Source organism: Pedosphaera parvula Ellin514, assembly GCF_000172555.1.
Classification (GTDB): domain Bacteria; phylum Verrucomicrobiota; class Verrucomicrobiia; order Limisphaerales; family Pedosphaeraceae; genus Pedosphaera.
The window spans coordinates 1-57,671 of record NZ_ABOX02000046.1 but is presented as its reverse complement, the minus strand read 5'-3'; the positions used below and the strand labels follow the sequence as shown (position 1 = coordinate 57,671).

Annotated in this window: 51 protein-coding genes, 1 pseudogene and 1 riboswitch (1 of these 53 running past the window's edge); of the genes and pseudogenes, 30 read left to right on the top strand and 22 right to left on the bottom strand. The window is 51.5% G+C overall.

Annotated elements, in window-relative coordinates:
• Window positions 1-395, top strand: the 3' portion of a protein-coding gene (locus tag CFLAV_RS33135; RefSeq protein WP_007417709.1) for a DUF1559 family PulG-like putative transporter. Its footprint begins 319 nt before the window's first position; 395 of the gene's 714 nt are visible here — the last part of the coding sequence; its start codon lies beyond the left edge, outside the window; its stop codon occupies window positions 393-395.
• 41 nt (window positions 396-436) lie between these two features.
• Here the strand turns inward: CFLAV_RS33135 and CFLAV_RS25240 are convergent, their stop codons facing one another.
• Both CFLAV_RS25240 and CFLAV_RS25235 read right to left on the bottom strand, forming a co-directional pair.
• On the bottom strand, window positions 437-1,186 hold the full coding sequence (locus tag CFLAV_RS25240; protein WP_083809140.1) for a prepilin-type N-terminal cleavage/methylation domain-containing protein: 750 nt from the start codon (window positions 1,184-1,186) through the stop codon (window positions 437-439).
• Window positions 1,187-1,425: 239 nt separating this feature from the next.
• Window positions 1,426-1,812, bottom strand: coding sequence for a hypothetical protein (locus CFLAV_RS25235; protein ID WP_007417707.1), 387 nt, complete (start codon window positions 1,810-1,812; stop codon window positions 1,426-1,428).
• 254 nt (window positions 1,813-2,066) lie between these two features.
• Here CFLAV_RS25235 and CFLAV_RS25230 point away from each other — a divergent pair, with 254 nt between their 5' ends.
• Window positions 2,067-2,426 (top strand): hypothetical protein, encoded by a 360-nt coding sequence (locus CFLAV_RS25230; RefSeq protein WP_007417706.1) that lies wholly within the window; start codon window positions 2,067-2,069, stop codon window positions 2,424-2,426.
• A gap of 278 nt (window positions 2,427-2,704) precedes the next feature.
• On the top strand, window positions 2,705-3,460 hold the full coding sequence (locus CFLAV_RS33130; RefSeq protein WP_007417705.1) for a prepilin-type N-terminal cleavage/methylation domain-containing protein: 756 nt from the start codon (window positions 2,705-2,707) through the stop codon (window positions 3,458-3,460).
• Between the two features lie 83 nt (window positions 3,461-3,543).
• Here CFLAV_RS33130 and CFLAV_RS25220 read toward each other — a convergent pair whose 3' ends face one another.
• Window positions 3,544-3,753 (bottom strand): hypothetical protein, encoded by a 210-nt coding sequence (locus tag CFLAV_RS25220; RefSeq protein ID WP_007417704.1) that lies wholly within the window; start codon window positions 3,751-3,753, stop codon window positions 3,544-3,546.
• A gap of 1,223 nt (window positions 3,754-4,976) precedes the next feature.
• On the opposite strand from CFLAV_RS25220, the gene purM reads away from it, so the two are divergent.
• The 21 genes from purM (at window position 4,977) to CFLAV_RS25110 (ending at window position 31,015) form a co-directional block, all read left to right on the top strand.
• Window positions 4,977-6,029 carry a phosphoribosylformylglycinamidine cyclo-ligase gene (purM, locus tag CFLAV_RS25210; RefSeq protein ID WP_007417702.1) on the top strand — a complete coding sequence of 351 codons (1,053 nt, stop codon included), beginning with the start codon at window positions 4,977-4,979 and terminating at the stop codon, window positions 6,027-6,029.
• A gap of 163 nt (window positions 6,030-6,192) precedes the next feature.
• Window positions 6,193-7,485 carry a phosphoribosylamine--glycine ligase gene (purD, locus tag CFLAV_RS25205; protein ID WP_007417701.1) on the top strand — a complete coding sequence of 431 codons (1,293 nt, stop codon included), beginning with the start codon at window positions 6,193-6,195 and terminating at the stop codon, window positions 7,483-7,485.
• A gap of 36 nt (window positions 7,486-7,521) precedes the next feature.
• The gene (locus CFLAV_RS25200) at window positions 7,522-8,613 is read left to right on the top strand and encodes a S41 family peptidase (protein WP_007417700.1); all 1,092 of its coding nucleotides are present in this window, start codon (window positions 7,522-7,524) and stop codon (window positions 8,611-8,613) included.
• Between the two features lie 54 nt (window positions 8,614-8,667).
• A complete protein-coding gene (gene rpiB, locus CFLAV_RS37255; RefSeq protein WP_007417699.1) occupies window positions 8,668-10,839 on the top strand; it encodes a ribose 5-phosphate isomerase B in 2,172 nt (723 codons plus the stop codon).
• A 360-nt stretch (window positions 10,840-11,199) separates the two neighbouring features.
• Entirely contained in the window at window positions 11,200-12,567 is a 1,368-nt protein-coding gene (gene rho / locus CFLAV_RS25190; protein WP_040550156.1) for a transcription termination factor Rho, read from the top strand.
• Between the two features lie 158 nt (window positions 12,568-12,725).
• Window positions 12,726-13,805, top strand: coding sequence for a hypothetical protein (locus CFLAV_RS25185; protein ID WP_040550131.1), 1,080 nt, complete (start codon window positions 12,726-12,728; stop codon window positions 13,803-13,805).
• Between the two features lies 1 nt (window position 13,806).
• Window positions 13,807-14,970: a cytochrome c biogenesis ResB family protein gene (locus CFLAV_RS25180; protein WP_007417696.1), complete on the top strand. Its 1,164-nt coding sequence runs from the start codon at window positions 13,807-13,809 to the stop codon at window positions 14,968-14,970.
• Complete coding sequence (locus CFLAV_RS25175; protein ID WP_040550130.1) at window positions 14,967-16,892, top strand: cytochrome c biogenesis protein; 1,926 nt, start codon at window positions 14,967-14,969, stop codon at window positions 16,890-16,892. The genes CFLAV_RS25180 and CFLAV_RS25175 overlap by 4 nt, the downstream gene beginning before the upstream one ends.
• Before the next feature lie 91 nt (window positions 16,893-16,983).
• Complete coding sequence (gene secA, locus CFLAV_RS25170) at window positions 16,984-20,043, top strand: preprotein translocase subunit SecA (protein WP_007417694.1); 3,060 nt, start codon at window positions 16,984-16,986, stop codon at window positions 20,041-20,043.
• A gap of 4 nt (window positions 20,044-20,047) precedes the next feature.
• Entirely contained in the window at window positions 20,048-20,431 is a 384-nt protein-coding gene (locus CFLAV_RS25165) for a hypothetical protein (RefSeq protein WP_040550129.1), read from the top strand.
• 82 nt (window positions 20,432-20,513) lie between these two features.
• Window positions 20,514-22,091 (top strand): TonB-dependent receptor, encoded by a 1,578-nt coding sequence (locus CFLAV_RS25160; RefSeq protein WP_150107585.1) that lies wholly within the window; start codon window positions 20,514-20,516, stop codon window positions 22,089-22,091.
• Window positions 22,092-22,109: 18 nt separating this feature from the next.
• Window positions 22,110-23,024 (top strand): metal ABC transporter substrate-binding protein, encoded by a 915-nt coding sequence (locus CFLAV_RS25155; protein ID WP_007417691.1) that lies wholly within the window; start codon window positions 22,110-22,112, stop codon window positions 23,022-23,024.
• A gap of 69 nt (window positions 23,025-23,093) precedes the next feature.
• Entirely contained in the window at window positions 23,094-23,981 is an 888-nt protein-coding gene (locus CFLAV_RS25150) for a metal ABC transporter permease (RefSeq protein ID WP_007417690.1), read from the top strand.
• Window positions 23,982-24,373: 392 nt separating this feature from the next.
• Window positions 24,374-25,348 carry a F0F1 ATP synthase subunit A gene (gene atpB / locus CFLAV_RS25145; protein WP_007417689.1) on the top strand — a complete coding sequence of 325 codons (975 nt, stop codon included), beginning with the start codon at window positions 24,374-24,376 and terminating at the stop codon, window positions 25,346-25,348.
• Between the two features lie 63 nt (window positions 25,349-25,411).
• Window positions 25,412-25,630 carry an ATP synthase F0 subunit C gene (locus tag CFLAV_RS25140; RefSeq protein ID WP_007417688.1) on the top strand — a complete coding sequence of 73 codons (219 nt, stop codon included), beginning with the start codon at window positions 25,412-25,414 and terminating at the stop codon, window positions 25,628-25,630.
• 53 nt (window positions 25,631-25,683) lie between these two features.
• Window positions 25,684-26,226, top strand: coding sequence for a F0F1 ATP synthase subunit B (gene atpF, locus CFLAV_RS25135; RefSeq protein ID WP_007417687.1), 543 nt, complete (start codon window positions 25,684-25,686; stop codon window positions 26,224-26,226).
• A gap of 10 nt (window positions 26,227-26,236) precedes the next feature.
• Window positions 26,237-26,629 (top strand): F0F1 ATP synthase subunit delta, encoded by a 393-nt coding sequence (locus CFLAV_RS25130; protein WP_007417686.1) that lies wholly within the window; start codon window positions 26,237-26,239, stop codon window positions 26,627-26,629.
• 28 nt (window positions 26,630-26,657) lie between these two features.
• On the top strand, window positions 26,658-28,190 hold the full coding sequence (atpA, locus tag CFLAV_RS25125; protein ID WP_007417685.1) for a F0F1 ATP synthase subunit alpha: 1,533 nt from the start codon (window positions 26,658-26,660) through the stop codon (window positions 28,188-28,190).
• A gap of 6 nt (window positions 28,191-28,196) precedes the next feature.
• A complete protein-coding gene (gene atpG, locus CFLAV_RS25120) occupies window positions 28,197-29,075 on the top strand; it encodes an ATP synthase F1 subunit gamma (protein WP_007417684.1) in 879 nt (292 codons plus the stop codon).
• An 11-nt stretch (window positions 29,076-29,086) separates the two neighbouring features.
• Window positions 29,087-30,538: a F0F1 ATP synthase subunit beta gene (atpD, locus tag CFLAV_RS25115; protein ID WP_007417683.1), complete on the top strand. Its 1,452-nt coding sequence runs from the start codon at window positions 29,087-29,089 to the stop codon at window positions 30,536-30,538.
• 66 nt (window positions 30,539-30,604) lie between these two features.
• Window positions 30,605-31,015 carry a F0F1 ATP synthase subunit epsilon gene (locus CFLAV_RS25110; protein ID WP_007417682.1) on the top strand — a complete coding sequence of 137 codons (411 nt, stop codon included), beginning with the start codon at window positions 30,605-30,607 and terminating at the stop codon, window positions 31,013-31,015.
• A gap of 302 nt (window positions 31,016-31,317) precedes the next feature.
• Here the strand turns inward: CFLAV_RS25110 and CFLAV_RS25105 are convergent, their stop codons facing one another.
• The 8 genes and pseudogenes from CFLAV_RS25105 to thrC all read right to left on the bottom strand — a co-directional run bounded on the left by CFLAV_RS25105 (window position 31,318) and on the right by thrC (window position 38,515).
• A complete protein-coding gene (locus tag CFLAV_RS25105; RefSeq protein ID WP_040550128.1) occupies window positions 31,318-32,112 on the bottom strand; it encodes a sulfotransferase family protein in 795 nt (264 codons plus the stop codon).
• Window positions 32,113-32,475: 363 nt separating this feature from the next.
• Entirely contained in the window at window positions 32,476-33,270 is a 795-nt protein-coding gene (locus CFLAV_RS25100) for a polyphosphate kinase 2 family protein (protein ID WP_007417680.1), read from the bottom strand.
• 42 nt (window positions 33,271-33,312) lie between these two features.
• Complete coding sequence (locus tag CFLAV_RS25095; protein WP_007417679.1) at window positions 33,313-34,773, bottom strand: hypothetical protein; 1,461 nt, start codon at window positions 34,771-34,773, stop codon at window positions 33,313-33,315.
• A gap of 76 nt (window positions 34,774-34,849) precedes the next feature.
• Complete coding sequence (locus CFLAV_RS33125; RefSeq protein WP_007417678.1) at window positions 34,850-35,362, bottom strand: GNAT family N-acetyltransferase; 513 nt, start codon at window positions 35,360-35,362, stop codon at window positions 34,850-34,852.
• Window positions 35,363-35,751: 389 nt separating this feature from the next.
• Complete coding sequence (locus CFLAV_RS33120) at window positions 35,752-36,312, bottom strand: hypothetical protein (protein ID WP_007417677.1); 561 nt, start codon at window positions 36,310-36,312, stop codon at window positions 35,752-35,754.
• 347 nt (window positions 36,313-36,659) lie between these two features.
• Window positions 36,660-36,956 (bottom strand): NIL domain-containing protein, encoded by a 297-nt coding sequence (locus tag CFLAV_RS25080; RefSeq protein WP_007417676.1) that lies wholly within the window; start codon window positions 36,954-36,956, stop codon window positions 36,660-36,662.
• A 17-nt stretch (window positions 36,957-36,973) separates the two neighbouring features.
• A complete protein-coding gene (locus CFLAV_RS25075; protein ID WP_007417675.1) occupies window positions 36,974-37,249 on the bottom strand; it encodes a MoaD/ThiS family protein in 276 nt (91 codons plus the stop codon).
• A 4-nt stretch (window positions 37,250-37,253) separates the two neighbouring features.
• Window positions 37,254-38,515 (bottom strand): annotated as a pseudogene (thrC, locus tag CFLAV_RS25070) (threonine synthase).
• Window positions 38,516-38,597: 82 nt separating this feature from the next.
• A riboswitch (SAM riboswitch) is annotated at window positions 38,598-38,717 on the bottom strand.
• Between the two features lie 293 nt (window positions 38,718-39,010).
• On the opposite strand from thrC, the gene CFLAV_RS25060 reads away from it, so the two are divergent.
• From CFLAV_RS25060 to CFLAV_RS25045, 4 genes are all read left to right on the top strand, one after another.
• Complete coding sequence (locus CFLAV_RS25060; protein WP_007417672.1) at window positions 39,011-39,775, top strand: tetratricopeptide repeat protein; 765 nt, start codon at window positions 39,011-39,013, stop codon at window positions 39,773-39,775.
• Window positions 39,776-39,777: 2 nt separating this feature from the next.
• A complete protein-coding gene (locus tag CFLAV_RS25055; RefSeq protein ID WP_007417671.1) occupies window positions 39,778-40,464 on the top strand; it encodes an MIP/aquaporin family protein in 687 nt (228 codons plus the stop codon).
• Between the two features lie 72 nt (window positions 40,465-40,536).
• A complete protein-coding gene (locus CFLAV_RS25050) occupies window positions 40,537-41,829 on the top strand; it encodes a UDP-glucose dehydrogenase family protein (protein WP_007417670.1) in 1,293 nt (430 codons plus the stop codon).
• A 20-nt stretch (window positions 41,830-41,849) separates the two neighbouring features.
• Window positions 41,850-42,317, top strand: a complete 468-nt coding sequence (locus CFLAV_RS25045; protein ID WP_007417669.1) for a (deoxy)nucleoside triphosphate pyrophosphohydrolase — start codon at window positions 41,850-41,852, stop codon at window positions 42,315-42,317.
• A gap of 91 nt (window positions 42,318-42,408) precedes the next feature.
• On the opposite strand, the gene CFLAV_RS25040 is transcribed toward CFLAV_RS25045, so the two are convergent.
• From CFLAV_RS25040 to CFLAV_RS25030, 3 genes are all read right to left on the bottom strand, one after another.
• The gene (locus CFLAV_RS25040; RefSeq protein WP_007417668.1) at window positions 42,409-43,584 is read right to left on the bottom strand and encodes a nucleoside-diphosphate kinase; all 1,176 of its coding nucleotides are present in this window, start codon (window positions 43,582-43,584) and stop codon (window positions 42,409-42,411) included.
• A gap of 7 nt (window positions 43,585-43,591) precedes the next feature.
• Window positions 43,592-43,789 (bottom strand): DUF5679 domain-containing protein, encoded by a 198-nt coding sequence (locus CFLAV_RS25035; protein WP_007417667.1) that lies wholly within the window; start codon window positions 43,787-43,789, stop codon window positions 43,592-43,594.
• A gap of 172 nt (window positions 43,790-43,961) precedes the next feature.
• The gene (locus CFLAV_RS25030) at window positions 43,962-45,461 is read right to left on the bottom strand and encodes a long-chain-fatty-acid--CoA ligase (protein WP_007417666.1); all 1,500 of its coding nucleotides are present in this window, start codon (window positions 45,459-45,461) and stop codon (window positions 43,962-43,964) included.
• A gap of 117 nt (window positions 45,462-45,578) precedes the next feature.
• Between CFLAV_RS25030 and CFLAV_RS25025 the strand changes: the two genes are divergently transcribed.
• Window positions 45,579-46,649, top strand: coding sequence for a ribonuclease D (locus CFLAV_RS25025; protein WP_040550142.1), 1,071 nt, complete (start codon window positions 45,579-45,581; stop codon window positions 46,647-46,649).
• Between the two features lie 3 nt (window positions 46,650-46,652).
• Here CFLAV_RS25025 and CFLAV_RS25020 read toward each other — a convergent pair whose 3' ends face one another.
• Together CFLAV_RS25020 and CFLAV_RS25015 are read right to left on the bottom strand one after the other, a co-directional pair.
• Window positions 46,653-47,858 (bottom strand): class I SAM-dependent rRNA methyltransferase, encoded by a 1,206-nt coding sequence (locus CFLAV_RS25020; RefSeq protein WP_040550140.1) that lies wholly within the window; start codon window positions 47,856-47,858, stop codon window positions 46,653-46,655.
• Between the two features lie 190 nt (window positions 47,859-48,048).
• Window positions 48,049-48,507 carry a response regulator gene (locus CFLAV_RS25015; RefSeq protein ID WP_007417663.1) on the bottom strand — a complete coding sequence of 153 codons (459 nt, stop codon included), beginning with the start codon at window positions 48,505-48,507 and terminating at the stop codon, window positions 48,049-48,051.
• A gap of 383 nt (window positions 48,508-48,890) precedes the next feature.
• Here CFLAV_RS25015 and CFLAV_RS25010 point away from each other — a divergent pair, with 383 nt between their 5' ends.
• Window positions 48,891-50,138 carry a hypothetical protein gene (locus tag CFLAV_RS25010; protein WP_007417661.1) on the top strand — a complete coding sequence of 416 codons (1,248 nt, stop codon included), beginning with the start codon at window positions 48,891-48,893 and terminating at the stop codon, window positions 50,136-50,138.
• A gap of 302 nt (window positions 50,139-50,440) precedes the next feature.
• Here the strand turns inward: CFLAV_RS25010 and CFLAV_RS25000 are convergent, their stop codons facing one another.
• The 6 genes from CFLAV_RS25000 to CFLAV_RS24975 form a co-directional block, all read right to left on the bottom strand.
• Window positions 50,441-50,776, bottom strand: a complete 336-nt coding sequence (locus CFLAV_RS25000; RefSeq protein ID WP_050785948.1) for a zinc ribbon domain-containing protein YjdM — start codon at window positions 50,774-50,776, stop codon at window positions 50,441-50,443.
• 189 nt (window positions 50,777-50,965) lie between these two features.
• A complete protein-coding gene (locus CFLAV_RS24995; RefSeq protein ID WP_007417658.1) occupies window positions 50,966-51,547 on the bottom strand; it encodes a hypothetical protein in 582 nt (193 codons plus the stop codon).
• The gene (locus CFLAV_RS24990) at window positions 51,544-52,632 is read right to left on the bottom strand and encodes a carboxypeptidase-like regulatory domain-containing protein (protein WP_007417657.1); all 1,089 of its coding nucleotides are present in this window, start codon (window positions 52,630-52,632) and stop codon (window positions 51,544-51,546) included. The genes CFLAV_RS24995 and CFLAV_RS24990 overlap by 4 nt, the downstream gene beginning before the upstream one ends.
• Complete coding sequence (locus tag CFLAV_RS24985; protein ID WP_150107584.1) at window positions 52,629-55,991, bottom strand: alpha/beta hydrolase; 3,363 nt, start codon at window positions 55,989-55,991, stop codon at window positions 52,629-52,631. The genes CFLAV_RS24990 and CFLAV_RS24985 overlap by 4 nt, the downstream gene beginning before the upstream one ends.
• Before the next feature lie 47 nt (window positions 55,992-56,038).
• Window positions 56,039-56,611 (bottom strand): hypothetical protein, encoded by a 573-nt coding sequence (locus CFLAV_RS24980; RefSeq protein ID WP_007417655.1) that lies wholly within the window; start codon window positions 56,609-56,611, stop codon window positions 56,039-56,041.
• Complete coding sequence (locus CFLAV_RS24975; RefSeq protein WP_007417654.1) at window positions 56,608-57,432, bottom strand: LamG-like jellyroll fold domain-containing protein; 825 nt, start codon at window positions 57,430-57,432, stop codon at window positions 56,608-56,610. Before CFLAV_RS24975 ends, CFLAV_RS24980 begins: the two co-directional genes overlap by 4 nt.
• Window positions 57,433-57,671 lie beyond the last annotated feature (239 nt).

Genomic DNA, 57,671 nt, shown 5'->3' with positions numbered 1-57,671 from the left:
CGTTTTTCTACAATTATGGCACCAATGCAGGAGGAGGATATTTGGCGCAGAGCCTGCATGCACAATCGCGTTCAGATAATTCGAGTTATGGATTTAATGGTGGGCAAATGACCATTTTTGGGACCAACACATTTGGCATCGCAGGTCGAAAACTTGGGTCTATAAAAGACCCGATCAAAACGGTGCTCGTCGCGGAGTTGCCGGCTTATTTTCCATGGTCCTGGCATCAACCGGAACCAGGGCTGCCACTCTTTAATGACGCCAGGAACATGGTTTCTTTCGTAGATGGCCACGTCAGCTACATCAAAATTCATTGGAACAATAATTCGCCTAATGGGTTTGCGCTCCAATACAATCCTCCAGCTGGATATGATTACAAATGGAGCGGGGATTAACCTGCTGACCGCAACCGAAGTTTCATTGAAGGGAAATTGTTTCAACGATAGATTTCGTCACCGTGCGGGAGGTGGTCGCGATTCCACCGGCTCAAAGCGGCGTCGCTGGTGTCTTCAAACAGAAACTTTACCGTCGGCGATTCGACGTGGCCGTCGCAAAACAGCACGTTGGCTTTACCTTGATGGCGGGTAACAACGTTTCCAAAACGCTCAAAATTACCCAGGCTTCTTCGCATGAAGACACCGTCGTGGCCTTCTCCGATAGCCATCATGTCACTCGGAACAGCCACTTCTGACTCGGCAATCGGCTGGAAAGAGTGCGTGACGACATTCCAGTGACCTTGAAGGCCAAATTGGTTGGTTGGATCCCTTAAGGCATAGTCGTCGTTGTATCCGTAAGAAACCCATACAGAATTGCCTCCGGGAAGGCCGCCTTCCCATTTCGCAGATGGGCAATGCCATACGCCATTTTGAAAGTAATTTGTTGTCGGAGGATGCCCAAGGCCTTCCTGGTCTAATTGACCTCCCCAAGTCCGGCCAGGATCTGCGGCGTTTGTGCTCAGAATCAGTACCGGGTAAGCATGATGGTCGGCGAGGAAAGTCTGCAAGCCGACTCCAAGTTGATGCAAATTGCTCACGCATTGAGCTCGTTGCGCTCTGCCCTTGGCTTGAGAAAGTGTTGGCAGCAGCAGCGCGGCGAGGATTCCGATGATGGCGATAACGACCATAAGCTCCGTCAAGCTGAAGGCCGAGCCGTTTCCAATCTTAGCGTTAGGTTTTGAGATCGCCATACGATGTTTACGTAATGCCAATGACTCGTTAGCGGTGTGCATATTCCATGCCAATACACAAGATGCACTGCGTTAAAGGCAAAATGTTTGTGTGCCAGGTATCCTCCTCGCGGTCAGGCTTCAAAAATTGAGGGCGTTTCTACCTTGTTGGAGTTGGATGCTGTAGTTCAAAATACGGCGAAAGTCTGCATTTGTCTCATCCAAGTGGGAATTTTCTGAACTGCGCTTGATTTGCGCTGCTACGTTCCGCTTCGGATTGCATGGCTGAACTGTTTTAAATCGTTGGCCGAAGCGGGTTCCTTGTTGGGATCAATTACTATAAACGTGCCGACCCATACGGGGCTTAAGAGATCAAGGGTTATGTAACGTGGTGCGGGTGTGTTTGTGGCAGAGGATCTTTTGGTTTGCGTGTGAACGAGAAAGGTTAGGAGTTGGATGCTGTAGTTCAAAACACGGCGAAAGTCTGGACTTGTCTCATCCAAGTGGGGATTTTCTGAACTGCGCTTGATTTGCACTGCTGGGTTCCGCTTCGGGTGTCCGGCCAGCGTTTCCCACTCGGGCGATGTCTCCGCTGCCAGGACTTCTTCGATGTTCTCTAATGCGATGCCGCTTCTTGCTTGTTTCATGGTAATAAAAAAGCCGCCATGCTTTAGGCACAGCGGCTCGGTTAACTTGTGTTGTTATTTAATTTTTAGTTTCAGGCTGATGTGCCAGCGCAATCAATCCTGCGAATTTTATGCCTTGTTATCCGCCGCTGGTTCGTATATTGGGAGCAAAGTGTTATTGATTATAAACCACTTCCGATTGTCGCAAACCGTTAAATTAAACGGTTCGATATACAAACCGCCAGTCGCATATTTTAACTGTTAGGCATCATCCCATGTCATACGCAAATCCAGTCACTCCAGACCATCCGCTCTGCGGCACTTGGATTGCGTTGTGTCCGGATGATTCCTGCGACCCACCCCGGACTCAGTATACGATCTCCGTTGTTGAAGAGCAGTTTCGCGTTACTGGCATCGACCCAGAGGATGGTGAGGAGTTTGTCATTTACGATGTTGGATACGACGGCGAGTCCATCCATTTTGTCTCGCTCATGCCATCGACAGGCCGCACAGGTCGGAATTGGATGCGTATCGTTGACAAGGACAAGGTGGAGTTTCGATTTACCTTCACCGAGAGAGAGCTTTGGGTGAGGAAGCCTTTCGCCCCTAAAGTCATTTCATCAAATGATGCCTAATAAATCGCGAGTTCGTGTGAAAACTCAAAAAAGTTCATTTTGAAAGACGAAAAAGAGGTTCAAAACACCTTCACCCTGTTGTGAAAATGTCCTATAACTCAAATGTGAGAGCCGACTTCTTGAACTCTCGCCCTGTGGAGGAGTTTTCACACAGCCTCTCGCTGCAGCGAACCCGGCGGGAGCGTCGCAGTTGCAGTCGTTGCGTCCCGTGCGCCGGGTCGCTGAACTTGGGTCGTTAGGCGGCGCGAATTACCACTCTTTACATTGTTTACACTGGCATGAGGAACGAGTTCAAGAGCGTAAGAGGGTTCACCCTGATTGAATTATTGGTCGTCATTGCCATCATCGCCATCCTGGCGGCATTACTTTTGTCGGCGTTAAGCGCCGCAAAGGAGAGGGCGAGCCGGGCAACCTGTTTGAACAACCTGCGGCAAATCGATTTGGGGATTCGCATGTATTCGGATGACTCGCGTGACGCCCTTCCTTCTCCATCTTCGGGCGCCCACATGACGAATGCCATATTGTATAGTTACAAAACATTTGTGCTAAACGAGCTTGGTCTCACGCCTGCATCCTCGCAGCATTCTAAATTATTTAGCTGCCCTTCTGACACGTTTTACTACGGCCCTGAGCCTATCTTTGGCAGTGGCTACACTCGTCAAAGCCAGCACGATCAAGCTTTTTCCTCGTTCTCCAGCTACACTTTTAACGGCAACGAATTCACCAATTTGCCCGCTCCATTTCATGGCCCAGCCGTGCGTGGGATTGCCGGTATGAAATTGAGCTCCATAAAACACCCGGCCAAAACCATAATGATCTCAGAAGGCCCCGCTATTATCCCTTACTCCTGGCATCAGCCGAAACGTCCAATCGCAAATCCCCAAACTTGCTATTTTAACAACGCAATGGATATGGTTGGCTTTGTGGACGGGCATGTCAGTTACACAAAAATGTATTGGGATGGGGATACGAATTCGTTTTCCATGGCCTATAATCCGCCAGAGGGATACGATTATCAATGGAGCGGGGATTGATTGCTCAAAACTACAACCAGCCGCCTAACAAATCGCGAGCCTGTGTGAAAACTCCCTGCGTGATTGGCCGGTGAGTGGGCTGACTATATCGTCTCGAACATTCCTTCTTTGTTGCGGTATTGAATCATCGTGCAGCCCCAGTTTGCCATGCCGAAGTCGTCCAATGGCCGGAACTCCGTCTCATCGTCCGGCCCGATGTATCGGCCCGATGCCATCAGGTTCTTGTCATCGTCCAACATCCTGAACTCTTTGCCTTCGCCAGCCTTGAGCCCTGCCAGAATCTCGTCTGACATGGCGTTCGGCCCAGCGACTGAGCTGGGTTTGTTGTCGAAGTGGTCAAAGGTGGCATTGTTTGAACTGTTTTAAATCGTTGGCCGAAGCGGGTTCTTTTTTTGCGTTCTCTTCTATAAACATGCCGCTCCATACGGAGCTTAAGAGGTCGCGGGTTGTGTCATAGCACGGGTGGATGTGGGTCGGATGAGCTTTTGGTTTGGGTGTGTGGGCGGGAAGATTAGCAATCGGTTGGGGTGGCCCGTTGAGCCTTTGGAGGAATGCGCGGTTGCAGTGTGGTCGAGACGCTAATGTCCCGTTTGGGAATGAATTGGCCTACTGGAAAACCGATGCACAAACGAGTTTTATCTGGATGGCAGAGGAGACCCTGGGCGCCTTTGCTGATTCCCCATCTTAAGCCGGTTTGGAAACCAGCGCTCCGGTATCTGCTGACCGAATTAGCAATCTGGACGAATGGACACGAGCCTCCGGCCGCTGGATCAGTTAGAAATTTGAAACAGGTCAACCCCTTTCGTTATCAAGCCGAGCCGATTGAGGTAGAGGAATGGAGTCGAGGGTGGTGTGGGCAGGTGGCAAAATGTCCGTCCCAGATATGAAATGTCGGTTTTAGATAACGAATTGGCTTTGACCAGAAACGATGTGGGAGAGAGAATGGTGTTTGATGAAACAGGCGACTGCAAATGAGGATCTGTTGGAAAGGAGGGATGAGACGGAGGGGGCGGGATTGCCCCGAAGTCGGCATCTTATGCTTGCTCGAGCCAAGTCGGATTATCTTTGGTTAACTCGGGCTATCTCGTGTTATCTCGCCTTAAATTGGGTTAAAAAATCTGAATTGTCAGTCCTCCGTGATCGGTGGTGAGCAATTGGAACCCAAGCCGAAAATATGGATGCGCCGTTCAGGATTCGGTAGGTATCGGTAGCCAACGGAAGGTATCGGAAGGTATCGGAAGGTTGAAATTATGCAAGAGAGAGTCGGGGTTGGTTGCAGGTGCGCCAACTCGATGCTTGAGGATGGAGTGGAATTTGAGAACACAGGTTTTGGGAATACAGGATGTGCAAGAGAGATTATGATGAGGATTAGTGAAATGCTCCGAGTTGGAGTAAGAAATGTATTGACCGGAGGCGGGTTAAATCTTTTCGTATGGTGCTCCGTCCTTGATGACGGGGTTGCCACCGAACGGCTGCCAGAACATTTTAGTGAATCAGCGATCCTTTAGATTTTGCAATGAAACAAAAAGCTTACGCCAAAGCGGGTGTGGATATCGATTTGGGAAATCGCGTGAAGGCCACGTTGCCACAATTGCTCGCCTCCACACATCGCCCCGAGGTGCTGGGAAAGGTGGGCGGATTCGGTGGGCTCTTCGCTTTAGACGTCAAAAAATACAAGCAACCGGTGTTGGTCTCGAGCACGGACGGCGTAGGGACGAAGTTGAAGCTGGCGTTCGCGATGGACAAGCACGACACGATTGGCGAGGACCTGGTGAATCATTGCGTGGATGATATTGCGGTGCTGGGAGCGGAGCCGTTGTTCTTTTTGGATTATATTGGAACAGGAAAACTGAAACCGCATGTGTTCAAGGAATTGATCGAGGGTTTTGCGCGTGGTTGTGCGAAAAGTAATTGTGCGTTGATCGGCGGCGAGACGGCGCAGATGCCGGGATTTTATCAACCGGGTGAGTATGACGTGAGCGGGACGATTGTGGGCGTGGTGGAGAAGTCGAAGATGCTCACTGGTCGCACGATCAAGAAAGGGGACGTGGTGATCGGGCTGGCTTCGAGCGGATTGCATACGAACGGTTATTCGCTGGCGCGGCAGATTTTCTTCGAGAAATTGAAGATGAAGCCTACGACGCGCGTGCCGGAATTGAAGAACACGATTGGTGCTGAGCTTTTGAAGGTGCACGTGAGTTACGGCCCGTTGGTACAGAAATTGTTGAAGAAATTTGATGCGAAGGGTGGAGCGAAAATCATCAAGGGATTGGCGCATATTACCGGCGGCGGATTTGTTGATAACATTCCACGCGTGCTGCCGAAGAATTGCGATGTGGTGATTAAGAAGGGATCGTGGGAAATGTTGCCGATCTTCAAGATCATCCAGGCGAAGGGTGGCGTACCTGAGGACGAGCTTTACCAGGTGTTCAATATGGGCATTGGGATGACGATCATCGTGGCTGCGGAGAAAGCCGAGGCGGTGTTGAAGGAGATTTTTGCGGCGAAGCAAAAGGCGTGGGTGATTGGTGAAGTGGTGAAGGGCAAGGGCGAGGCGAGGGTGGTGTAATTCTAAATGAAATTGTCCAGCAAAACTCATCGGCAGAATTCTGAATGGCTTGAAATTATTAATCAACGCATTCGCCAAGTGGAGCGCGGGAGTCTGACGTGTCGCTCTCTAAAGAAGTTTTGCGTGAGTTAAGAGAGAAGTCGCGACAGCTTCAAAATCATTAATGAAACTTTTGGTCATCGGTTCAGGTGGACGTGAGCATGCGCTGGTGTGGAAGCTGGCGCAGTCGCCGCATGTCACGCAGATGTGGTGTGCGCCGGGGAATGCGGGAATTGCACAGGAAAGACTGGCGAAAAACCAGTCGACTATGGAATGCGTGAACATCGGGGCGGAAGATTTCCCGAAGCTGCTGGATTTTGCGAAGGAGAAGAAAATTGATTTGACGGTGGTTGGGCCGGACAATCCGCTGGCGTTGGGAATTGTGGATTTGTTCCAGAAGCATGGCTTGAAGATTTGGGGACCAAACCAGAAAGCGGCGCAGTTCGAGGCGTCGAAGGTTTTTTCGCAGGATTTCATGGAGAAGTATGGAATTCCGACTGCGAAAGCAGGGACGTTTTCCAATGTGGCGATGGCGAAGGGGTTTGCGGAATCGCTGGGCGGACGTTGCGCAGTCAAGGCGGACGGTTTGGCGCTGGGTAAGGGAGTTTTGATTTGCAGCAGCACAGCGGAGGCGAACCGGGCGATTGATGAGATTTTGGTAAATAAAGCCTTTGGCATTGCGGGGGCGAAGGTGGTAATTCAGGAATTTTTGGAAGGGCCGGAAATTTCATTGCACGCTTTGTGCGATGGGAAGACCGCGAAGCTGTTTCCTACAGCGCAGGATCATAAGCGTGCCCTGGATGGTGACCAAGGATTGAACACTGGCGGCATGGGCACTTATTCACCAGCACCGTTCCTGAGCGATGCAGAGTTAGGAGCAGTAGGAAAAAGCATTCTTGATCCATGGCTGAAAGGGTGTGCGGCGGAGGGAATTGATTTTCACGGAATTTTATATCCCGGGGTGATGTTGACGAAAAACGGACCGAAGGTTTTGGAGTTTAACGCGCGGTTCGGTGATCCGGAGGCGCAGGTCTATTTGACGCGGTTGGAGAATGACCTGGTAGAATTGCTGGACGCCAGTGCGAGCGGGAATTTGGACAGGATAGAGCTGAAGTGGAGTCTGATGAGCTCGGTCTGCGTGGTGATGGCATCAGGCGGATATCCCGGCAGTTATGCCAAGGGAAAAATAATCGCGGGCTTGACGGAAGCGGGGCAATTGCCCCATACCAAGGTTTTTCATGCTGGCACTACAATGGCAGGGGAAGAAGTAGTGACCAACGGGGGACGTGTGCTCGGGGTGACAGCCTGGGCGAAAGATTTGTCAGCCGCGAAAGCCGCGGCCTACCTGGCAGTGGAAAAAATTGCATTCGACGGCGCGCAGTTTCGACGCGATATTGCGGCCAAAGCGCTGGGGTAAGCGGATTTACTCCATCAGCCTACTAATTAAATATATATGAAGTTTTTGGGACGAATTATTTGGGGTGCTGGTATCCTTGCTTTCCTAACGGGAGCGGGGTCGGTGAGGGCTGAAGCAACGAACGATCTGCCTGATTTCAGCGAAGTTTATAGCCTGCTCAAGGAACATTTGTCAGGAGAAACTCCGGCGGCCCTGGATCGGGCGGCAGTGCAAGGACTTATCTCGCAATTGCATTCGAGAGTTTCGCTGACTTCTGAAAGCACTGGGACCAATGCGCAAGGACAGTCCCAGGCGCCGATACTGGCCAAATCAGCATTATTCGACGGGCCGATCGCATACTTCCAAATTGGCCAGGTCAAGGAGGGATTGGCAGACCAACTCAAGAATGCCTACAAGCAACTGGATGGCACCAACAAGTTGAAAGGTGTGATACTTGATTTACGTTTTGCTGATGGACGTGATTATGGTGCGGCTGCGTCGGTGGCGGACTTGTTTCTCAGCAAGGAGCAGCCACTTCTGGATATGGGAAACGGGGTCGTCAAGTCAAAGGAGAATCCCGATGCAATTTCGTTGCCGGTCGCCATTTTGGTAAATCAGAAGACGGCGGCGGCGGCGGAGGCTTTGGCAGCCGTTTTGCGCTCAACAGACAGAGCCATGATCATTGGAACCAATACTGCGGGCGAAGCCAGCATCGACAAACTGTATCCGTTAAAAAATGGCCAAACACTAAGAATTGCGACTTCGGAAATCAGGTTAGGGGACGGAAACCCACTGCCGGCACAAGGGATCAAGCCGGATATCCAAGTAGCGGTGAGTCCGGAGGATGAAAGGTCCTACGTGGCCGATCCTTTCAAGGAAATCATCACACCATCAAATTTGTTGGCGACGACAGGAAATTCCGGTACAAATGGGGCAGCTACGACCAATCGGACGTTTCGCCGGCTGAACGAGGCCGAGTTGATGCGTGAACGGAAGGAAGGACTGAGGGATTTGGATAGTGTGGTGCCTTCTTCCACCCCCGCCCAGTCGGCGGATACTGAAAAGCCGGTCGTGCGGGATCCGGTTTTGGGACGGGCGCTGGATTTGATTAAAGGGATTGCGGCAATAAAGCAATTCCGGCCCTCCTGATTAGCGGTTGACGATTTAACTCACCCGCCTCAAGTTGACACAGTTGACGCGCTCATGAAGACCATCCTTTTTGTCTGCACTGGAAATGTTTGCCGCAGCCCAATGGCTGAGGGGATATTCCGTCACATCATGAAAGGGAGGAGAGATTTCCAGGTAATGTCCGCCGGGATTGGCGCGATTGAGGGCCAGGCACCCAGCCATTATGCGGTTCAGGCAGTAAAGGAGCTTGGAATTGATATCTCCAAGCAGCGCAGCCGGATGCTCACTTCAGAACTGGTCCAGCAGGCGGACTACATTTTTGGGATGACCCACAGTCATGTGGACAGTGTATATCTGCTTTATCCGCAAGCGGCTGAGAAGACGTTTCTGCTCCGCGAATTTGACGAAACGCTCGACGTTTTTGAAAAGGACATCAGTGATCCCATTGGGGGTTCCTATGAGGTTTATGAGAACTGCCGCGATCAGATCGAACAAGGCATAGCTTCGTTGTTACGATTTGTTGATCAAGGGGACACAGGAGGCGGTGCGGAACAGGAGAGTGGGCCGGCGGTTACCTTTGCCCTGGGTTCTGATCATGGGGGCTTTGAATTAAAGGAAGTCCTCAAGCGTCATTTGACGAGCAATGGTGTGAGTGTGACAGATCTCGGGACGCATTCCGAGGAATCCACTGACTATCCGGACTTTGCCCAGACGGTTTCACAAAATGTAATCAGTCATCGGGCAGAGTTGGGGTTGCTGATCTGCACAACCGGTGTGGGCATGTGCATGGCGGCGAACAAGGTGCCTGGGGTTCGCGCTGCGTTGGTGTTTGATGAGCAAATGGCAGCCCTCGCCCGACGGCACAATGATGCCAATGTAATTTGTCTGGGAGCAAAAATCACAGCTCCAGAACTGGCCAAAAAGATTGTGGACGCCTTCCTTAACGCGCACTTTGAAGGCGGTCGTCATGAACGGCGCGTAATTAAAATGGAAAATATTGCCTCCTCATTTGAATCGAAGCTTAAGACCGTCGACCCTGAAATTGCCACTGCCATTTCTCACGAACGGCAACGCCAACAGGAAAATATCGAATTAATCGCCAGCGAAAACTTTACCAGTCTGGCCGTGATGGAGGCACAAGGTTCCGTGCTGACCAACAAATACGCGGAAGGTTACCCCAAGAAACGTTGGTATGGGGGGTGTGAGAACGTCGATACGGTCGAACAACTTGCAATTGCGCGGGCCCGCAAATTATTTGGTGCCGAACATGCGAACGTGCAGCCGCATTCCGGCAGCGGCGCCAACATGGCGGTTTATTTTGCGTTTCTGAAGCCCGGGGACAAGATGTTGACCATGGACCTGACCCATGGCGGGCATTTGACGCACGGGAATAAGGCAAATTTTTCAGGCAAGTTTTTCGAGATCGTTCATTACGGTGTCCGCAAAGAAGATGAGCTGATTGATTATGATCAGCTTGCCAAGATGGCGCGTGAACATCGGCCCAAGATGATTACTGTCGGAGCGAGTGCTTACTCGCGAACCATCAACTTCGCTCGAATGGGGGAAATTGCGCGTGAAGTTGGGGCATTGCTGCTGGCGGACATAGCGCATATTGCGGGTCTGGTAGCTACGGGGTTGCATCCCAGTCCGATTGAACATGCAGATTTTGTAACCACGACGACGCACAAGACATTGCGCGGACCGCGCGGGGGATTGATCATGTGTAAGGAGCGTTATGCCAAGGAAATAGATTCCCAGGCATTTCCAGGCATCCAGGGCGGGCCTTTAATGCATGTGATTGCAGCGAAAGCAGTTTGCTTTCACGAAGCCCTGCAGCCGGGTTTTAAAAGCTACCAACAGCAGATTATAAAGAATGCCAAAGCACTGGCTGATGGCATGAAACGGAATGGCTATCGGCTGGTGAGTGGAGGAACTGACAACCACTTGATGTTGGTGGATGTGGGGGCCAAAGGCTTGACTGGCAAGGATTGCCAAATCATATTGGATGAAGCAGGTATAACCGTAAATAAAAACACCATTCCTTTCGAGACACGCTCCCCATTCCAAGCCAGCGGTATCCGACTGGGCACGCCTGCGGTAACAACACGAGGGATGAAAGAAACTGAGATGGCGGCGATTGCGGACATGATCAGCGAGGTTTTGATGGACATCAAGAATCTTGACACCGTAGCGGAGGTGCGCCATCGTGTCCGTGAATTGACTGCAAGATTTCCCTTGCCGTATTGAGTTTTGTGAACAATCCTTAGGGTGCTCCTGGTTGCTGGTAACCATTCCGATTTAATCGATCGAATTTTGACCTTCCAACCCGCGCCTGTCGCCAGGGTTCAATCAGCAGAAAGTCTGCATCCCCCGCGACGAATTAAAAAATTTATAATCACACCTTAGTTTATGCCCAGAGTTAGTACCAAAAAGACCATCAAACCGAAGGCTGCGAAAAAAGCAGTCAAGGCTGCGCCCCGTGAAGCGGTGGAGATTGCAGCAGAAGATAATGTAAATGTCGTGACTGGAGTTCCTGCTTCGGCTCCCGCACCGGCACCTGTCCCAATCCGTGCAGCAGCGCCAGCTCCCGCACCGGCTCAGCGACAGATGGAACTTGAGCCGCCAACAAAACCTGTTGAATCGCAGGATGAAGATCTGGAAGAGCGTCCCGCTCCCAAGGACAAGAAGGACAAGGACAGCAAGGATGTCGTCGTCAACTCATTGAACATTGCCAAATTGCAGGCGATGTCGATGACTGAGCTAAACCAGATGGCCAAGGACCTTGGGGTGGAGAACTTCGGCACCATGCGGAAGCATGAGGTTATTTTCCACATCCTCCAGAAAAATGCAGAACGCAGTGGTGTTCTTTTTTCCGAAGGCGTGCTGGAAGTGTTGCCGGAAGGTTTCGGCTTTCTGCGCTCGCAGAGTTTTAATTACTTGCCGTGCCCGGAAGACATTTATGTTTCGCCCTCTCAGATTCGTCGTTTCGATCTGCAGACCGGTAACTTGATTGCCGGCCAGATTCGTCCGCCGAAAGACAAGGAGCGATTCTTCGCGCTGCTCAAGGTTGAAGGTGTCGATAACGAAGAACCGGACAAGGCGAAGGACAAGACGCATTTTGACAACCTCACGCCGCTGTTTCCGAACAAGCGTTTCCTTTTGGAAACCGCTCATGACGAACTGTCCACACGAGTGCTGGACCTGGTCTGCCCAATTGGCAAAGGAACGCGTGGGTTGATCGTCGCCCCGCCGCGCACGGGTAAAACCGTTTTGATGCAGAAACTGGCAAATGCGGTTTTGAAGAATAATCCAGAGGCTTATTGCTTCATCTTGCTGATTGACGAACGTCCTGAAGAAGTGACGGACATGGAACGCAGCTGCCGTCCGGCGGAAGTGATCAGCTCCACCTTCGATGAACCACCTGAACGGCATGTGCAAGTGGCTGAAATGGTGATTGAGAAGGCCAAGCGCATGGTAGAACACAAGCGCGATGTGGTAATCCTGCTCGATTCAATCACGCGTCTGGCCCGTGCTTATAACACCGTCCAGCCACATTCTGGAAAGATTCTTTCTGGTGGTGTCGATGCGAATGCGTTGCACAAACCCAAGAGGTTTTTCGGCGCTGCCCGTAACATTGAGGAGGGTGGCTCGCTGACGATTATTGCGACGGCGCTGGTTGATACCGGTTCCCGCATGGACGAAGTCATTTTCGAAGAATTCAAAGGCACCGGCAATATGGAAGTTCACCTGGACCGCCATCTGGTCGATCGCCGCATATTTCCTTCGATCAACATCGAACTTTCCGGCACGCGTAAGGAAGAGTTGCTGTATCATCCCGAGGAGTACAACAAGGTGGTTGTATTGCGCCGCGCGCTTACGGGTGTGCCGCCGGTCGAATCGATGGAATTGATGCTGAACAAGCTTAAGAAGACCCGGAGTAACATTGAGTTCCTGCTGGGGATGGGAATTAGCTAAACTGATTCACGTTTTAATGGTGGCGAATCTGGAAGTCATGATTTTCCAGATTCGCCATATTTCTTTTGCTGGGATTGCTTTTCTCTGAACAAAGCGGCATATAAATGCGTCTAATAACGTCGGAAACAGCCAGGTTTAGATTCGAAATCAATAGAGTGATGTTCATTACAACAGTCAAAAAGGGTTTATATTCCGTCCGATGGGCGGTTCTGTCTGCTTTTGTTTTAGGATTGGTGGGCTGCCAAAAGGAGGAGATCAAAGTTTACACTGCGCCCAAGGATGTGGCTGCGCCTGCGGCGATGGCGGCGCAAGAGCCTGAATTATCTCCGCATGAGCACCGGGCAGTCCCGCAGGTCACCTATACCTTACCCAAAGGTTGGAAGGTAACCGGGCCCGGCAGGATGAGCGTGGTGGATTTTGACATTGTTGGGGATGATGGAAAGCAGGCTGGAGTGAGTGTTACACAGCTTGGCAATTTACAGGGCAAGGACGCACTTCTCGTGAACATGTTTCGGGTAAATTTGGGGATGAAAGAACTTTCTGACGAAGAAGCGGCGAAGGAGCTTAAACCGGTGAGTCTCGGAACGGAAACTGGAAAGCTTTTTGAGATTTCCGGCAAAAGAGATGCTGAATCGGCATCCGGGACAAACAGTCAAAGTCAAGTTGTGAGCGTGGTTACGGTTTTTGTGCATCATCCGGATGGGACCTGGTTCTATCGGTTGGCAGGTGATCCCACATTGGTGGAACAACAGAAGCCTGTTTTTCTGGAATTTCTAAAATCAGTTCAAATCAAGGAAACTAAAGAGACGCCTGCTACGGAGCCAGAAAAAGTGGCCGGTAATTTTAATTGGAATGTTCCCAAGAGCTGGAAGACGGAGGCTGCGGGACAAATGCAAGTCGCGCGGTTTGCGGTTTCAGGAAAAGACAACAGCAAAGCAGAGGTGTTTGTCAGTGTGTTTCCGAGCGACACAGGCGGGGCGCTGGCGAATGTAAATCGGTGGAGAAGGCAACTAGGGCTGGAAGAGACGGATGAGAATCAACTGGCAAAACTGGTGTCACCACTGGATGAATCCAATCCGCAATCCATACTGGTTGATATGACGAATCAAGGCCGGCGAATGATAGGGGCGATCATGCCGCGTAATGGACAATATTGGTTTTACAAGCTGCTCGGTGACGCCGAGGTGGTAAGTTCGGAGAAGGAAAACTTTGTAGCGTTCGCAAAATCGAATCCCTGACATGATCGACCGTATCGTTAAATTTTTTACTTCGCTCCGGCTGACAGTGTTTTGTCTGGGAGTCGGTGTCGTACTGGTTTTCCTTGGGACTTTGGCGCAGGTGAATGAAGGGTTGTATCTGGCGCAAAGCCGTTGGTTCCGTAGTTTTTTTGTTTGGTGGGGACCTCAAGGCGGAGGATGGCAAATACCTGTTTTTCCCGGTGGTTACCTGATTGGTTGCGTGTTGTTGCTTAATCTATTTGCGGCGCACATAAAGCGCTTTCAGCTTAGTTGGAAGAAGCTGGGCATCAATGTAACTCATTTCGGCATCATTTTGCTTTTGGCAGGACAGTTGGCGACGGATCTCCTTTCCCGTGAAACGCAAATGAGTTTTGCGGAGGGAGAAACCAAAAAGTATTCCGAGAATGTCATGAGGAATGAATTGGTTTTCCTGACTGACTCTGCAACTGCTGGTGAGGATGAGGTTGTTTCAATTCCGGTTTCATTGCTGAAGGAAAAGAAGGTAATCCACCATGACAAATTGCCTTTTACGATACGGCTGAAGGAGTATGTTGAAAATTGTGAAATTAGACTTCGCGCCCCGATGGTCGATACCGGTCCTCCTCCAGCTACTCAGGGATTGGGCAATCATCACACTGTCCTCCCGGAGCCCGAAACAAAGGAGTCGGATAAGCGCAATCTTCCCGCTGCCGTAATTGAAGTGTCAGACAGTAAAGGAGTATTGGGCACCTGGTTGGTTTCCCCCTGGTTTATGGACCAGCAAGAAATTGAAGTTGGCAACAAAACCTGGCGGGTTGCCTTGCGAGGTGAGCGACATTATCTTCCTTACACAGTGCAACTTTTGAGGACTACTCATGACGTTTATGCCGGTACGGATATTCCGAAGAATTTTCAGAGTCGCGTCCGGATTGAAAATCCGGGCAGAGGAGAAAATCGTGAGGTGGACATCTATATGAACAATCCGCTTCGTTATGAGGGCCAAACCTTTTATCAGTATCAAATGGGGCCTGCTGAATACGATCTAAACCGCGCGAGCAATCTTCAGGTAGTAAGGAATCCGAGCTGGCTGACACCTTATGTGGGTTGCCTGCTGGTGGGTGGAGGAATGGCGATTCAATTTTTGATGCATCTGGTTGGCTTTATTTCGAAACGGAGGACCGCATGAGGAAGTGGATGCCTTGGATTGTCGTTGCCATATTTGCGGTTTGGGTAGGTGGTTCCCTCCGCATGCCTCAGGACAGGGATTGGGCCTACCATCAGTTTGGCCGTTTGCCTGTGGTAACGGGCGGTCGCACCCAGCCTTTTGATTCGCTGGCACGAAACAGCCTTTTGCAGTTACGTGAGAAGCAGACTGCGAATTTGGAGCCTTGGAAAGAGTGGTACGACAAGCCGAAGATTATTTCGGCGAGTGAATGGGTTTTGGGAGTGATGATGAAATCGGAAGAGGCGGATCAATGGCCGGTATTCCGCATTGATAATCCCGATGTGAAAAGCCTGCTGTCGCTGCCGGCAGACCCCGAGCCAGTCAAGAAGTCGGATGGAAAGCATTATTCATGGGCGCAGATTCAGCCCAAGCTTGCGGACTTGCGGCGCGAGGCCACTCGAGCATCAAAAGTCGATCCGAGCAAGCGTCAGCCATATGATCAAGCATTACTCAAGCTTTGGAATGGCCAACAAGTTTACAGGCATTTGAAGGTGGCGCTTGGCCCTGCCGGCAGAGGAGACCTGGATAATGCGCTTAAACCTTACCAGGATAATGTGGAGGCAGGACGGACTGCCTACTTCGCGCAAACAGAAAAAAGGGCTTTTGACGAGGCCGCCCTCGACTGGCTCGTGGATCAAACGGAGACGCCGCTGATCGTGCCAATGGCAAATGCATCGGGCGCGAAAGACTTGCAATGGAAGCGGGTGCTTCAAAGCGTTATCGAAACAAGTAATTCCAATTCGCCCGTGGACTTTTCCATTCAAGAATATAATAGGATGGCCAGGGCTTATCGTGCGGGGAATGCTGGCGAATTCAATGCGGCGGTTAATGAATATCAGACCAAATTGGTGGAGAATTTTACGCCTGCCTTGAAGGAGGCTCGCTCGGAACAGTTATTCAACACGATTGAGCCGTTTTATAAGGCCATGGTTTTGGATGTGTGTGCATTTCTTTTTGTACTGGGTTATTGGTTCAAGCCAAAACAGTGGGATTATTTGCGCAAGACCGCGGTTGCGGTGGTTCTGCTGGCGTTGGTGGTGCACACCTCGGGACTTATTTTCCGCATCGTGCTGCAAGGACGTCCGCCTGTAACAAATTTATATTCCTCCGCCATCTTCATCGGCTGGGGAGCAACCATTTTGGGACTGGTGCTGGAGCGTTTTTGGCGGAACTCCATCGGCGTGGCCGTTTCAGCGATCATCGGATTTCTGACTTTGATCATCGCGCATCATTTGAGCTTTGGTGGCGACACCATGGAGATGATGCGTGCGGTTTTGGATACTAATTTCTGGCTGGCGACGCATGTGGTGGTGGTGACGCTGGGATATGCCTCAACTTTCGTGGCCGGTTTTCTGGCGATCATCTACATCGTGTTGGGCGTGTTTACGAAAGTGTTAAACGCCGATATGCGAAAGTCCTTGAACCGCATGATTTATGGAATCATTTGCTTTGCAGCACTATTCAGTTTCGTGGGGACGGTGCTTGGTGGCATCTGGGCCGATCAATCGTGGGGACGTTTCTGGGGCTGGGATCCGAAGGAGAATGGCGCGTTGATTATTGTCCTTTGGAACGCGTTAATTCTTCACGCTCGCTGGGGTGGAATGGTTAAGGAACGGGGACTGGCGAATATGGCCTTGGTAGGTAATATTGTGACGAGTTGGTCATGGTTCGGAGTGAACATGCTGGGAATTGGGCTCCACTCGTATGGATTTACTGATGCAGCCTTCCGCTGGTTGATGACATTTGTATTCAGCCAGTTGGTGTTGATAGGCTTAGGGCTGTTGCCCAGGCAGATGTGGAAGAGTTTCAGAGAAGAAGAAAATAGTGGTGCGCCACCGACGTCTGGCAAGCGTAAAAAGGAGATGGCTTCCGCTACTTCTTAATCAGGATTTCGCCCAGTTTTGGTGCTGTTAAAGGCTTTGACGTCAAAGCCTTCTTACCTTACCGTTCTATCGCTAATTCTCAAAGGTTTACATGATCGGATTTATTGTCAAAAAATTTATTGGTTCGAGAAACGACCGTGAGGTCAAGAAGCTTCGCCCCACGGCCGTGAAGATCAACGAGCTGGAGCTGGAGTTGCAAAAGCTCCCGGATGACGCGCTGCGTCAAAAAACGGCGGAGTGGAAGGCGCGTTTTGCAAAGATAGAAGACAAGCTGGAACTGGCCTCGACCTTGAATGAGATTTTGCCGGAGGCTTTTGCGGTGGTGAAGAGTGCTGCGCGCCGTTTGTGCGGGCAGGAAATCATCGTGCGCGGGCATCCTTTAAAATGGGAGATGGTACATTTCGACGTGCAGTTGATCGGTGGTATCGGACTGCATAATGGCAAGATTGCGGAAATGGCGACGGGTGAAGGCAAGACGTTGGTGGGAACTTTGCCGGTGTATTTGAATGCTTTGACCGGTCGCGGCGTGCACGTGGTTACCGTCAATGATTACCTGGCGGCACGCGATAGCGAGTGGATGGGTGCTCTTTATAAATTTTTAGGCCTGACTGTGGGTTGTATTTTGCATGATCAACCGCCGCAAGTCCGTCGCGAACAATATGGTTGCGACATTACCTACGGCACCAATGCGGAGTTTGGTTTTGATTATCTTCGCGACAACGGCATGGCTTCCCGCAAAGAGGAGCAGGTGCAACGCGGTCATTATTTCGCGATTGTGGACGAAGTGGATTCCATCCTCGTGGACGAGGCGAGAACGCCGTTGATCATCAGTGGGCCAGCCGTTGTCAACGTGGACAACCAATACGGCGAGTTCAAGCCGGCGGTGGAATCGTTGATTCAAGCCCAAGGCAAGCTATGCAGCCGGTATATACGGGAGGCAGAAGAGCTTTTGAAAAAGTTGAAACCAGAGGATGGTTCCAATCCTAAAAGTCCGGAAGCACTGGAGAAGGAAGTGGGATTGTTGCTCTACCGTGTGAAGGTCGGCCAGCCTAGATCAGAGGAATTGATGAAGCTGCTGGAAGACCCAACTGTCCTCCGCATGATGAATAAGGCGGAATTGGAATTGCATGGCGATCAATCCAAGAAGGATCTTTACGCCCAGAAGGAAGAGTTGTTTTTCGCGATTGATGAGAAGAGCCACGAGGCGGATTTGACTGAAAAAGGTCGTGAATACTTAAGTCCCAAAGATGCCGACGCGTTCATGTTGCCGGACATTAGTACGGCATTGCATGAAATTGATAACGGTGCTGAGACTGATCCTCGCAAGCGCGTGGAAGCCAAAGCGAAGGTTCAATCAGAATTTGAAACCAGGGCACAACGCATCCATTCCATTTCCCAGCTGCTCAAGGCTTACAGCCTTTACCAAAAGGAAGTCCAATATATCGTTCAGGACAACAAGGTTATCATTGTCGATGAAAACACGGGCCGGCCAATGACGGGCCGTCGTTGGAGCGACGGTTTGCACCAGGCAGTGGAAGCGAAGGAAGGCGTGGAAATTGAACGTGAGACTCAAACCCTGGCAACGATTACCATCCAGAACTACTTTCGTCTTTATGAAAAGCTGGCAGGTATGACCGGTACGGCTGAAACCGAAGCTGGCGAGTTTCACGACATCTACAAGCTTGGTGTGGCGGTGATCCCCACGAATCGTCCGGTTCAGCGCAAGGATGCCAACGATTCTGTCTATAAAACGAGGCGTGAGAAATACAACGCCGTTTTAAAGGAGATCCAAACCATCCACCAGCAAGGGCGACCCATTCTAGTTGGCACCATCTCGGTGGAAGTGAGTGAAATACTTTCGCGACTACTAAAAAAGGCCGGCATTATTCACTCGGTGTTGAACGCCAAGTACCATGAGCAGGAAGCGGAAATTGTTTCACGTGCCGGCCAAAGAAGCGGCGTGACGATTGCCACGAACATGGCTGGTCGTGGAACGGACATCAAGCTCGGCCCGGGGATTGCTGACCTCGGCGGCTTGCACGTCATCGGCACTGAACGTCACGAATCCCGTCGTATCGACCGCCAATTGCGCGGTCGTTGTGCACGCCAAGGCGATCCTGGTTCCTCACACTTTTTCATTTCGCTTGAGGATGATTTGATGCGTTTATTCGGCTCAGACCGGATCGTCAAATACATGGAGAAGATGGGATTGGAAGAGGGCCAGGAACTGGAGCATCCGTTGTTGAATCGTTCCATCGAGCAGGCCCAGAAGCGGGTGGAGCAGCACAATTTCCAGATTCGCAAACGCACGCTCGAATATGACGATGTGATGAACAAGCAGCGCGAAGTCATTTACGGCTTCCGCAACGAGATCATCAATTCCGACGATGTGCGTGACCGCCTGATGGATATCATGGAAGAAGTCGTGATCCAGAAGGTGGAACAGTTCACGGCTTCCGATGCCGATATGACGGAATGGCGATTGCGCGGTCTGTCCGACTGGGTAAATCTGAATTTCCCTCTGGGTATTCCAGAAGAGCAATTTGAAAAGGCTGCCAAGGCTGGCAATGAAGAGCCGGTGGCTGGTTCGATTTATGATGGATTGAATCCGGCCCAGTTTGCACTGTGCAACTTTATTTCGGACAAGGTGCATGATGCTTACAAGCTGAAGGTGGATTTCGAAAATCCGGAAGCATTGAAATCGATTGAGCGTTACACGATTTTGAGCGCCATCGACAAGTTGTGGCAGGAGCACCTCTATGAGATGGACAGCCTGCGTTACAGCATCGGTTTGCGAGCGCATGGCCAGCGCGATCCGTTGATCGAATACAAAGCCGAGGCATTCAAGATTTTCGAAGAGTTGATGGTGAACATCAAGTCGGAGATTTGTCACAACATTTTCCGTAGCGCCTCCAGCTTGATGGCGTTCGAGAACTTTCTGCGCAATGTGCCGAAGGTGACCGAGCATCAGGACACCAACGCGTTTGGCGGAGCGGCAGCCCAGACTGGCGGCAATGCCAGTGACATGGTGACTGAAGCCAGTGAAGCGATTGAGAAGGCCAAACCGGTACGCACCGGCCCGAAAGTAGGTCGCAATGACCCTTGTCCATGCAAGAGCGGCAAGAAATATAAGCAATGCTGCGGCAAGTAAGCGCTTGTTAAATAGGCTTGCAGGGCGGGCTGGGTTTTGGTTCAGTGCAGTTGATTTGCAACTGGAAAGAAAATTCCATTTCGTTGCGAAACCAGCCCTTGCTGGTTTGCTGGCCATCCTGTTGCTCTGCTTCTCCACGCTGGCCGCGAGTCCGACGCTCCATCAACTGATCCATTCCGATTCAGCGCCGGACAGCCAGTCCTGCGTTGTTTGCCTGCTGGCACAAGGGCAGGCAAATTCGGTTGCGATCATTTCAATCGCTGCTGTTTTCGTTTTCGCCCTCTTGCTTCTGGTAGAGGTTGCCAGGGCGGCAGCTTTTCTTCAGTTTGATTATCGATTCGCTCCCAGCCGGGGGCCGCCCTCTGTTTCTTCTTCTCACGCCTGGTAGTCAGTTCGTCCCTTTAATTCCAATACCATAAATGTGCGGCTTGAATGCCGTCGTTTATGTGCCCGTTGATAGAAGAAGAAAAATGAAAATTTATAAAATTATTGGGTGGTCTTCTGCCCTTTGCCTGAGTGCAACCCTGCTTCGGGCCCAGGAGACAAATGAAGTGGAGCTTTTGCGGCGTCAACTTAAGGATGCCACGGAAAACTTCGACAAAGTCGTCAGAGAGCAGCGTCAAATCATTGATTCGTTAAACAAGCGGTTGGATGCCCTCTCGCAATCACAGGGTCAAATAACCAATGCCCAGCAGCAGCCGATGCTCGCGACCAGTCCATCGGCGTCAACAAACCAACCTTCAGCTAGTACTCCGCCGACCAACGATCAGGCTACCGCAGCTGAGAAAGCGAAGTTGGAGGAACAACTGGCAAAGGATCTGGCAGCCAATGCCGAACCCGCTCCGGCCAAATCAGCGACTGCTGCGGGCAAGTCGATTGATCTGTCGCAGCCACTAACGATTGCCAGGGCAGGCTCAGCCTATATGAACATCAGCTTTGATACGTTGATGGATTTTGGCTGGTCAACGGCGCGTGATCCATCCGCTCAACTTCAACTCGGCGATCACGATCCCATCAAACGCGGATTCTCCCTGCGCAATGCTGAACTGGCGGTGGACGGAGCTGTGGACCCTTACTTCAAAGGGTTCGGGAATATTGTTCTCAAGTTGGATCAAAACAACCAAACCAGTGTTGAGTTGGAAGAGGCGTACCTGGTGACCACCTCATTGCCACATAACTTGCAATTAAAGGCGGGACAGTTTTTTGCAGCTTTTGGACGACAGAATCCGCAGCACCCGCATCAGTGGGCGTTTGTGGACGATCCGATCATTCTGACGCGCGCTTTCGGTCCGGATGGATTACGGAGTATTGGGACGCAGCTATCCTATTTGCTGCCGCTCCCATTTTATACCGAAGCGTTCCTGGGAGTGCTGGATGGGCAGGGTGGGACGTCGTTCAGCTTTCGTAATCCGGGCGATCCTGATGTTACCGGTGTGTCCCGTTTTCGAGGCCGCGCGACATTTGACCGCTCACTGCGCGGTCCGCAGGATTTGGTTTATGTTCCGCGGTTGGCTTCTTCGTTTGAGGTGACAGAGCAACAAACGTTGGTGCTGGGAGCTTCAGGCGCTTTTGGATCGAATGAAACGGGGCCGCACAGCCGGTCTGAGGTGTATGGAGTGGATGCGTACTGGAAGTGGAAATCACTCAATGCGAATGAAGGTTTCCCCTTCGTTTCCTTCCAGACAGAAGGATTGTTCATACGATACGGAGCGGGAGCAGATCCGACCGCGACGTTGCCGGGACCATTGCCGGCGGAGAACCTGCACGATTGGGGAATGTATTCCCAGGTGCTCTGGGGTTTTAAACCGCATTGGGTGGCCGGACTGCGCGGCGAGTATGTGAATGGTGATGCCGGGGCTTTCGATCCATTTGATCCATTTCGTGGGGAACGGACACGCGTGTCTCCGAACATGACGTGGTTCCCGAGCGAGTTTTCCAAAATACGTCTACAATATAATTTCGATAACGGCGAGTTCATCGGCCAACAACATTCAGTATGGATGCAGGTGGAATTCCTGCTGGGTGCTCATGGTGCACATAAATTTTAAAAAGAAAGAAAACAAGTTATGAAAAAGTTTAAATTAAGTTTTGTACTCCTTGCGGCGCTGTTGCCGTTGATGGCGCAAGCCAAGATGAAGGTGATAGCCACGACCCCTGATTTGGGTTCAATCGCCGAAGCGATCGGTGGAGACAAAGTGGAAGTGACCACGTTGGCGCGTCCGACGGAAGATCCGCATTTCGTCGATGCGAAGCCGAGCTTCATTGTGAAGCTGAATCGCGCGGATGCGTTGGTGGAAGGCGGGGCGGAGTTGGAGATTGGCTGGCTGCCGCGCCTGCTGGATGACGCGCGCAACAATAAGCTGGAGCCCGGCGCACCAGCACACATTTCCGCGAGCCAGGGAATCCAGTTGTTGGAAGTGCCGGCGACCCTGGATCGTTCCAAGGGGGATATTCATGCAGCAGGTAATCCGCACTTCATGACGGACCCCATGAACGGGAAAATCGTGGCGCAGCATATTGCGGATTCGTTTTCGGCACTGGACCCGAAGTCGAGTGAGACCTACAAGGCCAACTTAAAAAAGTTTACCGGTGAATTGGATGCCAAGATGGGCGAGTGGGATAAGTTGCTGGCACCTTATAAGGGGCAGGAGGTTATAGCATATCACGATTCGTGGCCTTACTTCGCGAAGCGGTTCGGTCTGAACATCGATATGTTTCTCGAACCAAAACCGGGTATCCCACCCACGCCTTCACATCTGGCGGAAGTCATCATAAAAATGAAGCAGAACAAAGATCATGTTATCATTGTTGATCCCTATCAGAATCGTAAAACCGCAGATACGGTTGCCCGCAACACCGATGCGACTGTCGTGCAGGTGACCCAGTTCCCCGGCGGTGTGAAAGGGACGGAAGGTGGTTACATTCAGATGATGGATTATTTGGTAAAATCGATTGCCACCGCGTTGGGCGAAAAGAAGTGATGATGAGTTCATGCGCGGCAATTGTCAGCGTGAAGCGCAGGCGATTGCCGCGATAACCGCGGTAAAGATATGAGTGAAATATTGTCCGTAATGAAGTGGCCGCTGATTGCGTGCCTATTGTTGCCCGGGTTCCTGGTTTATTTGGGACTGCACATTGTGCGGCGAGAGATTATTTTCGTGGATCTTTCGCTAGCGCAGGTGGCGACGCTGGGAACATGTGTGGCCATCCTGATGCATTATGAACCGAACTCGACCCAGGCTTACCTCTTATCCCTTGCCTTCACGTTCATCGGCGCAATCATTTTTACCGTCACGCGCAACAAAGGACACCAACATGTGCCGCAGGAGGCATTGATTGGAATTGTGTATGTGGTGGCGGCGGCCCTGGGGATTTTGTTATTGAGTCGAAGTGCAGAAGGCAATGAAGAGTTGCGCCGCACCTTGATTGGGGACGTGCTGCTGGTCGATCCGAAACAAGTGATGAAGACTTTTGGGCTTTATGTTGGGGTCGGGGTGGTTCATTTTATTTTCCGTAAGCAGTTTCACGCCATTTCATTCGAACCTGAACGGGCGGAAGCCGAGGGGATTCGGGTTAAATGGTGGGACTTTCTTTTTTACGTGCTGTTCGGATTGGTGGTCACAAGCTTCGTGCAGATCGGTGGTGTGTTGCTCGTGTTCTCGTTTTTGATTGTGCCGGCGGTTTGCGCCAACTTTCTGGCGAACAAATTGCGCTGGTTGCTTTTAATTGGTTGGACCGTAGCGACGGTTTCGAGTGTCGTAGGGCTTTATGGGTCCTACAAAATGGATTTGCCAACCGGTGCGGCAATCGTTTGTGTCTTGGGAGCGTCTTTGTTGCTCGTCGGAATTTTTGCAGCCTTTCGCAAAAAGCCCTGTGATCCAGAAGAGTGTGGTGCCGGTCGCGAGCCTGTGAGTGCCAAGGCGGAACAGAACAGGTAGGTGCGGATTAGACAACACTTCAATTCAAATCATTAGAGCAACTAAAGTGCTTGCCTTTAGTTGCTTCTGAATTAATTTTCGTAAGAATGGGATCACGAATCTGGTAAGGGGAGTTAATGCTGAATTCGTCCTCTGCGGGTGGATTGAAGATTGAAATAGGCTGTATGCGTATTGATTTGCGTGTTGCGGTGTCCTCGTAAAAACCCTTTGTTATCAGGTATTTAGCAACCTGTTCCCAAGCTTGGTATTAGCCCGGAAAAGTGTTCGTTAATTTCTTTAAAAAAAGCTTGTGAAAAATTTCACGATGAGGCAATTTTTCACCCGCTCTCGACGGAGTGTCGGTCAACTGGGGAAAAAGTGTCCCCAAAAAATAACGATTTAGAATTTTTGTGATGCGTTTCATAAGATTGATTCTGGCGGTGGCTTTAATGGCGGGGATGCCAATGATCGCCCGTTGTGCTGATAAGGTCGAAGCCCCCGCAGCAGACTCCACTCATGCGGTGGTGGCTGCAGCGCAGGAACATGCTGGTGAAGCCAAGGCGGGACCTGAAAAGGAAGAAGGGGTTTCGCTCAAACCTATTGAGATCTGGCACATCGGAAAGCTTCCCATCACGAACTCCATGTTGGTCACCTGGATTGTGGCGATTGTGATCATCGTGTTCGCCCGCATCGCTACTCGCAACATCAAGGAAGTGCCTATGGGAGCCCAAAATTTTTGGGAATGGTTGGTTGAGAGCCTTTATAACTTTCTTCGGGACCTGATTGGCAGTGATCTGGTTCGGCGGACCTTCTGGTTCTTTGCAACGATCTTCATTTTAATTCTGGCATGTAACTGGTTTGGGCTTATTCCTGGAGTTGGCACGATAGGCTATGGACATAAGGCTCCGGATGGAGGGTTTGTTGTTGACCAACCGCTATTCCGTGGTGCTAACGCCGACTTGAATATGACCTTTGCGATGTCGATGGTTTTCTTCGCCTGCTGGCTTTACTGGGCGATTACTTCCAATGGCGTGGGTGGCTTTCTGGGGCACATCTTTGGTGTCAAAGGTAACACCGCTGGTTTCATGAAGGTGTTGATGGTCATTGTTTTCTTCTGCGTTGGTATCCTGGAAGTGATTTCCATCCTCTTTCGCCCGGTTTCACTCAGTTTCCGTCTCTTCGGTAACGTGTATGCCGGTGAGAGCATGTTGGAAGCGATGTCACACATCGTTCCCAAGCTCGGCTGGTTGATACCCATTCCGTTCTACTTCATGGAGCTTTTGGTTGGGTTAGTACAGGCGCTTGTGTTCATGTTGTTGACGGCGGTGTTCACGCTGTTGATAGCCTCACACGCGGATGATCACGATGCGGCACATCCACACCACTAAAACACTTTCAATGGCTTGACCGTGTTCAATCGCGGGAGCCATTGAGCAACAAAAGGAAAAAACATGTTAATGCCCTTATTGGCAGAAATCACGGGTAACCTGCACATCGGTTTGGCAGCTCTCGGAGCAGCTATCGGTGTAGGAATCATTGGTATGAAGGCTTCGGAAGCAGTGGGACGCAATCCCGGCGCTGCAACTCCGATTCTCGTTCAAGCCATTTTGAGCACGGCCTTCGCTGAAGGTATCGTGTTCTTCGCCATCTACCTGGCAAGGGGTCAATAAGACCCTCAGGCGCGGAGTTAAATCCGCGCCTGTATTTTCCTTGGAATTTAAATATGAATCATTTGTTAATTCTTGCAGCCGCTCAAGGGAATCCGTTTGAGGATATCGCGAAGCAATTCGGTTTCAATTGGCCTTCGTTTATCGCGCAGGTGATCAGCTTCCTGATCGTTGCAGGATTGCTCTACAAGTTTGCCTATCAGCCAATCTTGAAAATCCTAGATGAGCGCCGCAAACGCATCGAGGAGAGCCTGGCGAATGCCGAGAAGATCAAGGCGGAAGTCGCCAGCACCGAAGTCGCCCGTCAGGAGATCCTGGCAAAGGCAAATACGCAGGCCAACAAGTTGATTGAAGAGGCGCGTGCTGCAGCGAACAAGGTTCGCGAGACCGAAACGCAGAAGGCGATTGGTGAAGCGGCGCAGATCATTGCCAAAGCCCGTGAAGCCACTGTGGCTGAACGTGCGGCCGAAATGGCCAAATTGCGCCGGGAAGTGGGACAACTGGTGGTTCGCACTACGGCGCAGGTTACCGGCAAGATTCTTACACCGGAAGACCAGAAGCGCCTGGTGGATGATACGAACAAGCAATTGGCAGCCTAAGAGTTTTTAAATGAAAATCTCCAAACAAGATCGCCGCGAAGCCAAGCAACTCTTCCGCAGTTGTGTGGCCAACGGAGTGTTGGATGAGAACCGCGTCCGGCAGGCCGTCAGCGCCGTGTTGGCCCAGAAGCCGCGCGGATATTTTGCGATCCTGAGCCAGTTTCAAAAATTGGTGAAGCTTGACTTGGATCGTCGTGCCGCGAAGGTGGAGAGTGCCACGGCATTAACCCCGGAGATGCAGGCATCGGTAAAAAATAACCTGACCAGCAAGTATGGGCAGGGTTTGAACATCACCTTTGCGCAAAATCCAGCATTGCTCGGTGGATTGCGAATCCAGGTGGGTAGCGATGTGTATGATGGCAGTGTGCGTGCACGGCTGCAAAGTTTGGAAGAGTCCCTGTAATTTTTAGATCTGATTTTAAAGAGAGCCTATGAGTAATTTATTACAAGAAATCGAAGCCCAAATTTCGGGTGTCAAGACCAGCGTAGCGAAGCAGAATGTTGGCATTGTGCGCGAAATCGGTGACGGCGTAGCCAAGATTGAAGGTCTGACTGATGCGATGCTTAACGAGATGCTTGATTTCGGCAACGGAATCGTCGGCCTCGCGTTGAACCTGGAAGAAAACGAAGTTGGCGCGATTATTCTTGGTGAATATACCAGCATTCGCGAAGGCCAGGAAGTGCGCACCACCGGCAAGTTGTTGCAGGTGCCAGTGGGCAAAGGCCTGCTTGGCCGCGTGGTGAACTCACTGGGCCAGCCCGTCGATGGCAAGGGACCGATCACGAGCGATGTCAGCTATCCTGTTGAGAAAATTGCTCCGGGCATCATCAAACGCCGGTCGGTCAGTCAGCCAGTGCAAACTGGTATCATGGCGGTTGACGCGATGATTCCAATTGGCCGTGGCCAGCGCGAATTGATCATTGGTGACCGTTCCACTGGCAAGACGACCATTGGCGTGGACACGATGATCAATCAAGCCCGCATCAACAAGGCAGCAGAAGCTGCCGGGGACAAGAGTTTTCGTCCCATCTACAACATTTATGTAGCGATCGGCCAGAAGCAGTCGAACATTGCGCGCGTGATTAATGTGTTGGAGGAGGCCGGTGCGATGCCTTACACCATCATTGTGGTGGCGGCCGCTTCTGATTCAGCCACGAACCAGTATCTTGCACCGTTCGCCGGTGCGGCGATGGGCGAATGGTTCATGGATAACGGCATGGACGCCTTGATCATTTATGATGATCTTTCCAAGCACGCAGTTGCTTATCGCCAGGTGTCACTGGTGTTGAAGCGCCCGTCAGGCCGCGAAGCTTATCCTGGTGACGTATTCTATTTGCACAGCCGCTTGTTGGAACGTTCGGCTCGTGTGAGCGAGAAGTACGGCAATGGTTCATTGACCGCGCTTCCGATCATTGAAACGCAAGCCGGTGACGTTTCGGCGTATATTCCGACCAACGTGATTTCGATTACGGACGGCCAGATTTACCTTGAAACAGACTTGTTCTATCAAGGTGTTCGTCCGGCTATTTCTGTCGGTCTCTCGGTCTCCCGCGTGGGTTCGGCGGCGCAGATCAAAGCGATGAAGCAGGTGGCAGGCCGTATCAAAGGTGACCTCGCCCAGTTCCGCGAATTGGCTGCGTTCGCGCAGTTCGGTTCCGATCTGGATGCCAGGACGCAGGCCCAGCTTGAACGTGGCAAGCGCATCGTGGAAGTGTTCAAGCAGCCGCAGTACAATCCAATTGCCGTGGAAGTTCAGGCTGCGACTTTGTGGACGGTGCAGAATGGTTTCATGGATGACGTGGCCGTGGACAAGATCAAAGATTTCCAGAAAAAACTTACCGAATATTTGACTACCCGGAAGTCCGAGCTGATGGGCAAGATTCTGAAAGAAAAAGCACTTTCTGACCCGCTTATTGCCGAGTTAAAGGCAGCGGTGACCGAGTTCAAGCAAACATACAAGTAAACGATCATGCCGAGCACGCGCGACATACGCCGACGCATCAAGTCGGTCAAAAACACGGCGCAGATTACCAAAGCCATGCAGATGGTTGCGGCATCCAAAATGCGCAAAGCGCAGGGTGCTGCGCTGGCGGGACGCCCATACGCCACTTTGATGAACGAGGTGCTCGCCGAAGTGACGACCGGGGCAGGGGACTTTACCCATCCACTACTGGAAAAGCGGGAGGTCAAGAAGCGCGCGCTGATCGTCGTGAGCACAGACAAAGGTTTGTGCGGCGGCCTGAACAGCAATTTGATGCGTGAGGCGGCGAAGTTTGATCGTGACATCACGGTGTTCATCACGGCAGGGCGCAAGGGTTCCCAATTCATCGCACGCACGAAGCGGCAATTGGTGGCCGAGTTTACTTACAAGGATGCACCATTGTTTAGTGAAGCGCGGGCAATCTCCCGGTTCGCCCGCGAGATGTTCGAAAAGGGCGAAGTGGACCAGGTGGATATTCTTTTCACCAATTTCATTTCAACCCTGAACCAGAAACCTGAAGTGGTGCCGTTTTTACCGGTGGGCGAAATCACCGGGGTGACTGCGGGAGTTCATGGCCATGCCAATGTGGAAGCGCTGGCCAAGGGAACGACGGAGTTCATTTATGAACCCGGTGTTGCCGGTGTGCTGGGAGCCTTGCTGCCGCATTACCTGAACTTCAAGGTTTACCAGATTTTGCTGGAAGCGAAGGCGAGCGAACACAGCTCCCGCATGGTGGCGATGAAGAACGCCACGGATAACGCGAAACAATTGATCAAGGACCTGACGCTGGAATACAATAAATTGCGCCAGGCGAATATCACGAAAGAACTTTTGGAAATTACCAGCGCCGCGATGGCGATGAGCTAAATAAAGATCACATGAATAAAGGTAAAATCGTACAAATCATCGGTCCGGTCGTGGACGTGGAGTTCACGGGCCAGCTCCCCGCGATTTATAACGCGCTGACCGTGGAATTCACCACCCAAGGTCACGTGACCAAGCTGACGCTGGAAGTGCAGCAGCACCTCGGCGACAACTGGGTGCGCGCGGTGGCCATGTCTTCGACTGAAGGGTTGAAGCGCGGACTGGAAGTCGTGGATACCGGCGGCCCCATCACGATGCCTGTTGGCGAAGCGGTAATGGGCCGTGTGTTCAACGTCACTGGTGACCCGGTTGACGAGCAAGGGCCGGTCAAGGCGGACAAGCAATATTCGATTCATCGCACGGCTCCCCCGTTGGTAGATCAATCAACCTCTCCGCAAGTGCTGAGCACGGGTATTAAAGTCATCGACCTCATTTGTCCCTTCTTGAAGGGTGGCAAGGTCGGAGCATTCGGTGGCGCTGGTGTCGGCAAGACTGTCGTGATCATGGAACTGATCAACAACATCGCCAAGTTGCACGGTGGTGTCTCCATGTTCGCCGGCGTTGGTGAACGCACCCGTGAAGGCAACGACCTTTACAATGAAATGATCGAAGCGGACGTCATCAAGGTCGAGAAGGATGAGAAAGGTCATCCGAAGATCGGCTCTAATGGTATGCCGATTCTTAAGCCTGGTTCCCGAATTGGCCTCGTCTATGGCCAGATGAACGAGCCACCCGGTGCCCGTTTGCGTGTAGCGTTGTCGGCTCTGGCAGTGACGGAATATTTCCGTGACGAGAAGAACCAGGACGTGTTGCTGTTCATCGATAACATTTTCCGTTTCTCCCAAGCCGGCTCAGAAGTATCCGCTTTGCTGGGCCGCACGCCGAGCGCCGTGGGTTATCAGCCGACTTTGGCGGCAGAAATGGGCAACTTGCAGGAACGTATTACTTCGACCAAGAAGGGTTCCATTACTTCGTTCCAGGCAGTTTATGTGCCTGCTGACGATTTGACTGATCCGGCACCGGCGACCACATTCGCGCATTTGGACGCCACAATTGTGTTGGAGCGATCCATCGCTGAATTGGGTCTCTTCCCGGCCGTGGATCCTTTGGCCTCGAACTCCCGTGCTTTGACACCGGAAATCGTGGGGCAGGAGCATTATGACGTGGCTCGTGGCGTGCAACGCGTGTTGCAGCGTTACAAGGACCTGCAGGACATCATCGCTATTTTGGGTATGGACGAATTGTCGCCTGAGGACAAGACGACCGTGTTCCGTGCCCGCAAGATTCAGAGATTCCTGAGCCAGCCGTTTACTGTGGCGGAGGTGTTTACTGGACGCAAAGGCAAGCAGGTGCCTGTGGCTGACACCGTGAAGGGGTTCAAGGAAATCCTGGAAGGGAAGCACGACGATGTTGCAGAAGGTAACTTCTATATGAAGGGCGGCATCGAGGAAATCAAGGAAGCCTAAACAATTACGAACCTCGGGTTTCGAATTTGAATTCGAAACCTGAAGTTCAAAACTTAAATCGCGAACATGGCCAACACTTTAAAACTCGAGATCGTCACTCCAGAGGCGAAGACCTATTCTGAAGATGTCGATATGGTCACGTTGCCCGGGGCGGAAGGGGAGATGGGAATTTTCCCAAATCACGTTCCGTTGATGACGCAGATCGTGCCGGGTGAAATCGGTGTCCGGAAGGACGGGCGGGATTACTTTCTGGCCGTGGGTGAAGGGTTTGCCGAGATTACCGGTACTCGCGTGGCGATCCTGACGGACATGGCAATCAAGGCGGAGAATATCGATGAGGCCAAGGCTGAGGAGGCTAAACGTCGTGCTGAAGCCCGTCTGGCTGAGAAGCTGGATGATGAACAGGCCGCGATGGTAAGCGCTTCACTGGCGCATTCGATTGCCCAGTTGAAGGTCAAGCGTCGTCATCACGGATAAGAGCTTCCTAAACATTTCAAAGGCGCTACGAAAGTAGCGCCTTTTTTGTCTACCATGTGCAAGGGTATTTTATGAAATCTGTTCCGAGTGAACTTTGCTACACACGTGCAGGAAATGCCCGATGTGAAGCTGATTAGCGAAGTTTTGGATATTATCTTTATGAGGTCCTGATCTGCATCTGACAGCCCACGCTGGAATAATAGGCTTTTGTTATCAGCTAATAACTCAAAAGTTTTTCCTGAAAATAAAGTTCTCGCACGCGGAGTTCATGAAACTCCAACCTGCGAGAAGCAGTGGTGACTTTAGGAATATTGGTAGAGTTCCATGATTCGGCGGGCGTGATTGGAATGTGGCAGCAGAAAGGAATCGTATTTTTTATTCGGGTCCGGCTTGACGTCACGGACAAGGAAATTGGCGGCTTCACCTGGCAGATTGAGGCCAAAGAAGGCAAATACTCCTTCCATGGTTTCGATGGGTTTACTGCATAAGTCCTCGAAACGAAGCGTGTGGATGGGTGATTTCATCGTGGCCTTCGCCTGCAGGACCCAATCTTCATGGAGAGCCCAGCGGTCCAGAACGAACTCAGGACGTTTCTTCCAAAATTCGGGGACGACAGGCCAGGTTTTAACGGCTTCGAGCTTGCTGGCGATCACTGCGCGGGGATGGCGAACAATATGAAGGTAACGAGCATCGGGAAAATGTTCCTCAATGAAAGGTCTAAGTTCAGGATCGCTTTGCTGGACGGGTTTTTTATCGCCAACCCATTTGATGCTGCTCGCGGGAGGAGTGGGGGCAGCAAGTCTTCGCAAATGTTCTTCAACGCGACAGAACGTATTAAAAATGGCTTTTCCGTCGTTTGCGAGTGAGGGAGAGGAGTTGAATATGTGAGCACAATCCTGAAGCGTTTTGTTCATGCCCAGCGGACCGTCCCACGGATAGCACTGATATCTCCGGGGCCATTCATTTCTGGCCTGATAAAGAATCCAGAGGATATCAGACTCGTGACTGGCAAACATCTCAGGATGCAAATTCAGCAATCGAACGAGCAGGCTGGTGCCGGATCGTTTATTGCCCATAAAGAAAAATTGTCGGGGCATTTTCTGCTTTTAACCAAGTTGTGCGCTTTCAGTTATACTAACCGGTGACTCTCCGGTTCTTTTCATTTAAGCAGATTTCCCAAACAAGAATACTGGGGTGCATACCCCATGGCGCGAACGTTGAAAAACTTGGTGGTTGAGAACCACGCGAAGTAATTAATAGGATGACTTGTCGAAGGGGAGGCGCATTTACTGAAGGGTGATGGCTGCGTGGCAAGGTCGCCAAAAGAGAGTGTTACGAATCGAGTATGCGAGCAAGTTGAAGGATGGCCAATGTCTGCCTCGTGTCTTCGATGCTAAACAGTGCGAAGAGCCTAAACAGGACTTATGTCCGGCTCCAATGCGTTGATGGCGACGGATTAGTTATTTGATTTTAACTTTGGAGAGGTCGATTTTGGGTTTGGGCCATTTCATTTTAAGTTTTTGCAGGGCATCCACGACCACTCCGGCGATGGCGTAATCGCGGAACCATTTGTGATCGGCGGGAATGATGTGCCAGGGGGCATAATTGGTGCTGCACTTATTGATGGCATCTTCGTAGGCCTCCTGAAAGTCGTCCCAATGTTTACGCATCTCGAGGTCGCTTTCTTCAAACTTCCAGTTCTTGGTGGGGTCTTCAATGCGAGCCCGGAGGCGTGCGGCCTGTTCCTCCTTGCTGATGTGGAGAAAGAATTTTAGCACGATGTAATTGTTGTCGGAGAGTAGCTTCTCGAAAGAATTGATTTGTTCGTAACGCGCTTTCCAAACCGGCTTGGGAACCAGGTCCATGACGCGAACGACGAGGACATCCTCGTAATAGGAGCGGTTGAAAACGCCGAAGTGGCCGTAGCGAGGAACAGCTTTATGGGCGCGCCAGAGGTAGTCATGGGCAAGTTCCTCGGAGGAGGGGACTTTAAAGCTGGTGGTTTCAACGCCAGAGGGTGGAACGAATTCCAAAACACGTTTGCCGGCGCCGTCCTTGCCGCTGGTATCCATTCCTTGCAACAGGATGATGAGGGAATGATTGCTGTTAGCGTAGAGCAGTTGCTGGAGTTCGGCGATGCGGAAGCAGAGTTTGGTGGTTTGTTCCCGGGCTTCTTCCTTGCTCATGCCGGCGCGATAGTCGGGTTTGAAGTTACTGAGACGGATTTTGGATGTGACCTTGATGGGTTGAGCCATAAGTATTTATAGCACGTAGAACGATGCGATGCAGGATTTTATTTACTGACGATGGTGGATGAAGTCGGTGCCTTTTTTCTGCATTTTCACGGTGGCGGAGGTGGTTTGGCCGGGCGTCAACTGGACTTGAACGGATCTTTCGCCATCGTTCCATGAGTTGGTGATAACGGGCATTTCGTAGTTGGTGGACTCGGCCATGAATGGTTGATTGAAAGGAGGAAGATTGCTCACCACAACGACACCATTTTTATCGGTCAGGCCGCGAAACATTGGAGGAGTATTTCTTGAAAGTTCGGCCCAGTTGATTTCCTGCTGCCGCAACAGGTCCTCCGATTTGAACAGGCGATCCATGAAAACTGTGGAGCCCCAATCGTTCCAAATGACATTCGGCCAGAAGGTGACTTTGGCAGAGGGCAAGGGGTGTCCGGCTTCGTCGAGCAGGGTGATGTTGCAGGTCGCGGTTGGTTGCATGCCGATGACTAATTGGGTTTCGCCGTTGGACAATTTAAACGGCTGAGGAATGCGAATGGAGGTTCGCCTGTTTGGGCCATTGGTGGAGATAAAACCATCGCAGAGCGCGATAATTTCACCATGGCCGGCCGGCAAAGATTCGAAAGTGAAGGTGCCATCAGCATTCACGGGACGCCATGAGACCCATTGAAGGTAGTCATGGTTGGAGTTGATGATATCGGAATAGATTTCCAATTGGACGCGGCCATTCGCGACAGGGCGTGGGACGGAGTCAGCGAGACAACCGTTCAATCGGAGGCCGGGTTTGAGCTCGAGAAGAAAAGCATTGGTTTGTCCGGAAGACGCATTAAAAGGTTGAAGATCGCTGAACCAGGGCGGGCTGTTTGTTGGAAGATAAATGAGCCGGACGACGTTCGATCCTTCCAGGATGCGTCGAGTCATAAGGAATCCATCGCTGGTCGGCAGCCATTCTTTTTCACCATGAAGCATCCAGGTGGTGACCTGGGGATGAAAGTTGGTAATGCGGTTCTCTTTGGAACTGATATAGCCGGCGAGTTTGAGGATGCCGCCGCGCTTCAAAACAACAGGGTCGGGATGAGTCACGATATGCCTGGTTATTACCGCGAGAAAAAATTGGGCCTTTTTGAGCAGGGTGGCATTGGCCGGGGGCGAGGCGGAGACGGTGCGGAAGGGACGATCAGGGCAGAAATCAGGGTGGTCCACACGGAAGCTGATTTCGCCGGTTTCGAGTCGCTCGACGACATAGTGAGGATATGAAACTCGAGCAATGCCTTTGGCATCCGTCTTAACCGGGAGAGGTTTTACGGGAGCCTCATCGGTCCACATGTAATGGCCGCCATTCTTTTTTGGTCGAAGGCCGTCGGGTGTGATGATGGCCCCGGCGACGGGGTTGCCTGCAGCATCAATCACCTTAAGGATGGCGACGGGATGGTGGGGAATGCCAAAGGCCAGCCATAAAACGAAGGCCGCGACAATCAAGATGATGAGTAAAAGTTGCGTCTTTTTGGCCATGAAATTTCCCTTCAGTGACTCCGTGTTGGACTAGTAAGCAGGAGATTGCCGGGAAAAGCAAGGATGGCCTAAAACGCTATAGTTCGATTTCGAATCGACAGAGGGGAAATGAAGTTTCGAGGTCGGGAATTACTTCGATGAGCTGAGCTCCGCACTTTAAAAGGACGCGTCGGGATGGAAGATTGGTTTCCTGACAGGTGAGGACAACGCGATTCAGGCCAAGGTGGCGAGCTTCAAGCAAGGTCATGCGGAGAAGGGCAGTGCCATAGCCTTTGTTTCGTTGGGAGGGTAGAACGTCGTAGCCTATGTGCCCGTGATATCTCTCGCCTTCGAGATCCAGCTTTGGTCGCACTCTCGCAACGCCGAGTATGTCCTCATCCTGTATCATCCAAAAGGTGTGGTAGGGAGCGCAATTCTCAGGCAGGGTCCGGCCTTCGGCAACTGAAGCGAGGAATTCGAGATAAGCAGAGAAATCAGTTTCACCAGCGGCGTATTTGGTGACGCGTTCCGTTTCACCTGCGAGCCGATATTCTGCCACGAGACGTTTGAAGGCATCGGTGTATTTTGGCTGGGGCAAGGAGAGGAACATGATGGTATGTGCGGATGCCTAGAGTTTGAGGAAGCGATCAGATGCGTCAAGGGCGTATACCGAATGCCAAAATTAATTTCCGAAATGGGAAAAAGAACTGGAATGAAAGGAGTCAATAAGCCTGATAAAAGTGGAGACTGAAAAGTCGTGAACCGGGGGATGAGGTGATTCGTTAGTCGTTGAGAGCAGGGTGCATTCGATTCGAGGCGGCATTGTCGGCCTTGCCTCAAACCAAAATTCCTCCTGCCATTTGGAAACTTCTTTCAGCATTCGGCATAGATGAAAAAAGAGACGGCTGGAGGAGCCGTCTCTAAAAGCGGAATTTAATGCGAGTTGAAAGCTTGTGTGTTCGATTATGGAAATGAGCGCACAAACCTCACACAATCACATCAAGGTCTGGGAATTCCCTTGGGGAAAGTGGGTTTGGGAATGACGTCGAAGACGTCGAGGATTTCGTGGGTGGCTTCAAGGATGCGAGCAACCTTGCCTTCAACGGTGACCACAACGGTGCCCACCGGCGGGACGGGTAGCTTGATGGCAACCTCCTTTGGCAGAGGCTCGCAGTGTTCGTAAATTTCCGCGGGGACTGGTTGGCCTTTCACCATTTTATCCTGCCAACCGGGAGGGAGGTTCTCACCACGGTCGACTTTTTTGGCGAGTCCGGGCGGAAGATGTTTGTGCTTCCTTGATTCGGAGCTGCTGTAGGGGCGGGACACGTACCAGGTCTGGATTGCCTCTTTTTCCCTGGCAGTGATTTCGCATTTGGATTTGTCGTGATCCCGCTTATGGTCGTGCCCGCGGTCATGATCGCCATCTTCATCGTGATGTCGGGAGTTGCCATCCTGGGAATGCTCGCCGTGTTCTCCTTTTTCATGGTCACCGGCAAAGACGCTGGTTGAGGCGATGAGGATGCTTGTCAGGGCTATGGCCAAAGGTTTGATTAATTTCATAAGGTTCCAGTTCAACAATCGAGAAGATTGGTATGCAAGGGACGTGCCAGCCCAAATATCGGTAAGAGGAGGATTGGAACAGTATTTAGAGTGGCTTGGGCGGGAGTTTTGCAAGATTGCTGAAATAGCAGGATGGCATTTTGCAAAGAGACGGTGGAGAGGGGATGAGTGAGGCGGGACACGTGTCCAGAATTGGGAATCGAATCAGAAGCAGCCGCGGGTCGCGTACGTGACGTAAGAGGCTGAGATGTCTGAGCCGTGGGAGGATGTTAAATGAAGAAGAGACGGTGGTAAGCCGTCTCTGTGGGAAATTTTGCTGAAAATGAAATCTTCAGCCGCGCAAAAATTTAGCTTTCGATGACGTTGATTTCGACGGGTTCGACACTGACACCGATTTTTTCGAGCCACTTGATGGCAGCTTTGATATCGGCGCGTTGGCCGCTCAGTTCGAGGCTGACGATGCCAATTTCATCAGTGACGCTGCACTGACGAATGTTGGTGACGACCGGAAACTTTTGGCTGAGCTGCCAGATGAGCGGTTCCTTGATGAGCTTGGGCGGGTACATGAGCCACAAGCGAGTCTGGTCCTGACCGTTGCCAGGAGAAGCTTTGACGGGCGCTGTCTTTTTGGTTTTGGCTGCCATGGAATAGAAAGGTTGAGCTAGCCTCCGGCGATGGCGGGGATGATGCTGATCTCATCGCCATCTTTGAGCGGGGTTTGCTGGTTTTGAAGGAAGCGGATATCTTCCTCGTTGACGTAGACGTTGACGAAGCGACGGACTTCGCCACTTTCATCAATCAAGCGTTCCTTGATGCCAGGAAATTTGGTCTGCAATTCAGCGAACGCGGCACCGATGGTGGCAGCGTCGACTTCAACGAGTTCCTCGTTGTTGGTCAGCTTGCGCAAAGGAGTGGGGATGCGAACTTTTTTAGCCATAAGCTTATGTGGTTACAGTGGACAAATTTTCATTGGCAAGCAAGGTTTCAAATTCGCGCAGGCTCGGCTTGATTTCGCGCGTGTTGCCGACATGGCCGACGACGGCGTCGAGGGTCTTGAGACCATTGCCGGTAATACAGAGTACAGCGGAGTCGTTGGCCGGAATTTTGCCGGCGGCGATGAGTTTTTTTGCGACACCAACGGTGACACCACCAGCGGTTTCGGTGAAGATTCCTTCGTATTCGGCGAGGAGTTTGATGCCTTCGCGGATTTCGTCATCGGTGACATCATCGCAAGCAGCGCCGGTTTCCTTCATGACGCGGAGGGCGTAGAAGCCGTCGGCAGGAGTGCCGATGGATAGCGACTTGGCGATGGTGTTTGGCTTGACCGGCTTGAAGAAGTCGAGGCCGGCTTTTTGCGCGACAGAAATGGGCGAGCAACCGGTGGCTTGGGCGCCATGAACCTTGTAAGCGGATTCGGAGACGAGGCCGAGCTTGGTGAGTTCCTGAAAGCTCTTGTGAATCTTGGTGAGCAGTGAACCCGAGGCCATGGGGACGACGGTATGTTGCGGGATTTGCCAGCCCAATTGTTCAGCGATTTCGTAGCCCATGCTCTTGGAACCTTCAGCGTAGTACGGGCGCATATTGACGTTGACGAAGGCCCAGCCGAATTTGCCGGCGATTTCGGCGCAGAGACGATTGACCTCATCGTAGTGGCCCTTGATGGCGATAACATTTGCACCGTAGACAAGGGAGTTGACGATCTTGCCCTGTTCAAGGTCGGAGGGAATGAAGACGTAGGACTTGAGGCCGGCCGAGGCGGCATTGGCGGCGACGGAATTGGCGAGATTGCCGGTGGAGGCACAGGCGACAGTAGTGAAACCGAGTTCGCGAGCGCGACTGAGAGCAACACTGACCACGCGGTCCTTGAAAGAGAGAGTGGGATAGTTGACGGTATCGTTCTTGATCCAGAGTTCACGGATGCCGAGGCGCTTGGCGAGACGATCGGCCTTGATCAATGGCGTGAAGCCAACCTTGACACCAACTGTGGGGTCACTGGCGACGGGGAGCACTCGCGGTAACGCCACATGGATTGAGGGCGGGAGGCGATTGCGGATTTGGTGAGGGATTTTTTGATGCGGTCATAGTCGTAGGCGACTTCGAGCGGGCCGAAATCAAATTCGCAGACGTGAGTGGCGGTGAGGGGGTATTCGCGTCCGCACTCGCGGCACTTGAGTGCCTTCATGAAACCATCGTGTTTGTCCATAATCTTCTGATCGCGTTTGTTTGTGGGGAATAAAAAACCCCTTCCCATGTGGAGAGAAGAGGAGACAAAATCGCGACTGCTCTTCTCATTTTTCCCCGAGCTAATGGTGCTCGAGCTGGACTTGGCACCTGCACTGGAAATCGCGTCCCAGCCGGTTGCCGTGGTTTCGTAGGGCCAGTCCCTCAACCACTCTTCATGAGATCGTTGTTATCAACGAATGCGGATAGTTTGATATAAGGGTGTAATGGTGTCAACAGGATTTTATGCATGGGGAAGTTGCAAGCGGAGGAAAGCAGGTTGAAGATGATGATTGGCAGAGTCTTGGGATGATGACTATGTTTGGACGAGTGGCACTGGATCGGGTCCGCCAGGAATGCAGACAAAAGGCTTCGTTGATGGGTATTCGACTAATGCCTGCGTCATTCAATTTCGACATCCTTGAATCTTTCGGCTTGCGTTTTTGCTGGCTGGACGGAAGATTCCACCCCCTAATATATGGATTCTGAAGCAACGCAATCTACGGATTTAATTAAACTGGTTGACTGGCTGCACAAAAACCAAAAACAGCTGATCGGTTTCGTGCTGGCCATCGCGGTGATTGGTGGCGGCATAGCTTTCTATGTCGCGAACAAGAACCGACAAGAGGTTAAGGCAGGCGAGGCGCTTTCGGAATTGAGGCCGTCAAGAGCCACACCAGGGACCCAGGCACCGTCAGTACCGCCTGACGCCTATCTCAAGGTGGCGAACGAGCATCCTGGCACCAGCGCCGGAGGGCAGGCTCTGTTGCTGGCCGGAGGGGCACTATTTGAAGCTGGCAAATTTAAGGAGGCACAAGCGCAGTTTGATCGTTTCCTAGGTGAGCACGGCGACAGTGCACTGGCATCGCAAGCGCGGATCGGAGTGGCGGCGAGTCTTGAAGCCCAGGGAGAGGACGCCCAAGCTGCGGCGAAATATCAGGCGCTGATCAGCAGCCAGCCAAATGACTCTGTTATTCCGCAGGCCAAAAGTGCCCTGGCTCGTTTATACGAGAAGCAAGGAAAATATGCAGATGCCCTGAGGCTTTATCAAGAGCTCACAAAGCAGGGCAACAATGATTCGTGGTCAGCAGAAGCGGGCATTCAAATCGAGGAGTTGTTGGCGAAACATCCGGAGTTGAGACCGGTAGCGCCGGTTGCTCCCACATCACCGATGATTCCTAAATCATTGCCGGTTTCGACAAATTTCGCCAAACCTGCGAACAACACAACCAACAAGCCCTAACCATGAATCAGAACCTGTCCAAGAAATGTCTGGCTGAATTCATCGGCACCTTTACGCTTATCTTCATCGGAGTTGGAGCCATCTATAACGACAGCGTTCAACATATTGGTTTGCTGGCAGTTGCTCTCGCCCATGGTTTGGCCATTGCCTGTATGGTATCAGCAACAGGAGGCATTTCCGGAGGGCACCTGAATCCTGCTGTGACTCTGGGCTTGTTTGTGGGAGGCAAGATCAAGTTTTCTGATGTTATTGCCTACTGGATATCGCAACTGGCGGGTGGTGTAGCGGCGGGCTTTGTGTTGGTTGCAATGTTTGGAGATAAGGGCAAGGAAATCGTGGCGCATGGAACTCCGGACATCGGCCAGGGTGTTTTGCCGATAACTGCGATTGCCATTGAGATCGTGCTGACTTTCTTCCTGGTCTTTGTGGTTTATGGTTCGGCGGTGGATGCGCGTGCCCCGAAAATCGGTGGGTTGGCCATTGGTCTTACGGTGGCATTGGATATTTTATTTGGAGGTCCACTTACGGGGGCAAGCATGAATCCGGCGCGCACCTTTGGGCCGGCAGTGGCTTCCGGGCATTGGGCTAATCATTACGTTTACTGGGTCGGACCGCTGATTGGTGGGGTATTGGCCGGATTGATATACGGTCGTTTTCTGATAAAAGAAGACAAACAAACTGCGAGCTGACGCTTGGCAGAACCAGAATTGCGCGGATTTCGATACAAGGAAATCCGTTTGGACAATCAAATAACAGCCTAAATGAAATTAACAATTATCGGAACAGGGTATGTAGGGCTCGTCACCGGAACCTGTTTCGCCGAGGTTGGGCACCAGGTCATTTGTGTCGACAGGGATGAAGATAAAATCAAGTTGTTGAACTCGGGGGGAATGCCGATTTACGAACCGGGGTTGGAGGAATTGGTAAAAAAGAATGTAGATGCCGGACGACTTAGCTTTTCCACCTGCACCAAGGAAGGTGTGGAAAAATCCGATGTCATTTTCATAGCTGTTCCCACGCCACCGATGCCGGATGGTTCGGTGGACTTGAGTTTTATCGAGAGTGTGGCCCGGGAGATTGCCGGAGCCATGACCAGCTACAAGATCATTGTAGATAAAAGCACCGTGCCGGTAAAAACAGGAGACAAGGTTTCGGAGACGATCAAGCGTTACTGCAAAGCCAAAGTTGAATTTGACGTGGCCAGCAATCCGGAGTTCCTCCGGGAGGGATTCGCGGTGGATGATCTCATGCATCCTGATCGCGTTGTAATTGGCGTAAAGACCCAACGACCAGTGCAGGCTTTGAAAGAGATTTATGCACCTTTTGAAGCGCCGATCATTGTGACTGATATCAACTCAGCAGAGTTGATCAAGCACGCGGCCAATTCCTTTCTGGCTTTGAAGATCTCCTACATTAATGCCGTTTCCGTCATCTGCGAAGCAACCGGGGCCAACGTTCAGGAAGTTGCCAACGGCATGGGGATGGATGGCCGTATTGGTAGACGGTTTTTGGATGCCTCGCTGGGCTTTGGAGGCAGTTGTTTTCCAAAGGACCTGAGTGCCTTCATCAAAATTTCCGAGCAACTTGGTTATGATTTCGCGCTTCTGAAAGAAGTGCAGCGTATCAATCATGATCAGATGAATCGCTTTGTTAAGAAAATCCTAGATACACTGTGGGTTTTGAAAGACAAGAAAATTGGCGTCCTTGGACTGGCTTTTAAGCAGAACACTGATGATATCCGGATGTCCCCGGCCATTGACCTCTGCCTGCATCTTCAGAAGGAAGGAGCCAAGCTCCGCGTGCATGATCCCAAGGCCATGGAGAAGGCAAAAGCTGTGTTGCATAACGTGACCTATGTTGACGACATGGACGAGGTGGCCGAAGGCTGTGACGCCCTGGTAATTGCCACGGAGTGGCCGGAGTTTAAGAAACTTGACCTTGAGCGTGTCCGAAAGTCACTGACTCACCCCATTCTCTTCGATGGCCGAAACCTGTTCGATGCAAAAGAGATGGAGAGCCTCGGCTTTATTTACAAGAGCATTGGGCGACCGTAACCTGCGACTTGAATTTTCCAATGACGAATGAGAACACCACTCCGGATTCGGTTAGTTCGTCAAAACCAGATTCAGAAATTGAACTCCTTAAGAGCATTGAGGTTTCCGCGGGTCTTGTTTTTCGGAATGGTCTTTTGCTGATCACCCAGCGCCGGGCTGGGGATCATCTGGAGAATCTATGGGAATTTCCCGGCGGCAAACGGTCGGCAGAGGAGTCCTTTGAGGCATGCCTCAAGCGGGAATTAATGGAAGAACTGGGAATTGAAGTGGAAGTCAGGGATCTTGTTGATGACATCACCCATGACTATCCCGGGAAACGCGTGCATTTAAAATTTTTCAAGTGCAAGTGGCTGCGAAATGAGCCCCAGGCACTGGCCTGCCAGAATTTCGCGTGGGTCGGACCAAACCAGTTAAAGCAATATGCGTTTCCCGCAGCCGACGAGCGTTTGCTGACGAAGCTCTTTACCGGTGCCGAACTGTGGCGTTAAACCGGTGTCCGTTCCCGATCCTACTTATGGGGTGTAGGGCAAAAAGAAAAAACCTCCGGTTTGGCCGGAGGCTTGCTGGTTTGAAAGCAGTTTAGGAGATCTTTCCGTACAGTTCTTCAACCACTGCGGTAAAATGGTTTTCTCCCACTTTGACGATGCCCAATTCACGTTGAGCGCTTTCCTCTGAGTCGCTGGCGTGCGCCGCATTAACCATGATGGTTTGGCCGAACTCGCGGCGGATGGAGCCGGGAGGCGCCTTCGAAGGATCGGTTGGCCCGAGCACGTCGCGAATTTTGCGAACTGCTTCGACACCTTCGTAAACGAGAGCGATACATTTTTCAGTGCCCGGTTGGACCATCTGGGCAGCATCGCATTCGGAAGGTGCCCGGCCGGACATGAACTTAACAATATTTTCGAACTGGTTGTCACCGAACGCAGGTCCAAGGATGTCTCCCAGCTGCTTTTCTTCGTTTGGAGATATCCGGAAGCCCATCTCTTTTTCAATGGCGGCTTTGGCCTTCGAAGCGACCATGTCTTTCAGGCGGGTCCGCAAAACGTCCTTCACAGGTCCATAGAATTCCGAGGCATCCGCGACGCTCATGCGCAGCACCTTGATGCCAACGATATAGAGACCAGTGCGGGAGAAGAAATCGATAACGTTACCCGGACGACCCGTGGGGAAACGGAAATTGTCAGGCTTGATCAGGACCAAGGTGCGTTGAGTTTTTTCGCCCGGTGGATAAGCGATGGTATTCTCGACAATGCCGCCATCCGCAGCAGAATATTTGGCCCAGAGCTTTGCTTTGAGTTCGGCTTCCTCCATGTTGGGCGCGGCAAGAACAGCAGGCTCAAAATATTTGACCTGATTGTTTTCGTCGATGATCAGGTCGCCATAGGTATCGCGAATGGTTTCGCCACCGCGACGTTCAGTGCTGATATTACCGATGACAGAACGGGTTTTGCGTACGGCATCTTCACCTTTGAAGAGGAGCATCATTACCCGGCGGCGACGCCCTGTCTTGGCATCAGGAGCAAGGTTTTCAATAATATAGTGGTAGATGAGCTCCTGAATGCGACGATCCTGGGGATCATTAGCGGAAACGATTGCTTCAGAATACTTATTAACCAATTCCGCACTTGGGGCAAACATGCGGGCGGCAACGAGGTCAAGGCCGGTGCGGGTGATTAAGCGGCTCAAAATGCCGCCAGTTCTGGACTTGTGGAGTGAATACGGAGTTATAATTACGTAAGCGAGTTCTTGAGGCATATATATATCAGTTTGCAGGGCTCGTCTTGGCTGGAGCAGGAGTGGCAGGCGTATTTACAGCCTTGCCGCCCAATATCTTAAACATAACGGTGCCACATGTGGGGCATTTCCCCTTAATGGCTTTGCGACCGTTCTTCATGGTTTCTTCCACTGCTTCGACGATTTCCTTCTTGGCTTTGCATTTAACGCAATATCCTTCAGGCATAGAAAATTACCCGATGAGCACATCATGCACCCAAACGGTGATACAAGTAGCTTAAGGTTCGCCTATCCAAAGCGTCAACTGGTAAACAGAACTATGGGAGTTTAGGAAGTCTAGAGTTGTAAGATATTCTGCTACAAGCACATGGGTGGATAACAGCTCTGTATTAGTCCGGTTACTGAGAGGGAGTATCAGGTGTGCCAGCCATCTCGCGAAGGGTGGTTTTTAAAACCTTTCCGGTTGCGTTGCGAGGGAGGGCGGGCAAACAAACCACCTTCTTTGGCACTTTATAGTCTGCCAATTTGGAACGCACGAACTGCAACAGGGCTTTTTCATCGACAGTCGCACCTTCATTGGCGGAGATAAAAGCGAGAGGTTGTTCTCCTTTGCGCGGATCTGGAATTCCAATGACGGAGGCTTCGCGGACTCCTGGAAATTGGTAAATGATTTCTTCCACTTCACGGGGATAAACATTGATGCCGTTGACCAGAAGCATGTCTTTTTTGCGATCCGTGATGTAGATGTAACCGTCGCTGTCCTTGTAACCGATGTCGCCGGTAAGCAGCCATTCGCCTCGCATGACATTGGCAGTTTCGGCCGGCTGGTTCCAATAACCCATCATGACATTTCCACCGCGCACACAAAGCTCGCCCACTTCGCCGGGGGGCAACACCTGTCCGGCATCGTTTTGAATGGTCACTTCCACGTGAGGAATTGGGAGGCCGATCGAGCCTGGCTTGCGGACGCCATTCAGCGGATTTTTGGTAACCACCGGACTGGCTTCGCTCAAGCCGTAGCCCTCAATCAGTGGGAAGGGAAACTTCTCGCCGAATTCCTTCAAGATCTGGACGGGCAGGGGGGCTGCGCCGCTGATGCACATACGGAGGGGCAATTGAATATTTGCAGGCACACTAACCATGCTGCGGAAAAATTGAGGGATCGCCGGCAGAACCGAAGCCTGACGTTGGATGATTTCCTGCAGAACGTTGCGCGGCGGGTGAAGCGAGCGGATGAGAACAATTGAGGCTCCAACGATTAAGGGCAGAAAGACACCCACCGTGAGCATGAAACTGTGAAACATCGGCAACAGGACTGCCATGCGGTCCTGTTCCACCGTTTGCAGCACCAGACGGCAGCTCTCGACATTGTGAAGCAGGTTGCCATGAGAAAGCATGGCTCCCTTGGGACGCCCGGTTGTGCCTGAGGTGTAGATGATGACGGCCAGATCCTTCTCAGTCTCAACGGGAGCTGGAACTTTCGCAGTGTTCAGGACATCGGGGCCGAATTGTTCGACCTGGATGATGTGTAAATTGGGACGGCTGGCCTGGAGTGCAGGCAGATGTTCCGCCATGGCGGAATCGGTGATCATGATATCGGCGCCTGCGTCCTGAAGGATGTAATTAACCTCGGCAGGTTTTAAGAAATTATTGACGGGGACCACGACGCAACCAGCGTGAAGAATGCCGAAGAGCGCGGGGATAAATTCGGGACAATTTTTCAACCAAAGGGCAACGCGTGCACCCGGTTTAGCATTGAGCCTGGTTTGCAAATAACTGGCAACGTGTTCACTCTGATCCCAAAGCGTGGCGAAAGTATATTCCTGTTCACCCCAATAAAGAGCCACTTTTTGGGGATTTTTTCCGGCTGATCTGGCAAAAGCACTGGACAGATTCATTTTCTAAGAAGATATGCGGGATTAGCCCATTACGCCAAGCCATAAGTCACTCGAATGGAATGTCAGTAAATGTTTTTCTCATTTCCACCTTGGGCAAATGGCTTTAGATTAAAAAAAGTGATTGATAGCGACGTAACGTTGAAAAATTTACTGGGGCGGCTTAGCAGCACTCCCTGGGTTGCCTTGGATACCGAAGCGGATAGCCTGCATGCCTACCCGGAAAAAGTTTGTCTTCTGCAGATTACCACCCCATTGGGAGACGAATTGATTGATCCCCTATCGGGAATCAATCTGGACCCGCTGCTGGATACTTTTGGGGGGCATGAATTGATCATGCATGGTTCTGACTACGATCTGCGTCTTCTGCGGAAGCATCATGCGTTCGTGCCCAAGGCGATTTTCGATACGATGCTCGCAAGCCGGCTATTGGGGCACACACAATTCGGATTGGTGCATCTGGTGGCGCATTACCTGGGGGTGACCTTGGAAAAGGGCTCACAGAAGGCGGATTGGGCGAAGAGACCACTGACTCCACGAATGGAGGCATACGCGCGGAACGATACCCACTACTTAAAACATTTGGCTGACAGGCTGAAGTCGGACCTGGAAGTCAAAGGCCGGCTGGGCTGGCATCAGGAATTGTGTGCCCGATTGATCATCGAATGTTCACAAAATCCCGAGCCCGATCCTGACCTGGTGTGGCGAATCAAAGGGAGCAATCGTTTGTACCGGCCGGCACTTGCAGTCTTAAGGGAAGTTTGGCGCTGGCGGGAAGCAGAGGCGATAGTCGCAAACCGCCCACCCTATTTTGTATTAAGACATGAAACGTTGATTGATTTATCCGCGGCCGCCGCCAGCGGTCATCCCGTGCAGCCGTTGTTGCCGCAAAAGTTTTCTGACCGGAGGCGCGCCACTTTGAGTGAAGCGATCAAGCGTGGGCTGTCAGTTCCCCACGAACAACAGCCGGAACCGTTGAGACATGAAGCGAGGCGGTTGAGCGAAGCAGACCGTCGCCGAGTTGAGGAGTTGCAAAAACGTCGTGATGCCCGGGCAACCGAGTTGGGCATTGATCCGACCTTAATTGCCAGTCGCGCCACGTTGCTGGATCTGGCGGAGGATTGGGACCGTCATGCGCCGGATCTGATGAACTGGCAGCGGGAGTTAATGACCCAAGCCGCCAGTGTTTGAGGTTTACCTTACCACTTCGTAGGCGAAACCTTTCAGGTATTCTGTCTCAGGAATGGAAGGAATGATGGGATGATCCGGCGATTGGCTGTAAGTCGCAACACGCCGGAGAATCCGACGGGCATCATATGCTGCAGAAAGAATCACGTCCTGAAACGTGACTGCATCGACATGATGCGAGCAGCAGAAAGTGGCCAAAGTACCACCAGCCTTGATTAGCTTCAGAGCGCGCAGATGGATTTCCTTATAGCCGCGCAGAGCATCCGGTACCGTTGCGCGACTCCGGGTGAAGGAAGGCGGGTCGAGAATGATGACGTCGAATTTTGGAACCACCTTTTCGTGAGGCTGAACTGCGGTTTGAGCCTTCATCCAGTCGAAAACATTTATGGTCTCGGTTGAACATTTTTCAGCCAGACCATTGGCGGCAGCATTGCGGGAGGATGCGGCGATGGCGTCTGCGCTTTGATCCAGCATGTGAACGTGCGCTGCGCCGGCACGGGCGGCGTGCAAACCGAAGCCACCCAGAAAACTGAAACAATCGAGGACCTGCCCGCCTTTCGTCAATTCGGCCACGGCTTGATAATTCGCCTGTTGATCCAGATAAAGACCGGTTTTATGGCCACCGAGGATATCCACTTCAAAGGAGAGGCCATTGAGGTTGATGGTCACCGGACCAGTAAGCTCCCCGATCAGAATGCCGTTGGCATCGGCCAAGCCTTCGAATTTACGGTAAGCCGTGTCGTTGCGTTCCAGGATGCAACGAGGTGAGAAAATCTTTTGTAATGCGTCAACGATTAAAGATTTGCGCTGGTCCATGCCCAGGGCGGAGGTCTGCACCACCAAGACATCTTCATATTTGTCGACTACCAGACCGCTGAGGAAATCGCTTTCGGCGTTCACGACGCGGAACGAGGATGCTCCGGGGAGATGTTTTTTGCGGACTGCCAGGGCGGCTCGAATGCGCTCTTCAAAAAAGGCTTCGTTCAAAGTGACACGGTCCGGCGCAAGAACGCGAACGCTAATTTTTGACTTTGAATTGTAAAGCCCGACGCCCAGAAGGCGTTGACGATGGTCTTTTACCTGAACCAAAGCACCGTCTTCAGCTGGTTGAGTGAGGCGAAGGACGGACCCGCCATAAATCCAGGGATGACCGGCGACGATACGGTCGGCTTCTCCGGGACGAAGTAAAACAGTGGGCAAAGATGGTTCCATAATTTTGTAAACAGTTGGCGTTGCCAGGCGCGGTTTGGTCGCCATTGGAAATCGCTGAGCGCAATATACTCTTTTTTCAGTCCAACATGAAAGCTGAATCGATTATTTGGTCCGTGGTCCGTTGCAAAACCAGCATTTTGGCTGCAAACGTAAAAGTTTTACGTGCTGAAGAGCCTGCATCACCAGTGTTTCAGACGCCGGAGCCGACGGCGGGAACGATGCGTCGATTTTTCATCTGGAGCCAATTGAAGTGGGTGATCCAGTTTTGAAAATCAATGAAGTTGAACGGACGCGCAAAAAAAGTATCTGCACCCAAGGCGTAGGCACGGTTTACTGTTCCGATATCTTTGAGTTGGGTGATGAGGGCGAAGGGTAATCGCCTAATTTCCTTGATGCGATGGTTGCGACGCCATTCCAGAACACTAAAGCCTTGCTCGTCGGGCATTTGAAGGTCCAGCAACACAAGAATAGGGAAAGGATTATTTTGGCGGTTGGCGAACTCACCAGCACCCTCCAGGTAGTCGGTCAAATGGCGAACATTCCTGATGACGATGACAGGGTTTTCCAACCTTGATTCCAGGTCCGTTTTAATATTAGACTGACGGTTGTCCTGATGCTCAAGTAATAAAATTGTATTGGCCTCGATCATTCAAGTTCTTGAATTCGAATGGAAAGAAACTTCCACTGCGACTCGAGGTTGTCAACGTGGGGCTAAACTGCAGGTTGAGGGGGGGGGAAAGTAGGCGTTGCCCGGTGAAATGGGCAGGAGGGATGGGATTTGATAGGGTGTGTGTAATAGGTGGCTCGCGGATATTGAACATGTAATTGCCTTGCCATGCAGGACGGATTGCGATTAGTGTTAAAACAAAAAACCCGTATATAAAACTATAACTTTCTGCGAACTTAGCCGGACAATTGCAGGGCCGCATTACACGAACATGTAATTGTAGTTAGTGTATTTTTGTTGGCCTAATTCCCGCTAAGCAGTTAGCGGAGCAGGAATAGGGTGTGAGTCGTTCCGAAACAAAAGAAATGAAAATGAAACTAAGTCCGCCATTGCCAAGGTCTTTGAATCTGTCGATCAGTTCCGTCGCATTTGCTGCAGCATTTTACCTGGCGGTCGTGCCTGCTTCATTCGCGGATACATCCTGGCAGGGAACTGTTAATAATAGTTGGGCGGAAAACGGAAACTGGAGCACAGGATTCGCCCCGCCGGCACCAGCAGCATGTGCCATCTACCCGGGTGACGCCGCGATTCAAAAGTTGGATCTTGGTGGTCCGACCGGACGTATGGAAGTCGGTGGGCGCTTTGACTTTTCTCCCGGCGGCTCTGGTTATACTTTTAGTGGCATAGATGGTTCTGTTTCTGGTTTTTTCATCCGAGCAGGCGGCAAGGTGAACGGTTTGGTGAATAAGGATGATAGCACCCAGACATTTAACGTGCCAATCAAGCTCGCCGGCAATAACGGCATGCCTGGTCCATTGGCAGCGATGACCTTTAACGCAGAGGCGGGCGATTTCGTGTTTAATGGTAATAATAACGCTCCGGCTGCGCCTTGGACTATCAATCTGAATGGAGCAGCCGCCCTCACAATGAAAACAGGACCTGGGAGCACGATCTCCGTCGGAACGAAAGGTCCCGGACAGATTGTGAATACCAACACTGGCACTTTTTCCGGATTGATCAAAACCGGGGTGGGCAAGCTTTTCCTTGGTGGCACAGCTCCAAACACATTCATTGGAAGGAATGTCATTCAAGAGGGCACAATAACTGCCGGGAAGATAAATGCCTTGGGATCCGGTAATGCTTTAAAGGTCGCTGGTACGTCAACTTTTGCAACTGGAGGGTTGGACCAGAACATAGGCACATTGGAATTGCAAGGTACCCTTACGATCGATATGGCTAACGGATCCGGCAAGGTTTCTTTCGCGGACAGCAAAGACTTTGATTGGACCGGGTTTAATCTCATAATCGTCAATTTCGCTATTGGTTCCAGTTCTCTTCAGTTCGGCACGGATGGCACCGGCCTCACCAGGGCACAATTAAGTGCCATTGTCTTTGCAGACATTGGCAATGCTCGCGGCCAGATTGATGCGAACGGTATGGTCACTCCAGGGGCTGCTTCGAGCGCGCCTCTTGCCACGCCGCCTTCTACGTCACCTTCCACGCCGCCGGTTGCCACGACTACTTCGCCTTCCACGCCAACGCCCACCCACAGCGTTAAGCCTATTAATAAGCAGCCGCACCCTACTCCGGCATATCCGGCCTATGATCGTTAAGGTATCCTAACTCTTATATATTCAACAAAGAGGCCTTCATAACTGAAGGCCTCTTTTTTTGCTATTGCCGCCAAGTTTGAATCTGGGGTCTTTTGTTTTGGGATCGTGAGGCAATGAGTTTGAGGCATGCGGAAGGGGCTGAGGTTCTTCCTGCGCTTCTTGCAGTGGTTGGCGACGATGGCGCGGATGAGTTGGTTTTCGCGGTCGTAGTTCTATACCGAATGCCGAAAGATATTTCCGAAATGGGAAAAGGAACCGGAATGAAAGGGGAGACAAGTCTGATGAAAGCGGAAATGCCGGCTTCAGACCTTCTTTACGAAGCAAGCTTTTAAGCCGATGGAAATTCCGTTCAGCTTGCAGGTGATTTCGTGATCGCCATCCACCAAACGAATGGGTTTCGACTTTGTTCCGCCTTTGAGCACCTGTGACGAGCCCTTCAATGGCAAGTCTTTGATCAGCATCACCAGGTCGCCGTCGGCGAGTACATTGCCGTGGGCATCCTTGACGACGCGCTGGCCTGCGGGTGCTTCTGGTTCGGGCGTGCGCTCCCACTCGTGACCGCACGTCACGCATTCCCAGCGTTCAGGGTGTTCCAAAACATCAGTCATTTCGCACATCGGGCAGGCAGGTTTGCTCATAAAACGAACAGAATAGGCGGATTCCGCGCCGTAGTTCAATCATACACTTGGCCATGGCAATGGCGGTATGACCACGGAATGCAAACTGGTTAATCCTTAAGTAAGTGCCATTCTGGCCTGCTACGGTTGTAGAAATAGCTGAACAGCACCGCCACTAGAGCTATTGAGATTGCCGGCCAACGCAACGATTCACGGAGCCTTTTGAGGTCGTGCATCGTGGAAGGTCACAGCAAATATTCTTTCCTCTGGAATGCCATAAGGGACTTTGAATGGGCTTTGCTTCAAAATGCCGAAGTGATGATCTTGATTTGTAAACTCCACTTTCCCATTTACGTCCTCGTTCCACACTGGCCTGCGTACTCCGCCCGCTTCGATGATTCCGTCCATGTTTAGGTCTTGAACGAAGTGAACAGGATCGCCCCACGGGTCCTTAAGTTTTCCTGCCCAAGAAGAAGAGCGGTGTCCCATTTTGAAGTAGTCGTCATTTTGCACAAAGGCGGCAAATCCCTCGATTTCGATTTCTTCGCCGTGCCCAATGGGTTTGAATCGCTCAGGGTGCAACTGGTAGTAGGCGCAAATTCTTGGAATGATGTACCCTGGGAAATTGCACCATTCGGTGTATTTTTCCTCTGCATGGCGAGCACTGATTGGAGTGGATTGCCCAGATCCGTCCCCTTGTGGCCCCGAATAGAAGCGGATCAAACTGCAAGAAGAAGTCATGCATAACAAAATGAAACTGATTGCCAAACCGAAATTTTGTTTGTTTCTCATCGGATTTGCTTCGCAGGATCAAATTCGAGATTCCTTGAACCTGATGGATTGATGTAAGAGTCGATTTTGAACACGGCGGTATCCCTATAAAGAGGGATTACTGTTATATGGAAATGACCATAAGCCTGCCCGCTACGGCTCTTTAAGAAAAAAGTCTCTTCAATCTGAGACTGCCATTGCGGGTCAGATGCAGATGATTTTATTTCGTGTTTTTGCTCGTAGCCATTCTCCGGAGCTTCATTGAGATAAGTCTTGTTTGTAACTTCGATCAATCCACCATCAATCACGGACATTGCGAATGACCAGTCAAACTTTTGTCCCGGCGAGATTTGAGCCGGACGCTGGATTTGAATCACTAAATCACCACCGGCGTTCTGGCCTTCAGTTTTTTTCCTTTCTATCAAATCAATCGTGTAAGGACGGGCGTCAGGTGTGATTCCATAAAATTTACTGTCATGTATCATCGACTCCGCTCCTTTGAGCTTCCACATGGTCAAAACAATGGGGTTGTTTGGGGCTGGCTGATAATTGTCGGGACGATGTGACGGTAGCTTCAAATCGTAAAAATACCCTTCCTTCTGAGGCCAAAGCCCGATTCCAACGCCATGTATTCCAAGAAAGTTGAAACGCCCTTGTGAATCGGTTTCCGTATAATGAAGCTCCCCGCCACTTTGCACCATGTTGACGTTTAAGCCGATACTCCCTCGAACTTTCGCTCCCACAACAGGCTCACCATTTTGATCAACAACCAGTCCGTAGAGGTCGAGAGTTTTTTTGTTCTCCTCCATCAATGATGACTGAATCGCCTCTCCTTTGCTTATCGAGCCCTTATCATAAGCGTCGCGGAGGGAAGCAAGACTCGTTGCAGCCCCTGAATTGGAACCTTTTTTGATGGAGGAGGCTTCATTTTTTGCAACAACATTTGTCGTGGCTGATATGACCACTTTGGCCTCACTTGACGTTATCGGTTGATGTGTTGCTGGCATTGCTGCTGGGCTTGGCGCGGTTGGAGTCTTAAACCACCAAACTGTACTGAACAAAATTACGGCGGCTAAACCGGTTAAATAGTACATAGTCTTTTTCATTGTGGGTTTATCAATTTGTAAGTCTGTAAAAGCTGGTTCCAATAAGCATTCTGCTCCATATTGTTGGCTCGGAATTCCGCGCTGTGCCAAAAGTGAGCGCTGTAGGGGCCATGTAGTTCAGGATGGGTATCTCCCGGCCACACGCTACTTAAATCTTGCGGAGTGAATCCAGACGCGCTCGCCGTTGCTCCCAGGCAATAGGAGCGAGATTGAACACAGTAAGCCAAAATCACATAACTGTCGGTTGGGAAGTATAGATTGCTGAAATCGTTCGCGCCTGACCCAAAAATTTTGTAAAAACCCGACGGATGCGTCGTCCCCGGTGTGGAGTACCAATAACCTGGATAGCTACTTATTCCATGATCGGGTTTCCAATATTGGTCCGTAAGCCAGGCGTTTAGAGCGAAATCATTCGTATTGTAAAAATCTGCACGACTCCCCGTGCCGCTTACTCCGTTAAAGTAACAGGGCGCTCCATTGGTCCAATAGTTGGCATAAATATCCGGAGTGCTGCCGCTTGTCCATGTAGGTGTGCCGGGATCATAGGCATGTGCTGACACTGCGGCTTGCATGGCCACGTAGGTGTTGACCACATGGTTTGTTCCTGCCAGGCGCAATGCTTCCCCAGCCACTACGTTACCCATGCTATGAGCCATGAGGTAAACGTTACCCGGATACTCCATATTGAGTTCAGTTAATTTGTTAAGCAATCCTGTTGCCGATGTCCAAGCGGTAAACTCGCTATTGTCATAGTTGCGGGCATGAAGAACGGCGCTGAGTGTATCCGTAATTCCATTGCCGGTCGGCCATCGAAAGATGCCAAACCGTCCCTGATACCCCTGCCAATATAGCCGTTTGAATGCCGCCTCGGCGAAACGATCTTTTTCCCATTTTTTCATGTTCCAGCCGTGAACCAAGAGAATGTAAGGCGTGTTGTTGTCTGTTGGAGGCAGATATTGGAATGGTAACACAACACCCTCCTTTGCACTGGTTGCCGTAATTGCTGGTTTTACCAATGGCTCGTCTCCCACTGTCCACCGTTCGTACATCTGCTTGATGTCCTTGATTTCAATGTAAAAGGGGGCATCAGCAACAAAGTTTTGATTGCCATCGAGTATCTGCAAATCTACCTCTGCGCTGCCCGTTTGTGCGCCGCAGAAAATGAAGTGCTCTCCGAGATTTGTTCCTCCGCTAAGGGTGATCGATGAATCGGAGGTCAGCAGCCCAAGATAAAGTGAAGCCGACTGAGCAACTTGGCTTGAGGCGGTGGCTGCGTCGAACAAATAATTCGTGCCACCATCGTTTTCGTAGGCGCGGAATATTCTCAATTGGGCGTCGCCTGTCAGAACCAGCTTTACTGTATAGTTCGTTGGCATTATAGCCATCACATTCGACAACCCAGACGCCCAAAGCCTGGTGTAGTCCTCCAAATCACGCAAGCTGGGAATGGCTGGCCGTCCCGTGCGCGGATCGGTGAACTGGCTGTCAGGAAGGCTGTTCAAAGGAAAACCGTCAGTTCCTGGATCTAAATCATCCTCAACGTGATCACAACTCCCAAAGGAACAATCCACGTCATGCAATCGATCATAGTCATTATTGGCCCAGAATCGAAAAGGTCGGTCGGCGGAGGTGTTGTCTGGGCCGGCGAAGGATTGGTCCATGACGCCGTCGTGGTTGACGTCGAGTTGGAGTTTGATGACGTTGACGACGCCGGTGCCGCATTGGTTGGTATTGTCGATGTCGGGCATGGTGACGAGGGCGACTTTGCCGGGTTCGGTGGGGAAGAATTCGCCATAGGGGGAGAGGATGCCGGTTTCGTTGGTGGTGACGTTGCCGTTGGCATCGATTTTGTAGGCTTTGTCGAAGTATTGTTCCGCGTAGGCGAATTTGTTGGTATAGCCATTCGAAATTGCCTTCTTGGCCCAAGCCGTGAGAGAAAACGGTTTTCCAACAGGAATAATTATCGGCGAAGGGGTTGAATTGGTAACGTTGAATGTCGGATCTCCGGGGACGGGATCAATACCTAGCCGACCGAAGAAATAACCGACGGTTTGCAAAGTGGGTTGTTCGATTTCTGCGAAATAGCTTCCGTTTAGGTTATCTTCTATAACTGTGCCCGGCGTGATTGTGGGAAAAGTTCTTTGGCGACTTGGCCATTTGACGGAGAGTATCTTTAGGCCATAAATATTACGAACGTTGCTCTGCAGTATGAGGGCAGTATTGGTGCCGCTAATTGTTCCTGCGAAACCGTTCCAGCCAATAGCATCGTCATCTGAATAGATCCATTGGGAAGCAGAATCTGATAGTAGCGAGGCAGTCGGTGATGTATTGGTGTGGCTGACGTATTGGGCGGTGTTGAAACGATAGGTCAGGCTCAGCACGCTCGAAAAGCCATAGCCGATCCGCTCTGTCGAGGGATCCAGAAAACTGGTAAGTGGATCTATGTCGCTTTGGACATAACTACCGACACCCGAACTCAGAAAGCCAAGATTGTCGATCAGGTTAATGTCGAAACAAAAATTTCTGTAGAAAGCATTTTCTTCAAACGGCTGAAATTCGTTAATCGACATGGAAGGCGGGGCAAATAACGGACTCTGCCGGTAATGAAAACCCGCAAAAACGTAATCCCGTTGTCCAGGATTTAAATTGTCCGGCCAATGCGAGATGTTCCAGATAAAAAAAGGATTATTAGTCTGAGCAACGCGGAGCAGGAATTTGACGTTTTCTACAATTTGCGTCGAACCATTCAAGAAGGGAATATTCGCATTTTCGATATATGGTTCTCCACGATAACTTGGGCCTCCATAAGGGTAGGGGTTTATCGCTCTTCCCGGCTTGCCATCAGTTCCTAAGGCTTGGATTTGAAAATCGTATTTCTCGTAGAGCGGAAGTTCAGATGCATTGAATGTATAAACTCCATTTGTCAATGATGTGATGGGAATTACTATTGATCCCTCTGGAGAAGAGTTGATTGTCTGCAAGTCCTCCTCGTTAATGTCGTATCCGAAAATTGGATAAACCATTCCGCTATCAAGCGGAGAAGATGACCACTGAACGCGAAGTGCGGATACGTTTCGCGGTATGTTCGAAACCACCAAGCAAGGCCGTCCCTGCGCTTCCCGTACGATCCAAGCATCTGTGGTATAATCCGACTGAGTGTTAGCATCATAATCTGGACTCAATGCCGAATTGCCTCCCCCGTATTGTGCTTGCATCAGGTATTTAAATTCCGAACCGTCTGGGAGATTCAGGTCAACGAAGGAGGTTTGATTTGGAGACACATTTGTAAGAACTTCAAAACCGCTCCATGGATGGTCTTGCCGGTAAATTAAGTAACCCGTCACATTTCCTGGTGACATTACCCAACTTATCGTTGCACTGTTTCCATTTGTGCTGAGAACCACATTCAAGCCTTGTGGGGCCGGAGGCATCGTGAACACGTTGGGAGCGATGCCATTTGATACTTTTGCAAATTGGTCCAGCCATCACCGGCGGTATCCTGTTTGTAGCCGTCCGGAGTTCCGGTGTTGCCGGTGTCGGGGTTGTTGGGGTCGAGGCCGTATTGGATTTCCCACCAGTCGGGGAGGCCGTCGCCATCGGTGTCAAGGGTGTAGGCAAGGGCTTTGAGGAAGAGGGTTGGGCGATTGGTCATCGAGACGGTGGCAGGGGTCCAGTTCTGATCGACGGCACCGAGGAGGTTTTGTTCCACGGTCCAGACGGCGTCGGTGAGGGTTTGTTTGCTTAAGATTTGGTAGGCAATGTCGGAGGTGGTGCCGTGCAGTTTGAGGGCGATGGAGTTGGTGTCTTGGGTGATGCTGTTGGTGCCGTAGGGAAGGATTTCCAGCCAGAAATCGTTCGTGCCGTAGACGATGCCGGAATAGGAATTGGTGAGGCTGTTTTGGGTTGGGGGATTGTTGGTGTCGCCGGGGGAAGGCGGGCCGGATTCGGCGAGGGCATCGATGCCGGGATTGAGGCTCAACCCAAGGTCGGGAAAGAGGTTTGGAATGTGGGAGGCGTAAACGGTGTAGTAGTAGCTGATGGCGTTGCATCGAGCGGGTAATTCCAGGTTTTGAGGTTTTCAAACTGGCCGTGGGCTTGTTGCCAGCCGGTGTAGTCGCTGCCGAGGTAAAAGCCGTTGGTGAGGACGCCGGGGCCGGGCCAATAGGTGACGCCGGGGCCATTGGTGGCGAGCTGGCCATCGAGGTAGAGGGCGGAGTTGCTGGAGGAGTAGGCAAGCGTGATGAGATGCCAGGCATCGGCGGTCCAAGCGATGGGCGCGCAAAGGTAGGTGGCTTGGGCGCCGTTGGTCTGGGCGGAGAAGGAAAGGTAGGTGCCGGCGGGATCAAGGTTAAGCGACCACCAGCCGTAGGCGGCATTGGTGGTGTAGAGGCCGACATCGATCAGTCGGCCAAAGTCGCCGGGGCCGGTGCCATCGAGGTTGGTGCTGGTCCAGTTGGGCTTGAACCAGAGGCAGAGGGTGCCGGATTCCAATGTAAGATTGGTGCGGCCGTTGCTCTCAATCAACTTGTAGTTGATGCCGGCCGGATTGGGGCTGTCCACTTGCAGGGCGTTGCCATCCCAGGAAGGGACGCAATCGAGGTTGGTCCAGACCAGCGGCGGAAAGGAGGCGGTGGAAAGCCAGTTGGTGTCGTCAAAGCGCCAAAAGGTAAGCGGGCTGCCGAGGACGGTGGGCAGCGGTGGTGGACCGGGTTGGGCGGAGGCGGGGTTGATGGCCAGGCAGAGGAGCAAAACGGATAGAACTCGCAGGAGAGTTTGGGTGTAACGGGTCAGGTTCTTCATGAATGGTGCGGTCCTTCCGGACGGGCACCATTTTTTTGCAGGTGAGGCGCGTACGGCAGAGGGAGCTTGCGGTGGGGTCAGTTGTTGTGATGTCTAAAATTTCAAGGGGCGATTGTATAGGGGAAAGAGGGCGGGTGAGTCAAAGGAAAGTTTGGATTTCGAATGGGGAGGTTTTAAACGCGGATGCGAAAGGAGAGGAAATGATCGTGGTCAGGAGAATGACCGATAATCAAGGACTA

Excerpts from the sequence above, each read along its gene's own strand:
- CFLAV_RS33120 (WP_007417677.1), bottom strand. The coding sequence starts at position 36,312 with ATGAAATTAATCAAACCTTTGGCCATAGCCCTGACAAGCATCCTCATC.
- CFLAV_RS25105 (WP_040550128.1), bottom strand. The coding sequence starts at position 32,112 with ATGCCCCGACAATTTTTCTTTATGGGCAATAAACGATCCGGCACCAGC.
- CFLAV_RS25040 (WP_007417668.1), bottom strand. The coding sequence starts at position 43,584 with ATGCCTCAAGAACTCGCTTACGTAATTATAACTCCGTATTCACTCCAC.
- atpD (WP_007417683.1), top strand. The coding sequence starts at position 29,087 with ATGAATAAAGGTAAAATCGTACAAATCATCGGTCCGGTCGTGGACGTG.
- CFLAV_RS25055 (WP_007417671.1), top strand. The coding sequence starts at position 39,778 with ATGAATCAGAACCTGTCCAAGAAATGTCTGGCTGAATTCATCGGCACC.
- CFLAV_RS25030 (WP_007417666.1), bottom strand. The coding sequence starts at position 45,461 with ATGAATCTGTCCAGTGCTTTTGCCAGATCAGCCGGAAAAAATCCCCAA.
- CFLAV_RS25010 (WP_007417661.1), top strand. The coding sequence starts at position 48,891 with ATGAAAATGAAACTAAGTCCGCCATTGCCAAGGTCTTTGAATCTGTCG.
- CFLAV_RS25080 (WP_007417676.1), bottom strand. The coding sequence starts at position 36,956 with ATGGCAGCCAAAACCAAAAAGACAGCGCCCGTCAAAGCTTCTCCTGGC.
- CFLAV_RS25035 (WP_007417667.1), bottom strand. The coding sequence starts at position 43,789 with ATGCCTGAAGGATATTGCGTTAAATGCAAAGCCAAGAAGGAAATCGTC.
- CFLAV_RS25160 (WP_150107585.1), top strand. The coding sequence starts at position 20,514 with ATGAAAATTTATAAAATTATTGGGTGGTCTTCTGCCCTTTGCCTGAGT.
- CFLAV_RS25235 (WP_007417707.1), bottom strand. The coding sequence starts at position 1,812 with ATGAAACAAGCAAGAAGCGGCATCGCATTAGAGAACATCGAAGAAGTC.
- CFLAV_RS25095 (WP_007417679.1), bottom strand. The coding sequence starts at position 34,773 with ATGGCCAAAAAGACGCAACTTTTACTCATCATCTTGATTGTCGCGGCC.
- CFLAV_RS25155 (WP_007417691.1), top strand. The coding sequence starts at position 22,110 with ATGAAAAAGTTTAAATTAAGTTTTGTACTCCTTGCGGCGCTGTTGCCG.
- CFLAV_RS25075 (WP_007417675.1), bottom strand. The coding sequence starts at position 37,249 with ATGGCTAAAAAAGTTCGCATCCCCACTCCTTTGCGCAAGCTGACCAAC.
- CFLAV_RS25240 (WP_083809140.1), bottom strand. The coding sequence starts at position 1,186 with ATGGCGATCTCAAAACCTAACGCTAAGATTGGAAACGGCTCGGCCTTC.
- atpG (WP_007417684.1), top strand. The coding sequence starts at position 28,197 with ATGCCGAGCACGCGCGACATACGCCGACGCATCAAGTCGGTCAAAAAC.
- CFLAV_RS25110 (WP_007417682.1), top strand. The coding sequence starts at position 30,605 with ATGGCCAACACTTTAAAACTCGAGATCGTCACTCCAGAGGCGAAGACC.
- CFLAV_RS25180 (WP_007417696.1), top strand. The coding sequence starts at position 13,807 with ATGATCGACCGTATCGTTAAATTTTTTACTTCGCTCCGGCTGACAGTG.
- CFLAV_RS24975 (WP_007417654.1), bottom strand. The coding sequence starts at position 57,432 with ATGAAGAACCTGACCCGTTACACCCAAACTCTCCTGCGAGTTCTATCC.
- atpB (WP_007417689.1), top strand. The coding sequence starts at position 24,374 with ATGCGTTTCATAAGATTGATTCTGGCGGTGGCTTTAATGGCGGGGATG.
- CFLAV_RS25175 (WP_040550130.1), top strand. The coding sequence starts at position 14,967 with ATGAGGAAGTGGATGCCTTGGATTGTCGTTGCCATATTTGCGGTTTGG.
- CFLAV_RS25060 (WP_007417672.1), top strand. The coding sequence starts at position 39,011 with ATGGATTCTGAAGCAACGCAATCTACGGATTTAATTAAACTGGTTGAC.
- CFLAV_RS25000 (WP_050785948.1), bottom strand. The coding sequence starts at position 50,776 with ATGAGCAAACCTGCCTGCCCGATGTGCGAAATGACTGATGTTTTGGAA.
- CFLAV_RS25200 (WP_007417700.1), top strand. The coding sequence starts at position 7,522 with ATGAAGTTTTTGGGACGAATTATTTGGGGTGCTGGTATCCTTGCTTTC.
- CFLAV_RS25100 (WP_007417680.1), bottom strand. The coding sequence starts at position 33,270 with ATGGCTCAACCCATCAAGGTCACATCCAAAATCCGTCTCAGTAACTTC.
- CFLAV_RS25015 (WP_007417663.1), bottom strand. The coding sequence starts at position 48,507 with ATGATCGAGGCCAATACAATTTTATTACTTGAGCATCAGGACAACCGT.
- atpF (WP_007417687.1), top strand. The coding sequence starts at position 25,684 with ATGAATCATTTGTTAATTCTTGCAGCCGCTCAAGGGAATCCGTTTGAG.
- atpA (WP_007417685.1), top strand. The coding sequence starts at position 26,658 with ATGAGTAATTTATTACAAGAAATCGAAGCCCAAATTTCGGGTGTCAAG.
- CFLAV_RS25020 (WP_040550140.1), bottom strand. The coding sequence starts at position 47,858 with ATGGAACCATCTTTGCCCACTGTTTTACTTCGTCCCGGAGAAGCCGAC.
- CFLAV_RS25230 (WP_007417706.1), top strand. The coding sequence starts at position 2,067 with ATGTCATACGCAAATCCAGTCACTCCAGACCATCCGCTCTGCGGCACT.
- purD (WP_007417701.1), top strand. The coding sequence starts at position 6,193 with ATGAAACTTTTGGTCATCGGTTCAGGTGGACGTGAGCATGCGCTGGTG.
- CFLAV_RS25140 (WP_007417688.1), top strand. The coding sequence starts at position 25,412 with ATGTTAATGCCCTTATTGGCAGAAATCACGGGTAACCTGCACATCGGT.
- rpiB (WP_007417699.1), top strand. The coding sequence starts at position 8,668 with ATGAAGACCATCCTTTTTGTCTGCACTGGAAATGTTTGCCGCAGCCCA.
- purM (WP_007417702.1), top strand. The coding sequence starts at position 4,977 with ATGAAACAAAAAGCTTACGCCAAAGCGGGTGTGGATATCGATTTGGGA.
- CFLAV_RS25220 (WP_007417704.1), bottom strand. The coding sequence starts at position 3,753 with ATGTCAGACGAGATTCTGGCAGGGCTCAAGGCTGGCGAAGGCAAAGAG.
- CFLAV_RS33125 (WP_007417678.1), bottom strand. The coding sequence starts at position 35,362 with ATGTTCCTCTCCTTGCCCCAGCCAAAATACACCGATGCCTTCAAACGT.
- CFLAV_RS25150 (WP_007417690.1), top strand. The coding sequence starts at position 23,094 with ATGAGTGAAATATTGTCCGTAATGAAGTGGCCGCTGATTGCGTGCCTA.
- CFLAV_RS25130 (WP_007417686.1), top strand. The coding sequence starts at position 26,237 with ATGAAAATCTCCAAACAAGATCGCCGCGAAGCCAAGCAACTCTTCCGC.
- CFLAV_RS24995 (WP_007417658.1), bottom strand. The coding sequence starts at position 51,547 with ATGAGAAACAAACAAAATTTCGGTTTGGCAATCAGTTTCATTTTGTTA.
- CFLAV_RS24990 (WP_007417657.1), bottom strand. The coding sequence starts at position 52,632 with ATGAAAAAGACTATGTACTATTTAACCGGTTTAGCCGCCGTAATTTTG.
- rho (WP_040550156.1), top strand. The coding sequence starts at position 11,200 with ATGGAACTTGAGCCGCCAACAAAACCTGTTGAATCGCAGGATGAAGAT.
- CFLAV_RS25185 (WP_040550131.1), top strand. The coding sequence starts at position 12,726 with ATGTTCATTACAACAGTCAAAAAGGGTTTATATTCCGTCCGATGGGCG.
- secA (WP_007417694.1), top strand. The coding sequence starts at position 16,984 with ATGATCGGATTTATTGTCAAAAAATTTATTGGTTCGAGAAACGACCGT.
- CFLAV_RS25050 (WP_007417670.1), top strand. The coding sequence starts at position 40,537 with ATGAAATTAACAATTATCGGAACAGGGTATGTAGGGCTCGTCACCGGA.
- CFLAV_RS24985 (WP_150107584.1), bottom strand. The coding sequence starts at position 55,991 with ATGTCACCAGGAAATGTGACGGGTTACTTAATTTACCGGCAAGACCAT.
- CFLAV_RS25045 (WP_007417669.1), top strand. The coding sequence starts at position 41,850 with ATGACGAATGAGAACACCACTCCGGATTCGGTTAGTTCGTCAAAACCA.
- CFLAV_RS33130 (WP_007417705.1), top strand. The coding sequence starts at position 2,705 with ATGAGGAACGAGTTCAAGAGCGTAAGAGGGTTCACCCTGATTGAATTA.